This is a genomic window from Meiothermus ruber DSM 1279 (genome assembly GCF_000024425.1).
Taxonomy (GTDB): domain Bacteria; phylum Deinococcota; class Deinococci; order Deinococcales; family Thermaceae; genus Meiothermus; species Meiothermus ruber.
On sequence record NC_013946.1, the window covers coordinates 546,679 to 603,208 of the forward strand.

Consider the following 56,530-nt stretch of genomic DNA (forward strand, 5'->3'; position numbering starts at 1 on the left):
CCGGCAGCCGCCCCCTTTCTGCGACATTCCCGACAAAGGCATGTACCTGGCTCCCCGCCGACCTTCGGAGGACCCCATCCGGGCCGAGAACGTTTGCAGGGCTCTTCTCCACGGGCTCCCTGATTTCGTGGAGGTATAGCAGGGGAGGGGGAAGCCCCCCTCCGGGTGACCTACAACATCCTGGCCTGCTTAGAGGTGGACGAGAGGAAGCTGGCGCGGGCGAGGCGGAGGCTGGAGGGGACGGGGTCCAGCCTGCCGGATCAAAAGGGGAGACCCACGGCCAAGCCCACCCTGCGCTGGGTGTTTCAACTCTTTATGTGGGTCCGCCTGGTGGAGCTGGGGGGCAAGTTGCTGGTCCTCAACCTGGCTTCCCACCACGAGACCGCGGTGCGCCTCCTGGGGGCCGGGCGATATTACCTCCTGGAGTGAGGGGGGTGCGGAATGTGGGCTAAAGACCTACCACCCCGGCCTGTTTACCGTAACAAACACGGTCAGCCGGGACAGGCAGGTGTCATTCGCTACTTTTGAAGCTTGATCGGACGCGCTCAGGGCTCAGTTCAGCCGCGGAGGTTTCTACGACGTAAGGAACCTCGAGCGCCTGGAAATGGGCCCTGCCGCTCTCGATCTTGAGGCGCTCGCTGACGCGCAGCTTAGTCATGTCCTTGCTGCCCTTGGTCTCGCAGATGAAGTAGAGCTTCTCCTGCTCGCCATCTACCATGACCACGGCCCAGTCGGGGCGGTACTTGCCGAGCGGGGTGTCCACCTCGAACCAGTCAGGGAGCTTAACGAAGAGCTTCACATCCTCGCGCTTGTCCAGGGCTTCGGCGAAGCCCCGCTCGACCTCCGACTGGAAGATCACCCCGTCGTAGATGGAATTGCTCACCTCGACGATTTTGTCCAGGTAGCCAATGAGTTCCTTGCTCTCGAAGAGCATCATGTCGTAGGCCTGTCCCTCGAGCCGTTCGTACTTGATGCCCTCCACCATCAGCTCCCCGAGGGTGTTCCTGATGGCGGCTAGGGCTAGGTCGATGAACTGTTGGGGGTTCTCCTTGGCATCCGCCAGCCGCCCCGACTCCTTGAGGATGCGGGCCAGGGTGCCGCGAGTCAGCTCGGTCTCGCGCTGAAGGTAGGCCAGCAGGTCAGGGACGGCGGGGCGGAAGTCCAGGTCTTCGGTGTTGACCCTGACGAGTGCGGTCTCGAGGTCTTCGCCAAGCCGGACGATGCGCCCCTTTTCGATGCGGTAGCGCGGGCGCTCGACCTTTGGCATCTCACGGATGGCCTTGGCGGCCCGCTGCACGAGGTCCTCGGTGTCGAACTCCACCCGGTAGCGGGTGTGGTGCTTGATCCGTTCCCAAAGCGCGCGGAAGTCCTCGTTGAGCTCCCAGCCCTTCTTGAGCTTGAGGGTGCGCCGCTCGCGGCTGTTTTTGATACGCTCCTGCCCAAAGTCAAGGCCGGTCTCCTCCTCGATTTCGGTCTGCAGGGCCTTAGCGAAGTCCTTGTAGCTCTCGTTGGCGATGACGGTCAGCCGATTGATCCGGGCGTCGAACGATCGTTCCCCGTTCTCGCGCACCGGCAGGCGCAGGCCCCGCCCGATCTCCTGGCGTTTCTTGACCTCGGAGCGGGTCTCGTTGAGCGTGCAGATCTGGAACACGTTGGGGTTGTCCCAGCCCTCGCGCAAGGCCGAGTGGCTGAAGATGAAGCGCAAGGGCTCCTCCAGCGACAACAGCCGCTCCTTATCGCGCATGATCTTCTCGTAGGCCTCCTCGTCGGCCTGGGTATTGCCCGAGGTGTCCTTCCATCCTGTCTTGTCCTCGGCGAAGTAGCCCCCGTGCACCTGCTCCACCGGGGGAAGGTTCAAGGAGGCGTAGACCGGGAGTGACGAAAGTTCGTGGTAGGCCTCCTCGAACCAGCGCCGAAACTTGGCGTCTTCGCCCCGGTAGTTGGCTACCCGGTCGATGAAAAACAGGGACAACACCTTGAGGCGCTGGCCCTCCGGCAGCCGCGCGACGGCGAGTTCCTTGTTCAGGTGTTCGCGCACGGTTTCTCGGATCTGCGCCCGCATCAGCTCATCGGCGTTGACTCCTTGTTCCTGCCCCTCCTCCAGGCGCACCCCGTTGGCGAAGCTCACGTACTTGAAGCCCGCGTCGATCTCGTCCACCACGTAGCCCCGGTACAGCTCCCGCCCCCCCGACAGCTCGTAGAGGTCGGAGCCCTGCTTGAGGGTCACGGATTTGCGCTTGGCGGCACTCCCGTCCCAAACGTCGAGCTCTACCTTAGCGCTGATGCTGCTTTTGGTGGCCTTGACTTCCTTCAGCTTCAGGTAGGGAACGTTGAAGTTCTCCTCCTCGAGCACCGACGTCACCTCGATCTGCTTGACCAGCCCGAGGTCGTAGGCCCGTACCGGGTCGAGCCGGTAAAGCAGGTTGTAGGGGTTGCGGTGGGTGGCTGAGTAACGCAGCGTGCAGAGGGGATTCAGGCTCGCCAGGGCTCGTTTCGCCAGGTTGCTCTCGAAGTTCTGCGGCTCGTCCACGATGACGATCGGGTGCGCCGCCCGGATGAATTCGATGGGGCAGAAGCCCGAAAGCCGGTCATTGGGGAGAAAGATCACGTTGTTGCTCGGTTTGTTGAAGGCATCAATGTTGATGATAAGGATTTGCAGGGTGTTCTCGGTAGCGAAGGAGCGCAGCCGTGAGACCTGTTTGGAGTCGTAGACCCAGTAGTCCACCGGCACGTTGCCGTAGAGGGTGTCGAAATGCTCTTTGGTGAGGCGCAGATTCGAGAGCACCCCCTCCCGGATGGCGACGCTGGGCACGGCGACGATGAACTTCTTGAAGCCGTAGAGGCGGTGCAGCTCGTAGATGGTGCGGAGGTAGACGTAGGTCTTGCCAGTCCCGGTCTCCATCTCTACCGAGAAGTTGAGCGCGATGCCGCTATCGGGGATTTCGATGGCCTCGAGCCGATCGCTCGGTTCCAGCCCGTTGGCCTCCTGCACCCGGCGGACGTTCTCCAGCAGGGCCTCTGGGCTGAGCAGCAGCCCGTTGGCGTAGGCGGCGATGCCATATAGTTCGTCGGACTCCATGCCCAGGGTGTAGAGCCCCTCGCTCAAGGGTTGCCCTTCGAATACCCCCGTCACTGCCTGGATGGCCTCGAGCTGGTACTCCTGGTTGCTCTCGAACTTGATCTTCATGGCTAGGCTGTGCGAAAGCGGATGCCCCGGTCCCGCATCTCCAGGACGATGTTGGTCTTGAGCGCGTCGTTGCCTGAGAAGGCCACGTCCAGGCACACCACCTGAAGGGGCTTAGGCTCCAAGGCCGTCATCGCCCGCAAGGTCTCGGCCCGGATGGGCCGCTCGAGGCAGACCAGCAACTGCCCCTCCGCCACCGAGTACACCTTTTGCCCATGGATCTCTTGTTCCCGGATCTTCGAGGACAGCGGCAGACCGGCCTTGAGCAACAGCTCGAAGAGCACGTCCTCCTGGCTGCGCCCCTCCACGAGGTTGTCTACGAGGCCCTCGAGAGCGCCTTGAATGTCCTCGGCCTCGCCGTCCCACAGCTTGAAGTTGCTAGTGTCTAAACTAAAGGCCCTGAAGCCTAAATCCTGGCCGTCCGGCTCTAGGAGCTGAACTGCTGATTTTTCGTCCCCCGACCTGATGCGCTCCGCCGCTTTTTGTACTCGGCCACGCGTCACACTGCTGATGGTCGGGTAATTGGGGTTGGGGGTGGGTTCGGGTAGCTGGACAAGAACGAACCTCCGGTCACCTCCGTCCTCCTGGTTCATCTCCAGCACAGCCTGCCCCAGCGTGCCTGACCCCGCGAAGAAATCGAGGACGATATCCCCGGCATCGGGCTCGGTAGCGAGCTGAAGCAGCCGCTTGAGCAGCCTCACCGGCTTGGGCGTATCGAAGGCGTCGGCGTCCTCCCCGAACAGCGATTTGAACTCCTTCTTCGCTTCGTCGGTGTGCCCGACATCGGTATGCTCCCACCAAGTATCGGCTACCACGCCAGCGACCTCTGATAGGAAGCGCTTATAGCGGGGTGTTTCATTCTCTTGGTTCAGCCCCCACCAGACACGATTCTCACTGACGTTGCGTTCATGTACTTCCCTACTGTATGCCCATACCCGTGTCGGGCTCGGCCATATCTCCTTGCCGGTCTTGGGATGAATGATCGGATAGTAAAGGTTGGGCCTCTGCTCGGAAGTTTTGTTACAGGTGTAGTTATCCGACATCCACGGTCCCCTGGGGTCATTGTCAGGGTTTTTATAAAGCCGGTTCTGCTCTTCAGTACGCTCCATTCGTTTGAGCGTCGCCACGGCCTTCCCTAGCTCGTTGAACCGGCGAGACTTCACATAAGAAAGCAGATAGTCATGGGTGTAGGAAAAATCGGTGGTGTCATTCGAGGGAGCATACTTTTTCTGCCAAAGAATGGTGGCGAGAAAGTTCTCCTCCCCGAAAATCTCATCCATGATCGCCCGGAGATTGTGCAGCTCGTGGTCGTCAATGCTGACGAAAATCACCCCGTCGTCCCGCAGGAGGCTTCGGGCGAGTTGCAGCCGAGGGTACATCATGGACAGCCACCTGCTATGGATTCGTCCTCCTTCTTCGGGTGTGGTGGTTAGCCTGACCCCATCCTCGGATAGCTGGCCGGTAAAGCGGAGGTACTGCCGAATCCCTTCCCGGAAATCGTCGGGGTATACAAAGTCGTTGCCCGTATTGTAGGGCGGGTCAATGTAGATCATCTTGACCTTGCCGTGGTAGGCCTGTTGTAACAGCTTAAGCACCTCGAGGTTGTCCCCCTCGATGATCACGTTTTCGGTGGTATCAAAATCTACGGATTGATCCCGCTTAGGTCGCAGGGTTCCCCTACTCGGGATTTGCACTGCGCGGATCGCTTCGGCCTTCCCAGCCCATGACAGCCCGTAGCGTTCCCGCCCCGTTTCCACCTTCATCCCCAACAATTTCTGGAAGGTCTCGAGGTCGAGTCTTCCCTCTGTGAAGGCCTCGGGGAAGAGTTCGCGGAGGGTCTCGAGGCGCTCCTCGATCGGGTTCGGTGTGGTGAGGAGAAGCTTGTCGGGTACCATAACGTAGAGTCAATCATAACTAGCTCGAGGCCATCCCGCACCAGGTGACGCACTGCGGGCTTTATACTTGGAACACACGCTCTGCACCGAACCGACGATGCCACGCGAGCCCACCTCCTCTCGGGTCAACCTGCTTACAGAGCACAGCATGACCTACCGCCTTTGGCGGCCCAGGGTGATGAGATGAACTACCCTAAAGCCATCGCCCACAAGGGCCCGGTGGGGTACGGGGCCACTCTGCCGCAGATTTTCAGCGTGGAGGGGCTAGGTGACTGTCTGGTCAAGTTCGCGCAATCCGATCACGGCCCCAAGGCCCTTGCTAACGAGCTGATTGGGTTCCAGGTGGCCGACGTGCTGGGCCTGGAACACCCCGAGTGCGGAGTTGTAGAGATCGAGGCGGAGGTGCTGCCCGACGACGGGAAGCTCGAGGTGACGAGCCCCTCCGGAGACCGCTTCACCTTCCTGCCAGGCCTGGCCTTCTATTCACGGTGGCTCCCCTCGGCGCAACACCCCACCCCAGACGATCTCAACACCCTCGAGCTGGCGAACCCCCGAATGCTCGCGGGTGTGGTGGTGCTGGACCTGCTGCTCGGGAACTGGGACCGCACCGCAGCCAATCCCAACCTCCTGCTCGAACGGCGCGGGCAGCGACGCTTGGTCGTGATCGACCTCGGCTTGGCCTTCGGAGGCGGGCTGTGGGAGCTGGGCAACCTACGGGATACGAGCTTCCCGCCGCTGTATGACCCGCTCCCGTATGGAGAGGACTTGGACAGACTCCTCCGGACAGTCAACCCCGCCACGGACTTTTCATCCTACCTTGGTAAAATGTCGGAGTTGAGCCGCCCTCGGCTCGAGTCCATCGTGGGGACAATTCCGTTGGAGTGGGGAATTTCATCCCGCGAGCGCGAGGCTTTGGTAGACTATGTGTGCACCAAAGCCCGGAACCTCCCCGCCTATCTCGAGCAACGGCTCCAGAAGCAGGAGTGGTGGCGATGAAACGGATGCAGGCAACCTACATGGTGATTCGGTACTTACCCGACGTACCCCGTGAGGAGTTCGTAAACGTCGGGGTGGTGCTGACCTGCCCCGATGCAGGTTTCCAGAATATTCGCATCTTGGACCATTTCAGCGAGGGCAGCCGTGCCAAGGCCCTCGGTGGCGACGGCCTTTTCGTTCGGCACGCCCTCACTAAGCTCCACAACATCATCGCCCAGCGGCGCGTGGATGACCTGCTGGGCAAGGAGGCATCCCCTGACGGCCAGCTCACCCGTGAGGGCATGGCCCTGCTCCAAGAGGTTTTCTGCAACAACATCCGCTTCAGCCCACTACGGACGGCGGTCACGAGTGACCCGGCAGCCACGCTCGCTCAGCTCTTTAGGGACTACGTGGGGGATCAGCAGCCCCGGCCAGAACCTAGAACGGTCACCCGTACATTGATCCGCAAGAGAGTCCACGAAGTATTTGTACAGTTCAGGCTCTTCTCCTTAGGGCTTAAAGAGGACTGGCGCTTGCCTCTTCTGACGGAACCCACGGTGGACCTAGCTTACAAGAACGATGCCTGGCACTTCTTCCAGGCCATCTCCTTTGCAGGCCATGAGCGAGCCGTCAAAACGGCGGTCAACGCGTACCGCCAGACCGCACGGGATGCCTGGGAATCGGACACGGAAGTCCGGGACGCACAGTTTGTGGCGCTGGTCTACAGGCCCAGCCAGCCGACATCCCAGATACGCAACCTCGAGGAAGCCCTCAAGCACGACAACATCCAGCTCAGGGACTACCGCGACGCCCCAGAAATCGCCAAGGACATCAAGCGCGACCTCGAGGCCCACCTGCTCATCCGGTAAGTCCTCCGGTTGCCCTGGCCTTAGGCATCACAGGAATAAAGCCAATCACGATGTGCAAGTGCCGCTCAGGGCGCGTCCGGGCTTTGCTATCCTGTAGCTGATGCGATACCCCACGGCTCATTCTTGGACCTTGAAGAAGCTGGAGTTTCTGAAAAGGTACTTGCCTGCATTCGTCAATGCTACAAAAAAGGCGCTCTCTCGCCACTACGTAGATGGGTTCGCCGGTCCAGGGTACAACCAGCAGAAAGATGGCAGCCTGGTTGAAGGATCGCCTCTGCTGGCCATTCAACATTCCCAGTTCACTAGCTTCTTTTTCGTGGAAAAAGACCGCCGCTCGTACACTGAGCTCGAGCGGAATCTCCGGAAGCACAACCCTAGCCTTCGCGGTATCCACCTCTACCGAGACGATTTCAATCTCCGTGTCGAGGATATCTTGCAGCAGATCCACCCAAGAGCACCTACGCTGTTCTTTTTGGATCCCTTTGGCCTTGAACTCAGGTGGGCTACTGTCGAGAAAATCGCCAGGCGGGAAAAGGCAGATATCTTTATCCTGATTAGTGGCAGCGGGGCTAACCGTGCCAAGCAAAACCACCCACAAACTTTGGACGAGTTCTTCGGGGACGCCTTGTGGCAGGGCTTGCGGCAAAAGCCAGGGCAGTCCTGGTTTGAGGCCTTTACCGAGGCCTACCGTGACCGGATGAGGGGGCTAGGACTAGATGGAACCGAACTGGTCACCGTAGCTAGAAATAGCAATAACGCGCCGATGCATGTTCTAGCCTTCCACTCAAAGAACAAAATCGCTCTGCGGATCGCGAATAGTGTTTTCAATAGTATCGAGACCAATCCTGCTCAACCGGGCTTGCCGTTCGGTGAGTGAGTCAGTCTGAGGAAATTCGTCCCAGGTACGGCCATCCAACAACCTGCCCCCACTCTTCGGCGTTCTGCCGCCCCATTGCTTGAAGAAGAAGGGGATTCCAGCTCGCTGGCATTGATCTCGAAGGGAGCGCACCCAGGTGGGGTCTATGGGGCGGTGATCGGGGCCACTCTCCCCCCCTACGATCACCCAGTGGATGCCGCGCAGGTCTAACTCGAGGGGCCCCAACAAAGGCTCGCAGGAGAGAAACTTGACCCTGGCCCCGGTCTGACGAAGGAAATCCACCCGTACCGCGTACTTCTGGTTCTCCACCGAGACTCCCATCCAGACGTTCTCGGGCCACTCGATCAGGGGGTCGAGCTCCAGCAGGCGCGTGTGGCGTTTGGTGAGGATCTGGTAGGTGTGCTGGGGCGTCTCGCGCATCACGCGGAAGACCTCCAGCAGGAAGCGCAGGGGCATCTGCTCATGGAACAGATCGCTCATCGAATTGACGAAGACCCGCCTCGGCTTCTTCCAGCGATATGGTTCTTGTAACCGCTCGGGGTGCAGGGTGAAGCGGAATCCCTGGGGGAAATGCTGGGAGAAGCGCTCAGTTATGCGCTCGGCATAGCAGTGCTTGCACCCTGGACTGACCTTATTGCATCCGGTGGTAGGGTTCCAGGTGGCATCGGTCCACTCTATTGCGGTGCCGACGTTAGCCATTACGGCGTAACCTTAACACGGATAAACCGATATGTCTATGGGCATTAACACACTCAGCTACTCCTCCCACCCAGCACCCGCCGATAACTCTCCCCCACCTGCTCCAGCGAACTCTCGGCGTAGATCTGGGTGGTCTTGAGGTCCCGGTGCCCCAGAAACTTCTGAAGCTGCTCCAGGGGCATCCCCCGGTCGAGAAGGATCTGCGCCACCGAGTGCCTGAGCAGGTGCGGGTAGACCCGCCGCTCGAGGCCCGCCTCCTTGGCGGCGGCCTGGATGAGCTTCTGGACGGCCCGGGGGGAGTAGCGCTGGTGGCGGTTGGACTCGAAGAGGTAGCCCCGGGTGCGCCCCGCCAGATGAACCCGCAGCTCCTGGGCCAGGGCGGGCAGGATCGGCACGTACCGCACCGAGTCCTTCTTGGCCTTGTGGACGTAGAGGTGGGGGGCCTCCCCGTCGAGGTGGAGGTCCTGGGCCCGCAGAAAGACGAACTCGCTGACCCGGCACCCGGTGTAGAAGAGCGTCTTCAACATCAGGCCGTAGACCGGCTTCCGGGGGTTCAGGCGATACGCCGCTTCCAGCAGGCGGCTCACCGCTTCGGGGGAGAGCCGCTCCACCACCCGGCGGCGAGCCGGGGGCGGGGCGAGCTCCAGCATCCGGCGCACCCGCTCGACCACATACTTGCTCTGGTCGTAGTCCAGGTGGGCCTTGCGCCAGAGCCGGGCGGTCTCCCGGATCACCGCGTCCAGTTCAGAGTTCGCTTTCGTTTTCTTACCGCGCACTTCAGCCAGCTTGAGGGGGGTTGCGCTCTCCATGACCCCCTCAGTCTAGCCGGAAAAGTTCGCTGTATGGGTATTGAGCGAATAAAGAGCGTGCGGCTGCTGGGTTGAAAATCACCGGGGCGACGACCGCCCCGGGCTAGACTGGCGATGGTATCGATGTCCAGGTTAGACTGGCGATGGTATCGATATTCTCTACACGGGAGGTTATCCATGCAAACCGTACAATCTTCACCTTCACAGCGAACAATCTTCTGGCTTTTCGGCGTGGTGTTGACCCTGCTCCTGGCGGCCTGCGGCGGGGGGACCTCCGGCGGCAGCAGCGGCGGCGGCGGTGGAGGAGGTGGGGGTGGCGGCGGCGGCGGAACCACCCCCTCCTTCACCCTCGCTCTGAACCCCACCAGCCTCACCGTGCAGCAGGGGTCTAGCGGCAGCACCACCCTCACCGTGACCCCGCAGAACGGCTTCACCGGGGCGGTGAACCTTGCCCTGGTGGACGGCAGCGGCAACCCCGTTTCGGGGATCAACCTCTCGCCCGCCAGCGTGACCGTGAGCGGCACCAGCCCGGTGACCCAGAACCTCACCCTGACGGTGGGTTCGAGCGTGGCTACCGGGCCCTACGCCCTGCAGGTCAAGGGCACCTCGGGGAGCCTGACCCAGCAAGTCGGTCTGAGCCTGACGGTGAGCGCTCCAGGTGGGGGCGGCGGTTCGCCTTCGCAGGTCACCGTAAAGGTTTCAGACCCAAGCGGAAGCGGATATACGGGATACTATCAGGACTCAAACCAGAATAACTGGCAGCCGCTAAACTTTACGAATAACCAGGCGACTTTCAACGTCAGCGGTTCGCGGTACGGGGTGGCCGTGGTATGCGGTAGTAGCGGAAGTGCCGGGTCAACACAATTCGTTTTGGCTACCGTCAGCGAGTCCAACCTCGCTACCGTGAGTTGTTATGCCTATGGCGCCCCATCGACGGGACCGACAATTACGGTCACCGTGGACGCCTCACAGATCGCCTCGGTGGTTGCTCCGGGTGATGAAGTCTTTGTGAACGACAGTTACCCTTCTTCCACCCTCAACAGCGCACTAAAGTCTACCGTTTCCTACCAGAAAAGCGCTTCTGGAGCAGTGGATCTGGTGGTGCGAATCCGCCAGGCCAACGGTGGGCCCACAAAAGCGGTCAAGGTGGTACGCAACGTGACCAGCAGCAACCCCACCATCACCTTCGTGCCCTCGGATCTCACCAACGCGCAAAGCGTCGCCCTCACGAACCCGCCCCCTGCTTCTTTCTCACAGTATGTCGGCTACGGGTACATTACAGCCAGCAACACGGGCATAGCGGATCTGAGGGTAAGCAACAACAGTTACCTGCCGGTAGCGGGCTTCCAGTCAGGCGATCGATACATCAGCTTCACAGAAGCAGTACAGGGAGATTACTTCACTGACGGGGATGGCCAACGAGCCATCACCTTCAAGGGTTACTCTACTCCGCCGACCTCGGTGGCCTTCGCAACCCCTTGGTCGACCGGGGCGCTTTCTAGCAATGCAGCCGGCCTGCCCCAGATCTCTGGTCTGAGCTACCCGGGGGCGATTGCCTATGGAGCGAGCTACTCTACCCCTTCAGGACGATTTTTGAGCGTTTTGGTTTCCTCTGGCTACCTGGCAGGGGCTACCAGCTTTGATCTGGCCAGCCTTTCACCCCTCTTGAACAGTGTGGGTTATACAGCTCCATCTAACGGCACAAATGCCGTTGTCGAAGTCTACGCCTTGGTGTCCCCTATGGGACTACGGCGGAGCCTGGAGTTTATCAGTGTTTTTGGTACTCCCGCCTCCTTTTCACTTTTTACGAGCGATCTTGATATTCAATCGGTAAACGTCAACAAGAAGTACGTTGTCGGCGGGGGAGCAGTCTCCTTCCCTTAGGCGAATGATCGAAAGGACATGGGCAACCGTTACAGAGAGACCTACCACGGTAGCCTCTTCGAGGCGGTGGGAGATAACGGCACCATCCGCACCTCCCCCTGAATCGGAGATACCCTTATCCCGCCCCGTCCGCGATGGGGCGGGGTACTCTTACCCGAGGCCCGGCGGGGGTGGGTGCGGCGGATCTAAGAAACTGTTGTAAAAGTCCCCTCCTCCAGCTTATGCGGCCCTGGCCAGCCGCTTCACCAGCAAGCGTATCATGCCTAAATACATCCAGGCTTCCGTTACCTCAGGGTGGTACTCGTAATCTTTCCCCAGCCGTCGGTTTCGCCCCATCCAGGCAAAGGTCCGCTCCACCACCCACCGCTTGGGCAGGGGCTTGAACCCACCCTCCCGCGGGATCTCCGGCACCTCCTCCCCCTCCCGCACCCAGACCCCCCGCACCCCCGCGTAAGGACGGGCCACCACCTCCAGCTCCAGTCCCAGCCCCCTAGCCACCTCCCGCAAACCCCGGTAGCCCCAGTCCACAAAGAGCTTGCGCACCCGGGGCCACAAGGAGAGGTCCATCCCCAAAAGCAACGCCTGCCCACCCCACTTGTCGTGCTCATTGGCCGGGTGGACCAAGGCCTTCAAGAGACGGCCCCCCGTGTCCGTCAGGATCTGCCGCTTCCTCCCTTTGACCTTCTTCGCCCCGTCGTGTCCCCGGGGCCCCCCTTTTCACTCGTCTTCACCGACTGGCTGTCCATGACCAGGGCACTCGGGGAGGCATACCGTCCTCCCCGCTCCCGGTCACGACGGGCCAGAACCTGAGCTACCTTCTCCCAAACCCCTTCCTTCTGCCACTTGCGGAAGTAGTGGTAGACCGTGGACCAGTGGGGCAAGTCGTGAGGCATGGCCCGCCACTTGATGCCGTTTTCCAGGACGTAAAGTATGGCGCTGACGATCTCCCTTCTGGGCACCTTTGCGGGTCGGCCACCGGGCTTGGGGGCAGGGATCAAGGGCTCCAGGATGGCCCACTCCGCGTCCGACAGGTCGCTGGGGTAAGATCTCCGTGTAGAAGCCACCCTTCAAGCATAGCGGACTTTTACGACAGTCTCTAACAACTCAACCCCTCATCCACGACTGCTGAGAACGAAGCTACAGGTCTGTTGGGAATGTTGGGAATTTCCTTTTGGAAAAACAAAAACTCCCAACACCAGAAATGCCGTGTAGGACTTGTTATTTATGGCCTTGTTGGGAATGTTGGGACTGTTGGGAGTTTTGGAGAGGTACCCCTATAGAAATTCCTCGGAAGAGAAGGTCATACTATATTCCTGTGTGCAGTAACATATTGCTATGCGCTGGCAAGTGGCTTTGCTCTCCCTCATCGCGGCTCTGGCATTGCCGGTGGTTGGACTGGTCACGGGCCGGGTAGTGGGAGATTTCTTCCTCCGTGGAGACCTGATCGGCGCGGTCGGGGCGGCCTTCGGCGTGCTGGTGTACGCCCTGGCGCTGGCCTCCTCCTACTCGCACCTGCGCCACTACTACCGGGGCTATGAGGCCCAGGGGGTGCGGGCCTCGTGGGCGCTGGCCCTCGCGGTCGAGGTTGCGACCTTTTATATGAGCTTTGCGTATGTGGTCATTCACTCCCCGTGGGCCTTCTGGGGCAGCCTGATCGGGGCCTTCGTGGTGTTCTGGGGCAACTTCTCCAGCATGTATGAGGCCCGGGTCCAAACGGCCACACTGCGCGCTTCGTCAAGCGTGGCGTCTTTTCCCGGCGATAGCCGGGTGGTTGACAAAGCCCCTGCAGCGAGCGAGGAGCCTGTAGTCCAGGCACAACCCTTTCGCGCTGCGGTGGATCCGGTGCAGGAGCGTTCGCAGTACGAAGCCATCCTCGAGACGCTCCTCTCAGCGGAGGCTGTGGAAACCAAGATCAGCCAGGTGAGACAGTCGGTGCGGGCAGTCCAAACGGCCACGGTTCCACAGAAAGCCAGGAGCGAACCCCTGTCGGAGATTCCGACCCGCACGGAAGAACGTCAACAGGAACCCACCCTGCTCCTCTCCGAGGGGGATAAGGAAGTACTCCGTCTGGCGGCGGAGGGGCCAATCGGCCCCTCGGGGATCAGCCGGGCGCTGGGGATCGCCAAGAGTTCCGCCGGAGACCGACTTAAGAAGCTGGAGCGCATGGGGCTTCTGGTGAAGCGCGGCTCGAGCTACGTTCCCACGAGTCACGCCCAAGCATCCATTGAGGGAGGACAGGCGCTGTACCAGGGGGCGCAGGCGCCCCACTGAGCGGCGGGAAAGGAGAATGCTCGGGGGGCTGCTTCTCGTCAGGGACGGCTTGGTGAGGTTGTCGAGGCGCGAGCGCGCAATTCGGCGCTGATCGAGCCAGGGTTTCAGGGTCGAGCCGGCCGAGCGAGGCAGCCCCGCGGGAAAGCCATAGGGCGTGAACCAGGGGGACGAGGGGAGCAGCTGCCCCCTGACCGGCCCGCGCCGCCGCGGGCGGCGGCTCCCTATCGCTGCTCCCAGAGCTCCGGCGGCAGCTCACGCACGAAGGGGCTCGGCCAGCGGGGGTCGTAGGCGACCACCAGGGCTTGCATGGCCCGCGAGCAGGCGACGTAGAACAGCCGGCGGTCACGGGCCTCGTAGGCCTCCACCTCCTCCGCGGGCACCGCGGCCTGGCGGGGGAGCGTGCCCTGGTTGACGTCGAGCACCACGACCACCGGGAACTCCAGGCCCTTGGCCGAGTGCAGCGTCAGCGCCTTGACCGCTGGTTGATCCAACTCGAGATCCTCTCCCTTTGACCAGGCGGCGGGTACATCCAACCGGTTGAGTATGTCAACCACCTCACGCGCGCGGGCTTCGCTCGGGCAAAGGATACTTACCCCACTCAGAGGCACTCGCAGCTGTCTGCACAGGCGGTAGATCAGATCGCGGAGCGTGCCGGCCTCCTTGTCGTGGGCAATCCCCACCAGCAGCGGCCTGGGTCCATCACGGTGGGCTGGTTCGGGCAGATCCTCCGACTCCAGTGAGGGATGGCGGGCCAGCGCTGCCAGCGCTGCATGAATAGGCCGTGTCGAGCGGTAATTGCGCCGCAGCAGAAGGCTCCGGCCCCTCATGTCGAGCGCTTGATCTACCGCCTTAAAGGAAAACCCCTGCTGGTAGAGGCTCTGGTTAGCGTCGGCGGTGAGATAGAAGCCCTTCGGGTGCTTGACGAGGCGCAGTAGGAAGCGCAGGGCGACGGGCGGGAGATCCTGTGCCTCGTCAACTATTACCGCATCGTAGTTCGGTTGTGCACTGGCTCGTGCTGCCGACCGGGCCCGGTTCCAACTCAGCAGCCGGCGCTGATCGAGCAACCTGCGCCAGCGGTCGTAGGCTACCCACACCTTTTCTCGCTCCTCGGGGTATAACGGGAGCTGCCGCCCATGACGTGCGAAGCTCAGGTACTCCCTGTGATCGAGATCCCAGGCCTGAATTACGTCATGGAACTCATCGCGCAGATAGCGCGGGCCCAAACCCTGCAGGAACGGATCCCGTAGCTCGCCCAGCACGACCCGCACGGCGTCGAGCAACTCTGAGTCGCCAGCAATTTTCCAGGAGGCGGCCTTCAGGTTCTGCCGCACTAGCCTATCCACCCAGCTAACCTCGACCTCAGCGTCCAGGCCCCGCTCTTCGATCAGGCGTGAGAGCAGCTGCTCGGCGTAGTGGGCGAGGGTGGTGGTGTAGGTGGCGAACAGGATCCGCGAGCCGGGCCGGTGCTGGGCGTAGGCCAGGGCCCGGTACAGGGCCACAACGGTCTTTCCGGTGCCGGGACCGCCGCGCACCAGGGTTGGACCCTCCAGCCGCCACTCCGAGGCGTGAATTTGCTCGGGATCAAGGCGGAGCAGTAGGTCGCTGAGGCGGCCGCTGAGGTAGTCCTCCAGTTCCTGCCGCGAGTGCACCACGTACTGCGCCTCGGACTGCGTTTGATCCAGGCCAGGCTGATATAGCATGCTGATCACGTGCACAACCCACTCGGCAGGCACCACGCTATCGAGTGCAAGCAAGTCGTCGTCGCTAGTGCAGCTCAAGAACTGAGGGAAGTAAAGTCGTGGTACGCCCCAGCCCTCGAGCTGCTCGGGGCGTAGCGGGAAGACCTGCTCCTTCGGCGGGCCTCCTGCGGCGAGCTTTTCGTCCTCCTCGTCCCAATCATCGGGGTGTGGCGTAGTGAGCTCGCTGGGCGTGTTCAGCGTGCGGGGGTTAAAGGGCAGACTGTAGGTGTCCTCGCTACGCCGGCGAACCGCGTGGATCTCCACGTACTCATCCAGGCGGCAGAAGACCCGCCAGTTACCCACTTTCAATCGATGAAAACCAGGGTACTTATGTAGTGGACTCAGGTTGAGCCGCCCCGAGCGTGGATCCCTTGCCAGTAGGTCGATGTCGCTCAACAGGGCATCTCGCTCACGAGCGGGAACCGCTTGCAACTCCCTCAGAGCGGTGATAGTGAAGATCGTGTGCCGCTGCATCAGCCCTCGACCCCCTGGGGATTTTTAAATAGACGTGCGAGCCCACGAACAGAGCTGAACCAGGCCAGCAGCGAGCGTATGTATCGTTCGAGTCGATCAAGCCGTGTTGCATTGTTTTGCTGAGTATTCGAGATGGTTTCGCCCATCTGCTCCAGGGTCTGAGCCAGTTCCTGCACCTGCCGCTCGAGCTCCTGCTGCCTCCGCGACTGTACGCCGAACTCCTCTTGCAGCAAGGCGTGGGTCTGCTGCAGCGTGTGCAACTCCTGACCCAGCGCTTCGCGGGCCGATCGCTCGGTATCGAGGGCGAGGCCGAGGGCCTGCCGTTCCCTCACCTCCTGCTCCAGGCTCTGGGAAACGGCACTTATCTGCGAGTTCATGTGTCCCAACAACGCCCGAAGCTGGTCAAGCTGGCTGCTCAACTCCTGGCGCAGGGCTGTCTGGGCCCCGAATACCTCACTCTGAAGCGCCTCCAGCCCCCCGCGCAGATTCTGGTCAAGGTCTCGCAGCGGTTCCTGTACTCGAGCCTCAACTGCCGCTACTTCCTCGCGGAGGGCTTCAAGCCACTCTTCCTGGGTGGCGGACCACTGCTGTTTGAGTGACTCAACTCGCTCACGCAGTTCCCAGAGCAGGCGCTGATCGCGCAACCCCTCCAGATCCTTGAGTGTCTCGCTCAGGTGCTGGCCCAGGCGCTCTATCTGGACTTTGCCTTCCTCCTTGAGGCGCTTCAGCAACCCATTCACCTCGCTGTGGAATCCGGCACGAGCCTGCTCGAACTCCATCCTCAAGCGGGATACGTGCTCCTCAGAAGCCTGCAGAGCTGCCTCCAGCCGGGGCAGAGAGTCCCCAGCACGCCCGAACAAGGCGATGGCATGAGCCACCTGTTCGTGGGCGGCGTCCAGTCGTTGTTGCTGCTGTGTGATCCATTCGTCGGTCAGGTAGTCAGCCATTCATTCCTCCTATACCTCTATCTCTATGTGGGGGCGTGACGTGCTCAACAGCAGTGGTGAAAGCCTTAAGCACTTCTGCAGGCAGCAACTTGCTCAGGCGCTCGGCAACCTTCACCAGTCCCTCAAGCGCCCAGGCACGTTCAACGTGCGCTGCACGAGCAGGGTCAAGCTGCCGGAGGGTCTCAAGCAGGGTGAGGCGGGGGTGGTTGCGTCCCAGAACCCCCTGGGGATCCCCTGCTAGGTCGTCAGCGAGGCTCGGCACCCACTCTCCCAGGGCTAGCACGAAGGCCAGCTGGTTCGTCAAGCCCATCCGTGCGCGCAGCATCACGTCCAGAGCACGCTCGGTCAGCACCTTGGCGGTGGCCCTCTCGCCCTCGAGGCCCGCGCACAGGGCAGCCAGAAACAGCACCGCCAGGTCGTTGGGTCGTTGCTCGAGCAGATACTCCGCCCGGCCGCGCACAGCGCCCACGAATCCCGCCTCGACCACTTCGCGGGCGTATGTCCTCAGCGCCGTGAGGTTGTAGCCTGTAAGCACGTTCTCAAGACCCTCGGCCAGGATCCGCTCGCGCGCTGCCTCCTCGGGAACCAGAGCTCGCTCACGCCCGAATTTCATGTCCGGTACGCAGGTGTCACAGAAACCGCAGCTATAGTCCTGTGGCAGGCGTAGCTCGAAGGCCCGCCGAAGATATACGCGCCGACAACTGCCCGCCGGCAGGGCTGCATAGTGGTAGAGGTTGCGCAGCCCTGCTAGCCGCATGGCCCGGATCGTGGTATAGAGCGCCTCGATGAGGATCTTCCCGGCTCGCTGCACGAACTCGGCCTGGTTTCCCTCGGAGCGGGCCAGTTCTTCGACTTCGATCAGCACCGCGTCCGGGGTGCCCGTGGCTTCGCCGTAGCCGCGCACGTAGTCAGCCAGAGCGGCGACGCCGCGAGCCCAGGTCCAGTCCTGATTGAGCGTCGCTCGGTAGGCGTGGCTCCTCTGGCGGGTATAGGTGTGAAGCACCTCCAACACTCGCAGGCGGGAGAGGGCCTTCTCCACCGGTTTGCTGTCACCAGCCCCGGCCGACTCCACCAGCAGCCTCCCGGTCAGCGCCCTGTTGTAGGCCTCGGTAAGTTGGGTTAGTTCATCCCGGGCACCGGGGAAATTCTGGTTGATGAAATAAGCCTGCTGGCCCACGTCGCAAAGCTCCTTCAAGCCGAAGGGACACCGTAACGTTGGGAAACCCCGCCTGTCGCGTTCCAGACAGGGGAGCGGTAGGGGGTCGTCCGCTCCCAGTCCGAAGATAGCCCGGTCGCCCAGGTGCTGCTCGGCGCAGGTGGGATCCGGAGGAACTGTGACCAGCGCAACGTGGGCGTGCGCGCGGTCACGTCCAGCCCGGCCAGCCTCCTGGTAGTAGCCCTCCAGGCTGCCTGACATCACGTAGTGCACCACCAGGCGTATGTTCGGCTTGTCGATACCCATCCCGAAGCCTTTGGTCGAGACCAGCACCGGCAGGCGGTTGTCGAGGAATTGGGCCTGAACCTCTAGCAGATGCTCGTCCCAATCGCTGGGGCTGGTGAAGTCGTCCCTTTTCCCAACGAACCCGCAGTCCGCCTCAGCGCAGCGATAACGGCCGTAGTCGCTGTAGTAACGGGTAGAGCCACAGCGCGGGCAGTGGCCCGGGGCAGAGTTGGAGTGGATGCCTACCGCTCCCTCTGGCAGCACCCTGTTGCGCCGGAGGTGCTCTGCCACCGCCGCTGCGTTGCTGGCGAAAAAGGCACGGCTGTGAGCGTTGGCAAAGGGGGCGAAAACCACTGCGCCGTGGCGGTGGCGGCCGCGGGAGTCGCGCTCGAGCAACCCCTCGCTCCCTGCCCCCAACACGGTAGGCGCGACCCGGGTCAGCACCTCGTCCAGTGCTTGCAGTCGTCCAGCGAAGCCCTGGCGGCCATCGACGACGTGGACGCTGTAGCTAAGCTCGGGCCGGTCGCTACTGCGGCTCTGCACCACACTGTCTGGACTGATGCCCAGCAGACGCAGGATATCTGCACGCACCACCGGTGAGGCAGTGGCGGTGAGGGCCAGCATCGGTACACGCTCGGTCACTCCTTGCTGCTCTATGTACTGACGTAGACCCTTGAGATGGAGGTAAGAGGTGCGGAAATCGTGCCCCCACTCTGACACACAGTGGGCCTCGTCAACGGCTATTAGAGAGAAGCGGTGGCCCCGGATGAGCTCCCCCAGCTCCCGCCGGAAGTTGGCCAGGTCGAGGCGCTCAGGAGCGATGTAGAAAAGACGGTAGCGGCCATTGCGAAGGTGCTCCAACGTGGCCTCTGCGGTCCCGGCAGCGTGCTTGCGTCCACTCATGAAGCCCACCCCGGTGATCCCGTCGCGGTAGAGGTGGTCGACCTGGTCGAGAATGAGTGAGACCAGCGGGGAGACCACCAGGGCGGTGCCCGGCTGGATCAGGGCAGCTAGCTGATAAATTGCTGATTTGCCGTAGCCCGTTGGCAGCAGCACCAGCAGACTCTCGCCAGCGAGCACCCGCCGCACGGCCTCGGCCTGCTCCGGTCTCAGGCGGTGGTGGCGGAAAAACCGGCTGAACAGGTGGTCGAGCACCTCCGGCGCCGGATCGACGATGTGGTAGCCCGGGTCAATGCCCGCCGGATCCTGAATTAACCCCCGAGCGGCCTCCAGAACCTCGTCCGGCTGCCAATCCGCCAGCAAGAGTGGGTCTTGGGGGTCGTCGATGAGCACGTCCACCTCACTCACGGATCCGAACTCCACCTCCGCCAGCAGCAAGCGTCTAAGCTGGCCCTCGGGGTCGCCCAGGTAGGCCCGGAGTGCCCGCTGCGACGCTTCTCCCAGCCCATCGGCCTCCAGCCGGACTCGCGGCAATCGCTGCTTAAGGCCGTAAAGCCGCCGCACCACTTCCAGCAATTCCAGGCTGTCCAGGAGTGCGAGCACCGGTAGAGGCTGGTCGCCGCGAATCCGCACCCGCAACTCGCCCGATTCCCCTGTGCCCAGCCGGGCCAGCCAGGCAGCCGACCACAGCCGCAGCGCTGCCGGTCCCAGCACCAGCCAGCGTCCCCAGGCCGGATCACCGCTCCGCACGGCTATCCCTTGCCGTTTTGCCTGAACCAGGGTCCAGCGCGATGAGGCTTGTAGGGCCTCTAGAGCATCGACGGTAACCGGCGCGCCGCCCAGGCGCCAGTGCTCTGGGCCGGGCTTTGGTGCATCTAGCGCCGCGGAATCGGGCATCGCTCGCTCGAAAAAGGGGAGCAAAAGCCTGCCGAAAGCACCCTGGCGCTCTGGAGCCATTGGGTCAAGAAGAGAGAAGCGGCTGTAGGCTTCGGCAGGCCACAGTTCCAACGCGTCCGCGTACTCCGGTAATTGGGCGGTGCGCAGATCACCCTCAACCCAATCCAACTGCAGCCCCTCTGCTTCGGCAAGTACGAGCAGGGCTTGCTGCAAGAAGTAAGGTACTCCTTGCAACGGGTTGTGGTGGGGCCAACCCTTGGGATCCCAGCCGACCAGATAGGCAAGGCGGTCAATCCTCACGCCATCTCCTCCTCCGGGCCGGCCGCCCGGTCACGCTCCCACAGGCTGTAGGCCAGAGCCAGCGCCTCGGGTCTGGCCCCCGCCTCGACCAGGGCACGATCGGCCTCGATGAGGGTCTGGCCGCTGCTGATCAGATCATCGAGCAGAAGTAAGCGTAGCCCGCGCACGGCGGCGGGATCGGCCACCCGCAAGGCTCCGGCCACGTTGGCGCGCCGCTCCGCCTCCCCTCCAGCGTCATGCTGGCGGAGGGGAGGCACCCGTTGCCACTGCAGCACCCTCAGCACGGGATGTCCACGGGCTTCGAGTTCCTCGGCCAGGGCATCCAATCCGGCCTGGACGGGCTGTCGTGAAGGCACATAGGCCACCGGTAAATCCGGAAAACGCCGCACGAGGTAATCTGCAACTGCACGAACACGCTTGCCAGAGCGCTTGAAATCGAGGATCTGGTAACGTGCATTGCTTAGGAGGTCGTTGGCTCGCCTGCTCCTGGGCCGCTCAGGGAGGTAGCGCCCGAGGACACTCCAAACCCGCCCGGCCCGGCTCAGTCGCAGCGGGGCCGCGATTACTTCGGCTGGGACGCCCTCCTGCTCCAGGGGGTGCAGGTAAGCCCGGTAGTCGCCCAGTGCGTAGAGGAGGTCTTCTGGAGCAGAGAAGATAAGATCTGGCCCTGCGTTGAGGGCGTGGGCTGCGTCCGCTGCACTCCAGGTCGCCAGAGCGGAGACGATCCCCAGCCGTCGTGCTGTCAGCACGTCCTCTAGCCGGTCTCCTACCAGAAGCACCTCTTGCGGGTTCAGATCCTCAATCAGCGGTTGCAGCCGACCGGTGCTTGGTTTGTTGGCCGACGCCACAGCGCTACCCAGGAGCCTCGCTGCCACACTCGCGGGGAAGTGCCGCTTTAAGGCAGTCTCGACGTAGCGCATTGAGTTGTTGCTGACCAGCACCACCTCGACCCGGCCGCCCAGGAGTTCCTCCAAAATCTCCATGACGCGGGGGATCGGGCGCAAATTTTCGACCAGCAGGTCGGGATCTTCACGTAGACGCTGCGCTTTGGAGACGCTGGAGCTGTCGAGCAGCAGGCTGTCGAGAACGAAAATCAGTCGCCGAAAGACAGGGTATTCTGTGAGTTTGGGCAGAAGGGTGGTGTTGGTGTCTGGCCGGGAGGGTGGCTCGAGCAGGTTGCGTAGCAGGTGTGCTGCAGCCGTGGTATTGGGCTCGGGCTTGTACGGACGGGTCTCCTCCAGAAGCAGCCGCGCCTGCTCGGCCGGGGGCGCTTCTACCGCGCCGCTGGTCGCAGGGATGTCCTGGGGAAGCCTGAGTTCGCGCAAAGGCAAGATGCAGCCGAAGCACCCCTGACCCTGGCAGTCGCAGCGCAGGCTCAGCTCCAGCAGCCGTCGGGCCTCCGCCAGGATCTCCGGCAGCTTGGCAGGCAACTGGGTGGCAACCCCGATGCCGCCCTCAACAGCGTCGTAAGCGGTGAATACCAGCTCGTGCCGCGGGGCCTGCAAGGCGAAGCCTATGTCGGAGAGGTCGGTTTCGAGTACGTCGGGAATGGCCTTGGCCAGTGCGTTGCTCAAGGCCCAGTACGCCGCTGTTGAGCCGTCGCTGAAGCGGATCTGGCCGAGATCGGTCTCGTATTCGCGAGCGAGAGGCGAGAACACCGGGTGATTCTTCCAGGTGTCCGGGACGTTCTCGAACCCAGTTTTCCAGCCATAGTGTGGCTCCGTCTCCTCCCCGCACGAGCAGGTACCAGGTAGCACAAAGTTGAAGGCATGAGTACTCACCCTGGCCTGGCGTTTGGAATAACTCTGCAGGACGTACCCTCGCCCCTGTATCGGCTCCTCTCCGTCTCGTGCGGACTCCGGCACCACCACGCTTCCGCTCTTGAGCAGTTCTCGCTTCTCCAGCGGATCCAAGAGCACTCTCCGCCCGTCGCAGTCTTCCACTACCCACTCCTCAACACCATGGATCCCTCTGATTCCCCGAGTGCTTCGCAGTGACGGGCAGCGGAATTGCACGGTCTTAGTGAGGCGCTTGACAACCAACTCCAGGCCTACCCGTACCCGCCCCCGTCCTGCTTCTGCGATAACCGAACCTATAGCTGTGCGGGCTTCGACCTCCTCGAGCCGAGGGTAGACGACAAGCCACGGACTGTGGTAGTGCTTCACCTGCTTGAAGTCGGGCCGATCCACCTGCTTGGCACCGTAGTACGCCCGGTTGTACTCCTCAGGATCCATCAGGCTGTCGGTGACGTCCTCGACCCATACCAGCACGGCCTCCTCAGTGCGCTGGTTCCGGGTAACGCGGGCGCGCGTCCAATCGATGCTGCGGTAGTAGCGGCCCTGATGTGGGAACACCAGGCCCAGCGCCCACTCCCGATGAGCCGCCTCCTGCCGCAACTCCCCAAGCATCCACTCCGGGGTCGTCTCCGCCTCCAGCGTTAGCTCGCCGATACCCTGGATCGGAGCCCCCTCGCCTAGCCTGATCACCAGGTACGTCAGGCCCGGCATCGACCGCAACGGCGGCGCTTCGACCCTTGCAAGCGGCTGTGTAAGTAGCGGGGCGAACTTCCGTTTGAGCTCCTTCCTCACCGTCTCGGGCACGGCTGCTGGACTCAGGAGTTGCTCGAGCAGTTCCTCGCCACCTCGCAGCCCCATGCGATGTGCCTCCCAACGCATGCGCTGTAGGTGCTGCCGTAGCAAAACCGGGTTGGCGGGGTTGATATATACCGGATCGGCCTGGGCTTCTACAAGCCGTTTCAGGTTATCAAGGCGAGAATAGTACTCGTCTGCCGCTACACCGAGACGGCCAGTACGTGGGATGAAGACCACGTGCGCCGGCCCTGAGCGCCCGGCCCGTCCAGCCATTTGCTTGAAGCTGTTGCGGCTACCAGGGAACCCCAGGATAGCGACGTGCTGGAGGTCACCAATGTCAATACCAGCCTCTAGTGTGGTCGTAGAAAAGACGAACATCGACTCATTGCCCTGGCGCAACTGATGCAGGACGTTGGCGTAGTCCCGGTGGCCACTGAAGAGAGGGTGTACTTGCGTGCCACGCTGGCGGCGGTAGGTCTCTGCCAGACGCCGGGTCTCAGCCCGGCTTTCCACGAAGGCGATTCCCTTGCGCCTCTCACGCTGGACAACATGGATGAGGCTGGGCACGTTTTTTGCGACACCACGGTAGAAAAAGCGTGCGTGAACCGGCGCCCCTGACGCACCCACCACGCGGAAGCGATTACGCCCGGTCAGGCGACGCACGAAGTCGGCGGTGTTGTCAAGGGTGGCAGTTGACAGTACCAACCGCACGTCGCTGTGCACCAGCGCCATGAGTCGTCGCAGAAACAGAGCCATATTTATGCCGAAGTAGCCGCGGTAAGCGTGGGCTTCATCAAGGACGATGTAACGAACCTGGCTAAAGAACCCGGCCAGTTCCGGGCGGTCGAGGTAGTGGTTGAGCTTATCGGGGGTAGCCACTACAACGTGGGGAAGCCCTTCCTGGAGTAGTTCATCGAGGCTGATGCTACCGAAGAAGGGGCGCAGCTTGAGTGGCAGTCCCTTACATATCCGCGTGAGCTTGTCGTATTGGTCGGTAGTGAGTGCACGCAGCGGGTAGATAAACAGCGCAGTGTTATTCCGCTGCAACAGGTCTTCGAGGATGCCCGGGGCGAAGGCCAGAGTCTTGCCTGAGGCAGTGGGGGTGGTAATCACGAGGTCGAATGGCTCGTGACGGGTGGCGCGCAGGAATTCCAGTGACAGTGCCTGGTGAGTGAAGAGACCTTCCTTAGCGCCTGCAGCTGCCAGCGCCCGGGCCAGATGCTCGTCGAGGCCGAGAGCATCAAGAGGGACGACCTGGCCGGGCCTTAGCTGTGGCCGGGGGTTGAGCACCTCGGCCTGGTCGAGACTCAGCGGCTCATCCGAGATCGCAGGTATTTGGCACAATTCGACCCCCCGCTCTCTCAGCCGCTGGCAGTAGCGATCGAGACTCATCTGGTACAACAACTCGGCCAGGGTTCGAGGCCACGCCTCACCAGTCCAGGCGTGGATGAGTTCGTCCGGTAGGGTGCGCAGTACTTCCTCGGCCTGGGCCGGAGCAAGGGATACCACCGCACGTTGCAACTCTGCTACCGTCCGTGCTTGTGCAACCGCCGTGCACCAGGTGTTTGGCAGCCCAGGTGGGAGTGCATCAGTGGGAACCAACCACACCGGAAAGGCTGTAGTGCCGTCCCAAACGACTACCGTGTCATGTGGAAAGGCTCCCTCAGATGGCACGCGTTGGCCTGAGATTGGGTTAAGGAAGCCCTGAGCTTTTTCATCGTAGATAAGGTACTGCCACTGATGCATAGGGGTCTCCGGTAGATCCTCACGTCCTTTATCCATGCTGGATCCGCCTCCCCCAACTCAGAGGGTAGGTAGGTGCAGATGTTGCACCTGTAGGCTGCGCGAGCGGTAAGAATGATAGGCTTGAGGGAGGTTCAGCGGTCATCGGGAAGGGTTAGCGAAACACGGAAGCCGGAGAAGGGTCGCGCCTTAGAGATAGTGAAGGTGTTGCCAAAGAGGCTTGCACGCCAGAGATCTAGATCGTCGGTGAGGGTGGATACCATACCCACGGCGTTAGCGAGGGTTCCAAGGTCCCGATACAGGGTGCGCTCGCCGGTGCGCTCAAGCCACCAACCTTGTTCAGTCTTGTAAATCTTGGCTTCCGGATCAGGAATCGGGGACGGAGGATTGGCTGTAACCTGTACGCGCACAACTTCGCCGGAGGGGAGCAGTGGGTCTAGCCGCCGTTTAAGGTTCGTGAAACGTTGTTGGAGAGACTCAAGGGGCTTGCTCAGGTCTGGGTCATAATCAGTGACCTCCTCCAGGAGGCGTTGGAGGTGCTGGGCTCCGTTCTCAAGGATGATGTTGTCGGAACTCGCCAGGGTTTTGGCGCTGTGGACATGGACGAGATATGCTTTGATTTCCTGCTCTAAGCTGCGAACGTCATTGAAGAGGTTGTGCATATTCAGAACAAGCTAGAAAACCTTACTTCCGCACATACGCGGGTGTTTTTGTCGAGTTCTAGAACCAGAGTCTTAACTTTCGAATCTGAGGTTACCTTTTCGTTACGTACCTCCTTGAGTCCATAAAATGGTCACCGGGGTAGCTCATCAAAATTTGTCCCTCGCTGGGGCAAACGATGACACCACTATTTTAGTGAGATGCTAATGCTATGTTGCGACTTTTGACCTGCTTTTTGTTTGCTCTAAGCTTGGCCCTGGCCCAGGACACCGTGGCAGGGCGTGCCAGCGTGATAGACGCCGATTCTTTGGAAATCCAGGGGAGCCGCATCCGCCTGTGGGGGGTGGACGCCGTGGAGAGCAGCCAGACCTGTTTGGACGCTCGTGGGAGGGTATGGCCCTGTGGACGGCGGGCTACTTTTGCTTTGTCGGACTTTCTGGGACAGAGGACGGTGTATTGCGTTCGGAAGGGTACCGATCGGTATAGACGGATGTTAGCGGTGTGCAGCGTGGGGGGCGTAGAGATCAACCGCTGGTTGGTGGAGCAGGGATGGGCACTTTCTTATACTCGGTATGAAGGCGCGGTCTATCTTGACAGCCAAAAACGGGCCAAAGCCGCCCGGCGAGGCATCTGGCAGGGGAGTTTTCAAGAACCCTGGACATACCGCGCCAATCCTGCCAACCCACCCAGCGCCGGGGCGCCGCGACCCTCGAAGCCCTCCTCGGACATCTACTACCGCAACTGCGCTGAAGCTAGGGCGGCAGGTGCTGCGCCGATCTATCGGGGTCAGCCGGGATATCGGCCAGGATTGGATCGGAATGGCGACGGGGTGGCGTGCGAACGCTGAACATTTGCTCGTGTTGCAAGGGCGCAGGCGACGCGAGGAGGGCGCATAACCCAAGGGCCGCTCCTCCCGCAAGACGGCGATGGCTTTCATGCCCCTGCGGCTGGTACGGCGACCCCGAGAAACCCTGTAGCTGCACCCCCGCCCAGCGCCAACGCTACGTGAACCGCATCTCTGGCCCGCTGCTCGACCGCTTCGACCTGGTGGTGGAAGTTCCCCGGCTTACACCCCAGGAACTCGCCCGCGCCCCCGAAGGGGAGTCCACCGCAGTTGTTCGAGAACGGGTGCTGGCGGCCAGGGAAAGGATGCTATCCCGCCAGGGGAAGCCCAACAGCGAACTCTTTGGCCGTACCCTGCGCCAGCACACCGCACTCTCACCATCCTCCGAGGCCCTCTTGCAAGCGGCCACTCAGCGCCTGGCCCTCACCGCAAGAAGCTACGACCGCATCCTGCGGACAGCCCGCACCATCGCCGACCTCTCAGGGGCCGAGCCCATCCAGGAAGCCCACCTGGCCGAGGCGCTGACGTATCGGCGGAGTCTGGGGTAAGGATTGCATGAAACGAGCATCTAATTGCTCACCGAGTTCGTGGCTTTTTGCAGGCCACAACCAACCACCTACAAGGCCAAACCCGCCAACACCGCTAGGCGCACTGCTTTCACCCTTCTCCTCCTAAACATGCCGACCTTACCTTCTCGTGCTGAGGTCGTTCACCATGAAGCGTATGGATCGGGTTTTTTCTTGCCAACTCACCAAGACTCCCACGATCCGCCGATCTGCGGGAGGGGGTGGCTGACCGGGCTTGTTACTGACCCTAAGCGACACCATCTGGCCTAGTTGCACTTGCCGGGGATAGAGGCTAACGTCGTACCCAGAGGACTCAGCGGTGAGCCAGAACCACTGATTATCAAGAGCAAGGTCGGCGGCCTCGGTCTTGCTCAGGGTGAAATAGAAGATATCGCTATCGAAATGTTTGGTGACCACCCAGTAGCCGTCACTCTCCAAAATGGAGCGGGAGTATGTGCCGTCCACCACCTCGGCCTCGATGGGGTAAGCCGGGTACACCAAGCTGCACGCGCTTAGGCTAAGGGTCAGCATTATCAAGGTCGCAGCTCTCACAACGCCTCCTTAGAGACAAGGGGTGAGCCCAACTCCGTGCCAGCACCTGGAAAACTCGGGCAGCAGGGGGGTTTCGGGGACAATTACGCCTTGGGGAATGACGTCTCCGCTCAGGCTAACCCCCAGGATGTTGACTCCTGCCAAGACTCTGCCATCCAGCCCGCCGTAGATTCCCGCCCGCAAGCGGATCACGGGCTGGTTGGGGTCTTGACTTTACATCTTACTTAGAAGCACACTTAAATGCACCCAAGAGCGTGTATACTCGAAACACCATGCCCCGCATGACCATCGAAATTGACGAAGCCCTGCTGGAAGAGGCCCGCCGGGTGCTGGGGGTGCGCACCAAACGGGAAGCCATCGAGCGGGCCTTGCAGGAGCTGGTGCGCCAGCAGCGCCGCCGGGGCATCCGGGCCCACGCCGGGCGGGTGGAGCTCGAGCTCACCCAGGAAACCCTGCGCGCGCTGCGGGAGTCCCGCTAGTGGCCCGCATCTTGGTAGATACATCGGCCTGGATTGAGTTTTATCACCCCAAGGGTGCCCGCCAGGTCAAGCAAGCCCTGGGTAACGCCCTGGAGGTACATGAGATCGCGGTCATAGCGCCGATTGCCGTGGAACTTCTGTCCGGCGCAAAGAGCGAGAAAGACTACGGTCTTCTCGCCGCTGATCTGCAGGCCCTGCTCTGGCTACCCTTGGGAAGCGAAGAGGCGGGGGTGGCTGGCAAGCTGGCCTACGATCTGGCCCGTTCCGGCCAACGGGTACCCACGGTGGACTTGCTGATCGCCGGATCGGCCTTGGTGCATGGCTGCGAACTGTGGCACTTTGGCGATGCCCACTTTGCGACCATCGCGGGCCATAGCCCCCTGCAGGAACACAACCTCAAAAGCGCCTAGCCCTTTCCCCACTCACCCACCTCCAGGCCGTCCCGCTGCTCACCCCATACTTCCTCGCCAGGCTGCGGGCACTGGCCCCTGTCCGGCGGTGCTCCTCCACCAACAAAGCTCGTAGCTCTACCTTGCCCACCGGCCCCGGTTTTTGTCGAGGAAGAAAGTAGGTCATGTTACCTTGAATACCCCGATTGCCCTGCACACGCCTGCCCCTGCGGCCACCACGGCGACCCCCAGAAGCAGTGCGTCTGCACCCCCACCCAGCGCCTGCGCTACGTGGGTCGCATCTCGGGCCCCCTGCTCGACCGCTTCGACCTGGTGGTGGAAGTACCCCGGCTCACCCCGGAGGAGCTGGCCCGAGCGCCGGAAGGCGAGCCCACTGCCGTGGTCAGAGAAAGGGTGCTGGCGGCCCGGGGGCGGATGCAAGCCCGCCAGGGAAAACTCAACAGCGAGCTATTCGGCCGGGCCCTGCGGCAGCACACCGCGCTGTCCCCCTCCGGTGAGGCCCTCTTGCAGGCGGCTACCCAGCGCCTGGCGCTCAGTGCCCGCAGCTACGACCGCATCCTGCGGGTGGCGCGCACCATTGCCGACCTGGCAGGGGCCGAGCACATCCAGGAGGCCCACCTGGCCGAGGCGCTGGCGTATCGGAGGAGCCTGGGGTAAAGCGGGGCGATCGTTCGAGGGCGTTTGAGCTTTAAAGATGAGCTACAATTTCCGCTCTACCCAGCTCGACATAGCGGTACGTGTTCAGCAACTCGCAAAGCACGTCGAGCTGCTCCAGGAAGAGGGCCTCTAGAACTTGGTTCGAGATGTTTCCGGTGGAGACCAGGAGCAGCTTGTAGGGTTCACCCCGCAGGATCAGGCTCTGGATGAAGTCCGCGTCCTTGCTTACCACCACCCGCTTTTCCCTCAGCGAAAGGGCGTTGATCTCGCTATCTTTGGTGGCATTGCCCCGCGGAAGCTCGGAGGTATGCAGGGCATCGTAACCCCGCTCCCGCAAAAGCCGCACTAAGCGAAAGGGCAGGTGCGCGTCCACCAAAAAGCGGATCACGCCACCCTCAGCACCGCCCCTACCTCGCTGAGCTTGGCAGCATACAGCAAGCAGGCCTGGATATCCTCCGGCTCGAGGTCGGGGTAATCGGCCAGAACCTCCTCCGGGGTCATACCCCCCGCCAGGAGCTCCAAGATCACCCGCACCGGGTAGCGCAACCCCCGCACAGTAGGCTGGCCGTGGTTGACCTCGGGCTCGAGGGTAATGCGCTGAAGCAGGGCCGATGGGTTCGTCACGGCTTCAGTCTAGCACGCCCCATAGCCGGTACTTGCTATACTCCCTCCATGGACGCCCTGGCCCTCTACACCCAGGGCCGCTACTGGGAGGCCCTCTTGCTGGCCCAGCAACAAGCCCGGGTGCAGGCTGTGGCCCTGTCGCTGCTGGCGCTGGGCCAGGTAGCCGAGGCCCAGGCCCTGCTGGAGAGCTGGCAGCCCCAAGAGAGCGTCGCCCAGGCCGAACGCCTCGCGCTCCTGGGCTTCGCGGCTTTCCGCAAGGGCGATCCTGCCACCTACCGCCGGTGGGCCCTGGCCGCCGCGCAGATTGTCCAGACCCCCCTCACGCTCTACCACCTGGGCCTCTCGCTGCCGCCCGCCGATGGACTCCTGGCCCTGCAAGCGGCGCTTGACCGCTGCGAGGGCCCACCCGAGGAACAGGCCCGCCTGGCCTATGCCCTGGCCCGCACCTATAGGCGGCTGGGCTGCTTGACCGAGGCTCTTTCCTACGCCAGCCGGGCCGTCCTGCAAGCCCCGGAGCAGCCCCACTACCGGCTGGAGGAGCTCACCCTTTTGGCCCTGGCGGGGGAGGAGCCCCTCCCCGCCCTGGAACGATCCCTGCCGCCCCTGCTGGCCCACGCAGCCCCCGGGGTGCGCTACTACGCCCTCTGGCTCAGCCTGCTCCTGCAAGGGATGCAGGGCCAGGAAAGCCCCGAACTCCTGGAAGCCCTCCTGCGGCAGAACTCCAGCCCCCACCAGCCCTACGACCTGCCCCTGCTGGTGCTGCTCTTCAAGCACCGCCCCTCGGCCCGGCCCCTTCTTTCCCGCTGGCTCCGCGCGGCGGCCGCCGGATCTTCCCCCGACCCCCTGCCCCAGGCCCTCCAGTCGCTGGCCCAGGGCCTCTGGCACTACCCCCGCCCGGAGGCCCGCCCGCTCCTGGAAGCTGCCCTCCCCACCCTGCAGACCGAGTGGGCCGAGGAGGCCCTGCGGGCCGCCGCCCACCTCGCAGCTCTGGAAGGAGCCCCCCTCCCCGAGCCCTACCGCCGGATGGCCCAGGCCCTCCGGCCTGAGGCCAGGGCCCTCTTCCTGCCGCCCGAACTCCCCCCACCCGCCACCCCCTACCTGCGCACCCTGGGGGCGGCTCACCTGGAGGGCTTCCCTGCCCTCAGGCCCCGCAGCCTGGAACTCCTCACCCTGCTGCTGGCCCACCCCGAAGGCCTCTCGGGCGAGGCCCTGGCCCGGGCCCTCTACCCCGCGCCCAACCCCCAGGCCCTCAAGAGCGAGCTCTGCCGCCTGCGCCAGCAGGGCTTCGAAGTCCAGCCCCGCCCCTACCGGCTTTGCACCCCCATCGAGGCCGACTTCCTAAAGCTCCAGGAAGCCCTGCAACACCACCGCCTGGCCGAGGCCCTCAGCCTCTACCAGGGCCCCCTGCTGCCCAGAAGCCAGGCCCCCGGCATCGAGCTGCTGCGGAACCACCTGGAGGAACAGCTCAGAGAGGCCGTCCTCCGGCAGCCCGACCCGGAGCCTCTCTACCGCCTGACCCAGCGCATCCCGGACGACCTCGTCCTCTGGGAAGCCCTGCTGGAACGCCTGCCCGAACCCGATCCCCGCCGCCCGGCGGTGCGGGCCTGGGTGCGGCGGCTCAACGCCCAGTACCGCTAGGCACCCCGGAGCGCACCACCCCCGGCGGGGGGCAGTCGGGGTGGGTGCAGGCGCGGGCGGTCTCCCTGAGGCCCAGAACCAGAAAAACCAGCAACACCAAGAACAGCCGAACCTTCCGCATGCTTCCACCCTAACCCAGGGGAGGTAACCAACACGGTCAGAAGGTAACCAAAATGAGAGGAAAGGTCACCATTCTGAGAGGGGGTTTGGTTACCTGGGGGAGCTAAAAATAAAAACAGCCCTTTAGGGCTGGAAAACAAAGGAGGAACCATGGAAGGTTACAAGGTTACACGAATCATTGCAAACAGCACTGGGAACGGGCCGGTGCTTTTGCGGCAGGAGTAAGAGGTACAACCTGGAAGAGGGGATGACATTGATTGTGGGTGATCGACTGGAAACTTTGGACGGCTGGCTGGAAGTAAGGGATCGCGATGGTTTGGTTGTTCGACTGGGGCCTTCCTCGGAGTTTTCATATGAGTTTGATCCCTTTGGAGGAGTCATTTCTCATCCTGCGAAACGCCCCTCTATTGTTCTGTATGGAGAGGTGTTCAAATTTCGCCACTACGTCCGACCATTGGAAGTGATGGCTTGCGGAAAGTACCGAACCTCGTGCTGGTATTGTCCATCCAGTTTCTACGTCCGCAATCTCGATGCCAGCAGGGATGCCTATTATGCGCTAGCAGGGGAGGTTCCAGTCTGGGAGTGGGACGAAGAAGGGAGGCCATTTGATATCGTCACAATACCTGAAGGTTTAAAAGCGATTATTCACCACGACCCACTCCAACCCATGCACAAGCGCTATACCGTCGAGGAAGTTTCTCCTGTTGCAGCAGATGAATGGGACTACATTTCCTCCAACTTCATGAACCCCAAGCGCTGGTTGGCACCCAAAGCTCGGCAGGAGGTGGTTGCGGCTGGATAGGAGAACTTTTCGATGGCGCCTGGTTGGGCTGGCTTTGCGCCAGGTGATCCAGGCGGCCCCCCTCGAGGCCACCCTGCTTTTGCTGCTGCTGGCCCTGGGGGGGCTGGTGCCGGTGGGGGTTCTGGGCTTTACCCGCGCCCTGGTGGACGGCCTGGTGGCCGGTCTGGGGGAGGGCGTGTGGGGCCCCTGGCTCTGGTGGCCCCTGCTGGGGCTGGCCCTGGCCTTTGCCCTGGACTTCCTGCTGGCCCCCTGGGTGGCCTATCTGCAGGGGGCGGTGAACGAGCGGCTCACGGCCCGGGTGCACCTTCTGCTGATGGATAAAGTGGGCGGCCTGCCCGACCTGACCCCTTTTGAGAACCCCAGCTTTCACGATGAGCTGCAGGTGTTGCGCGATCAGGCCCCCTACCAGCCCCTGAACCTGCTCATCTTTCTGGGGAGCGCCTTCCGGGGGAGCATCACCGTGGCCGGGGTGTTGCTGCTTTTGCTGAGCGCGGCGCCCCTTTTCCCGCTGTTGCTATTGCTGGCCACCCTGCCCCAGGCCATCCTAACCTTCCGGCTGCAGAAGGGGGTGTGGGAAGCGGTGCTGTTCACCGCGCCCGAGGCCCGCCGGATGCGCTACTTTGCCGAGGCCCTGCTCGAGGCCGACACGGCCAAGGAGGTGCGCCTGTTCGGCCTGCTGCCCTTTTTTCGGGGGCGCTACCTCGAGGCCTTCTGGGCCCTTTACCGCGCGGTGCGTCGCGCACGGGGCCGCCAGGCTCTGGGGGCCAGCGGCCTGGTGCTTCTGGGCGCCCTGGCGACGGCTGCGGCTCTTTTCCTGGCCCTGCGGCAGGCCCTTTCGGGGGCCAGCGGCCTGGGCAACCTGGTGCTGGTGCTCCAGTCGGTGGGCAGTCTGCAGCAGAACCTGTTTGGCCTGGTACAGGACGGGGGGATGCTTTACGAGAGCCTTCTGTACTTCGAGCGGCTGGAGCGGTTCCTGGCCCTGCCGCCGACCCTGCGACAGCCCCCCAAGCCCCGGGAGGTGCGCTCCTTTGAGGAGATCCGCTTTGAGCAGGTGGGCTTCACCTACCCCGACGGGAGGCGGGCCTTGCAGGACGTTAGCTTCACCCTGCGCCGGGGGGAGCGCCTGGCCCTGGTGGGGGAGAACGGGGCGGGCAAGACCACCCTGGTCAAGCTGCTCCTGCGCTTCTACGATCCCGGCGAGGGGCGCATCCTGGTGGACGGGGTGGATCTGCGTGAGCTGGATCTTGCGGCCTGGCGCCGCCTGGTGGCCGCGGTCTTCCAGGACTTTGGCCGCTATGCCCTAACCCTTGAGGAAAACATCGCCCTTTCCGACCTAAAGCACCTCCACGACCCAAAGCGCTTAGAGGAGGCGGCCCGGGCTGGAGGGGCCGAGGGGCTGCTCCTCCGGCTGGGGCCGGAAGCTTTGCTCTCCAGGGCCTTTGGGGGCACCGAACTGTCCCTGGGGGAGTGGCAGCGGGTGGCGCTCTCGCGGGCCTTCTTCCGCCAGGCCGAGCTGCTGGTTCTGGACGAGCCCACGGCCTCCCTGGATCCCAAAGAGGAGGCCCACCTCTACGCCCGCTTTGCCGAGCTGGCTAAGGGGAAAACGGTGCTCCTCATCACCCACCGCCTGGGCTCGGTGCGGATGGCCGACCGCATCCTGGTACTGAGCGGGGGGCGCCTGGTGGAGGAGGGTGATCACGCCACCCTGCTGGCCCGTGGGGGTGCCTACGCCGAGCTCTGGCGCTTGCAAGCCGATCTCTACAGCCCCGACCTGGCCGACAAATGAGGAAAATTGGAGCAATCAGGCTGAGCTGCACGATGAAGTCGCTTACTACCGACCACCCGGCAGGAAGCCTACCAAGGCCGGAAACCTTGTGATGGGATCAATGGGATGGCTCGAGCCCAACTCACCGGCATTCTGCTTGCACAAACCACCACCTATGTGGGCTTGCAGTTGTTTATGTTTGTGGCCCCGTGGTGGGCTCTAGGGTTCACCGAGTCACCCCTGGCACCTATTGGCATCTTCCTGGCCATAACCCTGGCCAATACGCTTCCTGGCCCCCTGGTGGGGCATCTGGTGGACAAGTCTGACCCGCTCCGCCTGCTACAGACTGCTCGCATCCTTACGGTGCTTTTACTGGCGGTTATTGCGCTTATCAGCTTTGTAAAGCTCGAATCTATTGGGTTGGTTTGCCTGCTGGTGGGACTGGTGGGTTTCACCGAGTTTCTGTACTCGACTGCTTTCTTTAGCGCAGTTCCTCGGTTCATTGATCGCCAGGGTTTGCTAGGACTGGGCTCGAGGCTCGAGACCATCAACGCTGTGGCGGGTATTCTAGCGCCCGTAGTGGCGGGTCATTTGCTTGTGCTGGGTAACTTTACGGTTGCTTTTGGCGCTGTGGCGGCGCTGCTCGCCCTGGGTTTACTGGGGTTCCGGGGTGCCTCTGCTGGCAAAATCGGCGGCGAAGAAGATAAATCTTCCGGTACGGAGTCTTTATCCAAAACCGGTTTCGTACAGGGCTTGCGCCTTTCTGTCCGCCAAACACTTGCCGATAAAAAGCGACTGTATCTTATCGCTATACCCGCACTGGCCAACGTGGCGATGGCCCCCCTTGGCGCTTTGGTGCTGGTCGCAGTGCATGATCTTGGCTTGGGGGCCCGCGAGGCCGGTTGGGCCACCTCGGCCTTTGCGGGGGGTGTGCTGGCTGCAACGTTGCTGCTGGCCAGGTTTTCTACACCAAGACATCTCTATCCGGTGGGGATATCGGTGCTGGTGCTGGGCCTCGGAACGGTGATAACCGGTGCTGTGGGCTATCCATACCTGCTGGTGGGCTCGTTTTTGGCAGGTGGAGGCACCATCGCGCTCGGGCTATACGCACGCACACTCATGCAAACACTGGCCGGGCCCTCAACCCTCGGAAAGTCGCTGGCGCTGCAAAGAACCCTGCGTATGTCGCTCCGACCCCTGGGTTTGGTTCTTGCGGGTGTGGGTGCAGAGCTATTCGGCTCACGCGCCGCGATTGCTTTTTTGGGTTTCTACCTTTTGATTGTGGGCTCCGCGGGTTTGTGGTTTGTACGCAAAACCTAATGGAGACAAGGAAATGTTCAACGGAAAAGCTATTAGAATTTGTGCTGGTAATCCTGGCTTTTCAGCCCTTGCTAGTGGTAGCCCTCCTGGTTGCGCTCATCCCCGCCCTGCTGGTGGCTCGGGACTCCGGCCACATCACCTTTGCCTCCTACGATATGACCACGGCAGATGGCCGACGGGCCGCCTACTTCGACGGCCTCCTGATGTCCGATGCTGCGGCCAAGGAGCTGCGGCTGTTCGACCTGGCGCCCTGGCTGCTGGCCCAGCGCCAGGCCTATGCCCAGCGGGTCATTGAGCGGCGGTTACAGGCGGCTTGGGCCACTAGCAAGGGGTTTGTAATGGCGGCAGTGGTATCGGCCGGGGCGCAGTACCTGGCCCTGGCCTTTGTGGCTTACCAGGCGGTCACCGGGCGCATCACCCTGGGCGACTTTACGATGCTGGCTACGGCGCTGGTGGTGGTGCGGCAGAACCTTTCTCAGGCGCTGGCTAACCTGGGGGAGCTGTTGGAGAACTCGCTATTTTTTGGTGACCTCGAGCGCTTCTTCAACTTCAGACCGAAGATCGCCACACCGTCCGCGCCTCGGCCCTTGCCGAGCATCGAAGGGTACGAATTTACTTTCGAGCATGTGGCCTTTACCTACACCGGCGCCCCAAGTCCAGTCTTCCAGAACCTGTCGTTTGAGCTGCGGGCTGGGGAGGCCACGGCCCTGGTGGGGGTGAACGGGGCTGGTAAAACCACCATCGTGAAGCTGCTGACCCGGCTTTACGAGCCGGAGCGGGGCCGCATCCTGCTCAACGGGGTGGACATCCGTGAGTTTCCGCTCGAGGACTACCGGGCTATTTTTGGGGTGATCCTGCAGGACTTCGTGCGCTACCACCTCACCGCCCGAGAAAACATCCAGGTGGCTAAAGTTTCGGCGCCGCCCGACCTGGGTAGGCTCGAGGAGGCGGCCCGGCAGGCCAGGGCCGATGAGGTTATAAAAAGCCTGCCCCTGGGCTGGGAGACCATGCTGGGGCGGCAGTTCGACGAACAAGGGCAGGCGCTCTCCGGCGGGCAGTGGCAGCGAATAGCGCTGGCTCGGGCCTCTACCGGGACGCCCCGGTCTTGATCCTGGACGAGCCCACCGCTGCCCTGGACGCTAAGGCCGAGGCCGAGCTCTTCCAGGCCTACCGCGAGCTGACCCGTGGGAAGACCAGCCTGCTCATCACCCACCGGCTCAATACTGTCCGCATGGCCGACCGCATTTTGGTGCTCGAGGGCGGCCAGATTGTGGAGGACGGTTCGCACCACGAGCTAATACAGAAACGGGGGCACTACTACGAACTGTTTACTACGCAGGCCGCGACCTATGGCGCGGAGGTAAACAGGCCGTAGGTACGGAGGATGCTTGCGGTTTGCAAGCCTGCCGGATTGAGTATGACTGAACAGAAATCCCCTCCGGCTGCGACGACTTGCGGATTATAGTAGGCCGCGTGGGGTTGAGTGGGTTTTTCTCAAAGAGAATAATACCATCCCTACGAAACGAAGAATCTCTCCAGGCTCATTTTTTGCCGCTGGTGGCAGCATTGAAAATAGCGAAGGCTGCCATATGAGCAAAATCGGTGCCTTCCTCAGACAGCACTACCCCGCCCTAGCCCACCCCTCCTACGTCCGGCTGCTCTGGGCCACGGCCTTTTCCAGCCCGGGCCGTTCTGCCAGAAGCGCTGTGGCAGGGTATGGACACAAACGCTAATCGGGCCGGAACCGTAGGGGAGTGGACAGGGTGCGCAGGGACTCCTTGTACAACCGGGTCTGAGCGGCGATGCGGATGGGGGCGTTGACCGCGCCGTAGCCCTGGTACGCACCCCGGCGTTCGACAATTTCGATAAAAAAGAGATCGTCGAAGGTCTGGGTGTAGGCGTGGAAGAACTCACCCTCCGGGCTCTGGTCGTACAGCACGTTGAGGGCCTGCATGCGCTCTAGAAGGGCGGGCTCCAGCGCGTAGCGGGCCTCGAGGTCGTGGTAGTAGTTCTGAGGGATGGGGAGGAGCTGGAGGCCGTTGTTCTGTAGGCGCTCGAGGGTGCCAAAGATGTCGGAGGTAGCCAGAGCGATGTGCTGCACCCCGCCGCCGTAGTACTCGTTCAAGAAGCGCGCGGCCAGGGTGCCGCCGGCCTGGGAGGCGTTGAGCACCAGGCGCAGCGAGCGGTCGGGGCTTTCGGCGGCCTGGCTTTGAATGAGGCCGCCGGGGTCGGGAATCTCCAGCAGGTTGGAGGTTTGCAGGCCCAGGATGGTGCGGTAGAACAGAACCCAGGAAAGCACCTGGGCTGCCGGCATCACCTGGGCCAGATGGTCAATGCGCTGTAGAGCGGTGGGTGTGGGCTGGGGTGCGGCCAGCTCGAAATCCACTGCCCAGAAGCTGTCCATCTCCTGCTGGGCTTCAATCAGGTACAGCAGGCTTCCATCCAGACCGCGCAGGGCCGGGATCTGGTGCTCACCGGGGCCGGTTGGGCCGTAGAAGATGGGGGCCTTGTAGGTCTGGGCCCGTTGCAACACCTCCTCCACCCCCTCGACCAGAACCGCCACCGCGCAGACCGAGGTGCCATGCACCTGGTTGTAGGCCTGGGCAAAGCTGCCCGGCTCGCTGTTGAGAATGAAATTAATCTGCCCCTGCTGCCACAGGCTCACCTCCTTGGAGCGGTGCTGGCCGCGCTTCTGGAAGCCCAGGGCCCCGAGGAACTGGGCCAGGGTGGGAGCCATCTCCTCGCTGACGGCGAACTCCACGAAGGCCACCCCGCCGGTTTGCACGGGGAGCTTTTCCAGGGGGTTTTCCTGCAGGTAGACCAGCGAGCGGTAGCCGTCCAGGGCGGTTTCCTTGGGCGGGGTGGTGCGAAACTGGTCGTTGAAGACCTCGAGGGAAAGCCAGCCGTCGTAGCGGGTCTCCCTGAGCACCTGCATGAAGCGATCCAGCGGGAGCTGGCCCTGGCCGGGGAAGCTGCGGAAGTGTCGGCTCCAGGGCAGCACCCCCATCTCCAGCAGGGGGGCGTCGGCGATCTGCACCAGAAAAATCTTTTCCTTTGGGATCTTGGCGATGGCCGAAAGCTCGAGGTTTCTGGAGAAGATATGGAAGGTATCGAGGATCAGGCCTACCGCGGGGTGGTTGGCCCGGCGCACTACCTCCCAGGCGTCGCGGTAGTCGTAGATGTGCTTGGACCAGGCCAGCGCCTCGTAGCCGACCCGGAAGCCCCGCTGTCGGGCGCGTTCGCCCAGCTCATAGAGGTCTTCGGCAATGCGCTCGAGGCTCCCCGTGCTTTGCGGTGAGGTGTTGGCGCAGACGAAGAACAGGTCGGTGCCTAGCTCGGCCATCACGTCCATCTTGCGCTCGGCCCGGTCGAAAGCCCGGCTGCGCTGGGGTTCGGGCAGGCCTTCAAAGTCGCGGAAGGGCTGTAGGGTTACGATGGTAAGCCCCAGATCCTGGGCCATCTGCCGGATTTCCTGGGTGGAGCCCTCGAAGCTCAGCAAGTCGTTCTCGAACAGCTCGAAGCCCTCAAAACCAGCGGCGGCAATGGCCTCGAGCTTGCCCCGGAGGTCGCCGCTCAAACAAACCGTGGCCATGGATCTACGCATTGCATCCTCCATGCAGCAATACCACCTTGGCCTCGGCCAGCCGACCGGCCAGCAGCTCTTCGAAGCTGGTCTGGGCCATGGCAAAAGGCCGCCGGACGGCCAGGGTATCCGGCAGATGAGCCAGCAGCGCGGTGGCCCGGGCAAACTCGGCCTGGGTGAACACATACGAGCCCTGGATACGAATCTCCTGCAAGACTGTGCGCTGCAAGGGGAGGGGGGCCTCGAGGTCGCTCAAACCCACCAGCACCACGCTACCCCCCGGCCGGGCGGCGTTCACGGCCAGGGCCAGGGTGCTCTGGGCCCCTACGGTCTCGAGCACCCGGTCGTACTGTCCGCTGGGGGTCGGCACCACCTCGGCGATAAAGCCCAGCCCCTCGAGCCAGGCCGCGCGCAGCGGGTTGCGCTCGCTGACCGTTACCCGCGCCCCGGCCTGGGCCAGCAGCCAGGCCGCCAGGGTGCCGATGGCCCCCCCGCCCAGCACCAGCACCGGCCGGCCCAGCACCGGCCCGGCCAGCTCCACGGCCCGCAACGCTACCGCCAGCGGCTCGGCCAGGGCCCCTTTCCACAGCGGTACCCCGGCGGGCAGCCGGTGGAGCTGGGATAGGGGCACCCGGATCTGCTCGGCGAAACCGCCCCAGTAGTGAAAGCCGATGTTGGTACGATGGGCGCACAGGTTGCTCAGCCCTTCCCAGCAGGCCGGGCACTGGCCGCACGCCACCAGCGGGTTGACCGCTACCGCCTGGCCCAGCCAGTCCGGGGGGCCCTCCTGCACGATACCGGCAATCTCGTGCCCCAGCACCAGGGGTGGTTTCCAGCGGGCCCGCATGGCCGGGGCCCCCTTGTATACGCTCAGGTCGCTGCCGCAGATGCCGCAGGCCGCGACCTGCAAGAGCACCCCCGCTCCTTCCGGGGTCTCGCGGTGGTGCACGCTGAGTCGTCCGTAATCCTCTAGAACCCATGCTTGCATGCGGTCACCTCACGGGTTGTTGGGCCTGGCCCGCTGCCCGCGCAGCCAGAGCATGCCCACAATCAACAACAGGTTGCATACCGCCAGCACCACGGCCACGGGCCGGCTGAAAAACGCGGTCAGATCCCACTGGGTCTTGATCAGGCTCATCATCAGGTACTGCTCCAGCAGGGGTCCCAGCACCATGCCCAGAATGAGCTGACCCACCGGGAAGCCGCCCCGCTGCATCAAGAGCCCCAGCAGGCCCAGCACCACCAGCAGGTACAGGTCGAAGGGGTTGCGGTTGATGGCGTAGGTGCCCACCAGGCACAAACCCATCACCGCCCCCAGCAGCAGGCGCATGGGAATGCGCAGCAGGGTGCTGATCAGGGCCGCCCCCAGGTAGCCCACCAGGGGCATCATGAGCAGGCTGGCCAGGATAAAGGCCATGTACAACTGCACCACAAAGCCCAGGTTTTTGGCGAACAGGTCGGGGCCGGGGGTAATGCCCATGGTGAGGAACATGCCCAGCACAATGGCCGTCAGGGTGTCGCCGGGGATGCCCAGCGAAAGGGCCGGAATCCAGGTGCCGGCCACGGCGGCGTTGTTGGAGGAGGCCCCGCTGAGGGTGACCTGTTCTTTGCTGCCCCGGCGCAGCCGGGTGAAGTTGCTGCTGATCCAGGCCGCCAGGTCGGAGCCGGCCCCCGGCAGGAAACCGATAAAAGTGCCCAGCAGGCTCGAGCGCAACAGGAGCCGGCGTTCCTTCCAGACCAGCCGGCCCCCTGCACCAAAGAACTCCTGGGCCACCGAGCGATTCTGGTTGGGACTGGCCGGTGGCTGGTGGCCTTTCTTATAGCTATAGATGTTGTTGATCACCTCGGCCACGCCAAAGAAGGCGATGAGGGCGACGATGAAGGAAATCCCTCCCAGCAGGTTGGGGTTGCCGAAGTTGAAGCGGGGGGTGCCCAGGGCGGGGTCGTAGCCGATGGTGGCGATGAGCATGCCCACCCCAAAGGCAATTAACCCCTTGGCCATGGAAGGGGAGGCAAACACGCCGCTCACAATGCCCAGGAGCACCAGCCAGAAGTACTCGAAGGAGGAGAACTGCTTGGCCACCTGGGCCAGGCCCAGCGAGCCCCCAATCAGAATGACCACCCCCACCAGGCTGCCCAGGGCCGAGCTGAGGGCCGAGATGCCCAGGGCAAAAGCGGGGGAGCGCTCCTTGCCAATCTGGTGAATTTCCTCGGTGTAGGCCGCCGAGGCCGGGGTACCGGGGATGCGCATGGCGGTAGCCCCAATATCCCCGGCGAAGATGGCGGTGGCGGTAATGCCGATGATGGCTGAAAAAGCTACCGTGGGGTCTAAAAAGATGGCGATGGGGATGAAGAGGCTGATGGCCAGGGTGGCGGTAAGTCCCGGAAGCGAGCCAAACAAGGCGCCGTACAGGGCTCCCAGCATCATGGCGAGGAAGGACTCGAGGCTAAAAAAACTCATAACGGCACCTTGAGCAACTGCACAAAGACCACGTACACAAAGGCCACCATGAACAGCGCAGTGAGCAGGGCCTCGAGCCAGCGCGCACCCAGGAGCAGGCAGGACAGCAGCACCAGCAACCCGGCGGAGCCCAACAGGCCCAGCCTGTCCAAAGCCCAGGGGGTCAGTAGCAAGGCCAGCAGAACGCCGCCGATGCGCAGCAGATTGCCCCAGGCCAACAGCTTGAACGAGGCCCCTAGCCCAGGCTGGCGCAGGTTGCGGTAGAGCAGGCTCAGGCTGGCCACGGCCAAACCCACCGCCAGCAGCTTGGGGAAAAGCGCCGGCCCCAGATACCCTTCCGCGGTGCGGGGGAAGGTATCGCTGATGAACCAGGCAGCGAGCCCTAGGGCCAGGGCGATCAGGCAGACTAAAAGCTCAAAAGGGCGGGCCGGATTGACCATTGGAATCTTCCTTTCTGTTTCTGTTGTGCCTCCAATATATCCCTGTCGTGAAGAAATGTGATTTACTTGAGTCTGACCGCTCAATCGCTGCAACTTTCCAACGTAACTGGGCAGACGTGGGTCTGCCCAGGTTGTACCGCATTGCCACGGGCTACTTCAACTCATCGGCCAGCTCAGCCATGGCCCGGTTGCGCTCGGCCAGGAAGGCTTTGGTCTGGTCGAAGTTCAGGTGGTTGATGACCAGGTTGGCGTTGTTCATGAAGCGCACAAACTCCGGGTCTTGCACGGCCTTGGCAAAGGCCTGGTCGAGCTGGCGGGCCACCGAGGGCAGGGTGTGCTTGGGGGCCGCGGCCATCAGGAAAGAGGCAAAGGTCCAGTCCACGCCCAGCTCTTTCAGGGTGGGCACGTCGGGGAAGGCCGGGAAGCGCCGGTCGGTCATGAAGGCCAGGTAGCGGGCCTCACCGGCTTTAACCAGCGCGCTGGCTTCGCCGATCGAGACAAAGGCCACGTTGATGCCCCCCGAAATCAGCTCTTGCAAAGCGGCGGCCGCACCCTGTGCGGGCACCCAGGGCAGGGCCGCGTCTTTCAGGCCAAGCTTTTTGAGGAAGCCCAGCCGGGCATAGTCGTAGGAGCCGGCGCGGGCGGTGCCGGAGGCCTTGTACTTGCCGGGGTTGGCCTTGATATCGGCGATGAACTCCTGGGCGGTTTTCCAGGGGGCGTCTTTGCGCACCACGATGGCCACGGGGTTCAGCACCAGGAGCGCGATGGGCGTAAAGGCATCGGCGTTGATTTTGGTCTGGTTGACCCAGGCCGGTAGCACCACCTCCAGGGTGATGATGCCAATGGTGTAACCGCTGGGGTCGCCCTGGGCGATGGCGGCGTGGCCGATGGCCCCACCCCCGCCGGTGCGGTTGACCACCTGTACCGGCTGGCCCAGGATGTTGCCCAGCACCGGGGCCAGGGAACGGGCGGTAAGGTCGGTGCTGCCGCCGGGTGACCAGGGCACGATCAGGGTAATGGGCCGGACAGGGTAGCGTTGCCCCAGTGCCACCAGGGTGAGCGCCAGTACGGCCACAACCGCCAGAATGCCAAAAACTCGCTTCATGTAGACTCCTCCCTTGCTCAATAGCATCAAAGGTGAACCGTATTGTGGATGTCCTTTGGGACGCTGGACAATCTAACACAGTTTTTACAAAGATGCAACTGGCATCTCAGTTGAGTTTTAGTACGCGGCTTGTTAGACTGGCTTTATGGTTCAACCCAGTGATGTGGAGGAACTGCCCCTACGGGAGCGGGCCTACCTGCACATCAAGCGCCTGATTCTCAACGAGGAGTTACCGCCCAACAGCTTTTTATCGGAGCGGAGCCTGGCCCAGCAGCTTGGCATGAGCAAAACCCCGGTGCGGCTGGCTATCGCCCGCCTCGAGAACGAGGGTTTTGTGCGGGTCTCGCCCCAGCAGGGCATTGTGGTGCTGGCCCTGAGCTTTGAGGAGGTGCTCGAGCACATCGATTTTCGCCTGGCCCTGGAAAGCTTTGTGGTCAAGCGCCTGGCCGGCAACCTGAGCCGCAGCCAGGCCAGGGTGCTGCAGGAGCATATTCAAGAGCAGCAGGCCCTGGCCCAGCACCCCCAGACCCAGACCGAGCAACTGGTGCTGGCCGATATGGCGTTCCACCGCCGGCTCGCCACTACCCTGGGCAACCGTCAGATTGTGCAGGCCCTCGAGCGCCAGCAAGACATGCTGTACCGGGTGGCCCACCGTGTGTACCAGAAACACCCCTCCCGGCGTGAGCAGAGCATAGCCGAACACCAACGCCTGCTGCAGTTTCTGGTCGAGGGTGAGCAGGCCGAGGCCCTGGGTTTGATCGAACAGCACATCAGTCGCATCAAGTCTTTGTTGATCAGCGCCGCTGGGGGCTAAGGTTTCCCAGACCGGGCTTCACGCGATTATGGCTGAGCGCTCATGGGTGCTTGGGTGTCCCAGCAGGCGAGGGCTTTGAGAACGGCGTTTCGCTCGTTTTGATGCGAAAGCCGCTTAAGGGCCTCGCGCACAGGGAACCAGGCCACCCCGTCCACCTCTTCTTTTTGGGGCCGGGGTGTGCCACCCACGTAGCCCATCAAGAAGTGATGAACTTCCTTAGTGACGGTGGTTTGTACCCCGTCGTCTTTGACCGTGAAGTGATAGCGGATGCTGCCCAGGGGGGCCAGTACCCTGGCCTCGATGCCAGTCTCTTCACGCACCTCGCGGACGGCGGTTTGTGGATAACGCTCGCCTGGCTCTACCTGGCCCTTGGGCAGGCTCCAGACCCGTCCGTCTTTGATGGCGATGAGGAGCACCTCCAGGCCCTTCCCCCCAGGCCGCTCGCGCAACACCACCCCCCCCGCCGAGGTCACCCGGCGGCGGGATTGCGGCAGCGCTTGGGGCCTCGAGCCCCCCACCATGCCGCGTTTAGGTCTACGGCGGCGTAAACTTACCGAATAACGCATACTGTAACTACTTTCCAATGACCCAATGATGGGTACCTGTTCTCAGTTTACTAGGAACTGGCGCTTTTGTCGTGTATGAAGGCACACATGGGCCGCAGAATGCCATTAGCCAGTAGTAAGCAGTAAAAAGAAAAAGCGCCCCGAAGGGCGCTTGCCTTGAACAAAGAAAGATCAGCCGAGCTATTTATGCTCCTTAGAAAGGAGGTGATCCAGCCGCACCTTCCGGTACAGCTACCTTGTTACGACTTAGCCCCAGTCATGAGCCTTACCCTAGGCGCCTGCCTGTGGCTCCCGGCGACTTCAGGCAAAACCCACTCCCATGGCTTGACGGGCGGTGTGTACAAGGCCCGGGAACGTATTCACCGCGGCATGGCTGATCCGCGATTACTAGCGATTCCGGCTTCATGGGGTCGAGTTGCAGACCCCAATCCGAACTGAGCCTGCTTTTGTGCGATTGGCTTCCCGTTACCGGGTCGCAGCGCTTTGTGGCAGGCATTGTAGCACGTGTGTCGCCCAGGTCGTAAGGGCCATGCGGATCAGACGTCATCCCCGCCTTCCTCCTACTTTCGTAGGCAGTCTCGCTAGAGTGCCCAGCCGAACTGATGGCAACTAGCAACAGGGGTTGCGCTCGTTGCGGGACTTAACCCAACATCTCACGACACGAGCTGACGACGACCATGCAGCACCTGTCTCACGGCTCCCTTGCGGGCACCCCCGGCTTTCACCAGGGTTCCGTGGATGTCAAGACCTGGTAAGGTTCTGCGCGTTGCTTCGAATTAAACCACATGCTCCACCGCTTGTGCGGGCCCCCGTCAATTCCTTTGAGTTTCAGTCTTGCGACCGTACTTCCCAGGTGGAGTGCTTAACGCGTTAGCTACGGCACCCAACAGATGTCGGACACCCAGCACTCATCGTTTAGGGCGTGGACTACCCGGGTATCTAATCCGGTTTGCTCCCCACGCTTTCGCGCCTCAGCGTCACAAATCGTCCAGGTAGCTGCTTTCGCTATTGGCGTTCCTTCCGGTATCTGCGCATTTCACCGCTACTCCGGAAATTCCGCTACCCTCTCCGACCGTCTAGCCTCACAGTATCCAACGCACCCCCGAAGTTGAGCTTCGGTCTTTAGCATCGGACTTGAGAGACCGCCTACACGCCCTTTACACCCAGTAAATCCGGGTAACGCTCGCACCCTCCGTATTACCGCGGCTGCTGGCACGGAGTTAGCCGGTGCTATTACCTCGGTACCGTCATTATCGTCCCGAGTTCAGAAGTTTACACCCCGAAGGGCTTCGTCCTTCAAGCGGTATCGCTCCGTCAGGCTTTCGCCCATTGCGGAAGATTCCTAACTGCTGCCTCCCGTAGGAGTGGGGTCCGTGTCTCAGTACCCCTGTGGCTGATCGTCCTCTCAGACCAGCTACGCGTCGTCGGCTTGGTAGGCCATTACCCCACCAACTACCTGATGCGCCGCAGGCCCATCCCAAAGCGCCGAAGCTTTAAACATCCACCAAAGTAGATGTCCACATCCAGGATTAGCTAAGATTTCTCCTAGTTGTCCCAGACTTTGGGGTAGGTCACCTACGTGTTACTCACCCGTCCGCCACTGGCTGCATAAACAGCCCGTTCGACTTGCATGTCTTAGGCATACCGCCAGCGTTCACCCTGAGCCAGGATCAAACTCTCCGAAAACGCTCACCTTGCGGTGAGACTTGTATTTTTCTCGTTTATAAACGTCCGAGAAAACGACGTATGGTTCGTGCTTCTGCTGATCTTTCTTTGTCAAGGTGCTTGGCTACCTCGTGGCAGCGCAACGAGAAGTGTACCGACTACCCCCAAACCTGTCAAGCCCTACCCGGTATGTGGTTCTTGGGATGGTCGGACAAGCTCATCTGGGCGGCGCGGAGCTGCAGGGCTCGCAGCAGGTCGGTTTTGCTTAGAATGCCGATTAAGTGCCCCTGCTCGTCGGTAACCAGGAGCCTCGAGAACCCCTGTTCAGCCATGCGTTGTAGGGCGGCGAGGGCTTCGGTGTCTTGGTTTACCTGTAAGGGGGGGCGCATCCGCTCGAGCACCCGGGTCTGCGGCGAGGCCCCGTGCAGGTCTTCCAGGCTGATCAGGCCCAGGAGCCGCCCCTCCTCCACCACCGGGTAGCCCACGTGCCGCTCGAGCATCATCTTCTCCAGGAGCTCGGCCACGGTCAGGCTGGGGGGCACGGTGCTTACCTCGCGGGTCATCAGGTCGCGCACCCAGAGGCCCTCGAGGGTGCGGCTGAGCACGGTTTGCTCACCCTCGGCGCTGGCCGCCATAAAGACGAAAAAAGCGATCAGGAGCATGAAGAGGTTGCCGATGAGCAGGCCCAGCAGGCCCAGGGCAAAGGCCATCACTTTGCTCACCGCGACGGCGGTGCGGGTGGCCTCGAGGTAGGGTCTGTAAAGGGCCAGCAGGCTGCGCAGGATGCGCCCGCCGTCGAGCGGCAGGGCTGGTAGCAGGTTGAACAGGGCCAGGCTCAGGTTGATGAAACTCAAGTAGCCCAGCAGAAACTGCCCATCGGTTGCGCCTGGGGGTGCCAGTCCGCGCAAAAGCGCAAACAGCCCTGAAAGCAGCAGGCTCACGATGGGGCCGGCGATGGCGATGACGGCCTCGGCCCCGCGGGTGCGGGGGATTTGCTCGAGCTGGGCCACCCCCCCCAGGAGCCACAGGGTAATCTCGCGGGTTTGTACGCCATAGGCCCGCGCCGTGAGGGCATGGCCCAGCTCGTGGAGCAGCACGCTCAGGAACAGACCCAAGGCGGCCAGCAGGCCCAGCACATAGGGCATGGGGCCTTGGAGCCAGTCGGGCGATGCCTCGATCTGCAGCAGCCGCAGGTAGAGCGGAAGCTGGCTGCCGATCAGAAAGGCCAGAAGGGGCAGCACAATCAGAAAGCTCAGGTCGAGCGAGACCGGGATGCCCAGGAGCTGCAAAGGCAGGCGGATGGTTTTGGCGAACATTTGCACGTATGGTACTACACTGCGAGAAGCCCTTTGTGCTTCCCGCGGGGGTTTCAGGGCGAGGGATAATCGGTTGTAGGATACGTAGGCCCATGCGCTTGAGTCTGGTACCCACCCCCATCGGCAACCTCGAGGACATCACCCTGCGGGCCTTGCGGGTGCTCAGGGAAGTCGAGGTGGTGGCCTGTGAGGATACCCGGCGCACCGGCATTCTGCTCAAACACTTTGGCATCTCCAAGCCGATGCTGCGCCTCGACCAGCACACCGTGGGCCAGGCCCGGCGGCTTTTGGAGGGGTACGAATGGGTGGCCTACGTGACCGATGCCGGCACCCCCGGCATCTCCGACCCCGGCGCCGAACTGGTGGCCTTGGCCCTAAAAGAAGGCTGGCAGCTCGAGGTGCTGCCCGGCCCCACCGCCCTAATCCCGGCTTTGGTGGCCTCGGGCCTGCCAACCGCTCGCTTCGCCTTCGAGGGGTTCCTGCCCCAGAAGCGCTCGGAACGGCGGGCCCGCCTGGCGCAGGTGGCAGGCCGTACCGTGGTGCTCTACGAGGCCCCCCACCGTCTGCGTGAGACCCTGCAGGATCTGCTACAAATCTACGGCCCCGAGCACCCAGTGGCGGTGGCGCGGGAGCTTTCCAAGCTGCACGAGGAAATTTGGCGGGGCCGGCTGGCCGACGCGCTGGAACACTTCAAAGAACCCCGGGGTGAGTTTGTGCTGGTGTTGGGCCCCAAAGCGGAGCCTACAGCAGGTCTCGAGCAAGAAGCAGAAGCAGTGCTCGAGCACCTCAAAGCCCAGGGCCTGAAAGGCAAGGCGCTGGTCAAAGCCCTGACCGAGGCCGGGCTTCCCCGCAACCGGGCCTACGAACTTGCCCATAAGCCGGATACACCGTAGTTGCCAGGTGGGTGCTACAAATAGACTTTCTGGGTAAACTAACAGGCAGTTTTTGGCTGAGGGCTCTGAGGCTCTGCTTAAAAAAATCTGTTGAGGAACGGTTGGATGAAGCGAATTGCGGTTTTTACCAGTGGAGGCGACGCGCCCGGCATGAATGCCGCCATCCGGGCGGTGGTGCGTACGGGGGTGGCCCACGGCCTGGAGGTTATCGGCATCCGGGGTGGCTATCAGGGCATGATCGAGGGTGACTTTATACCGATGGGGCCGCGGGATGTGGCCAACACCCTGCAGCGGGGGGGCACCATTCTGCTCACCGCCCGCAGCAAGGAGTTCATGACCCCTGAAGGCCGGGCCAGGGCCGCTGAAAACCTCAAAAAGGCCGGCATAGATGGGGTGATCGCCATTGGCGGCAACGGCACCTACGCCGGCGCGGCGAAGCTGCTGGCCGAACACCACATTCCGGTGGTGGGCGCGCCCGGCACCATTGACAACGACCTCTACGGCACCGATTACACCATCGGCTTTGATACGGCGGTGAACACCGCCCTGGAAGCCATTGACCGCATCCGCGATACCGCGGCCAGCCACTCGAGGGTCTTCTTTATCGAGGTGATGGGCCGCCATGCGGGTTTTATTGCCCTGGAAGTGGGCATTGCCGGGGGGGCCGAGGTAATCGTGATTCCTGAGATACCCACCAACGCCCAGGCTTGCGCTGAAGTGATCAATAAGTCGGCGGAGAAGGGCAAGCGCTCCTCCATTGTGGTGGTGGCCGAGGGCGGCTACGAGGGCGGCGCCGAGCAGTTGGCCAAAGATGTACGGCAGTACTCGGGTTTCGACGCGCGGGTTACGGTGCTGGGCCACATCCAGCGCGGCGGTAGCCCCACCGCCAAAGACCGGGTGCTGGCCAGCCGCCTGGGAGCCGCCTGCGTGGAAGCCCTTCTAAGCGGGGCCAGCGGGGTTGCGATTGGCGAAGTGAACGACGAAATCCGTCTCACCCCCTTCAAGGAAGCCATCGAGAAGCGTAAGGATATCAACCACAAGAAATACGAGCTGGCCAAAGTGCTGGCCCTGTGACCGTTACCTACCTCACATCAGGCCAGAGGGCCTAGGCATAAGAATGCCACCATGCAGACTTTAGAACTCGCCACCCTGGGCGGTGGGTGTTTTTGGTGCCTTGAAGCCGTCTTCGACGAGTTAAAAGGCGTGGTGGATGTGGTTTCGGGGTACTCGGGGGGGCATGTGCCCAACCCTACCTACGAGCAGGTGTGCAGCAAGCAGACCGGCCACGCCGAGGTGGTGCAGATCACCTTCGACCCCAGCGGTATCTCGTACCGGGAGGTGCTCGAGGTCTTCTTCACCATCCACGACCCCACCACGCTCAACCGCCAGGGCAACGATATAGGGCCGCAGTACCGCTCGGTGATTTTCTATCACTCCCCGGAGCAGCAGGCCGTGGCCCGGGAGGTCATGCAGGCCCTGGCCCAGGCTGGGGTGTGGGATAACCCCATTGTGACCGAGCTGGTGCCGTTTGAGCGGTTTTACCCTGCCGAGGACTACCACCAGGAATACTACAGGCGCAACCCCTACCAGCCCTACTGCGCACTGGTGGTGGGCCCCAAGGTGGCCAAGTTCCGTAAGCAGTACTTCGACCGGCTCAAGCGCACGGTTTGAGTGGGGTTCGGGGTTATGGCTCGAGCGGCGAAGAATCAAAGCAAGCATTACGTGGTCTGGAAGGGCCGAAAGACCGGTATATTCTCCTCCTGGCCCGAAGCCGAGGCGCAGGTCAAGGGTTTTGCGGGAGCCGAGTACAAGGCCTTCGATACCCTGAGCGAAGCCAGAGAGGCCTTTTCTGGGAGATACCAGGACTACCTGGGCCCAAAAGCCACGCAGAACCGCCTCCTGGAAGTTCCCCCACCGATTACCCCCAGCTACTGCGTGGACGCAGCTTGCAGCGGCAATCCGGGGCTGCTGGAGTACCGCTGTGTAGAGACCGCTTCGGGCAAGGAGATTTTTCACCGGGGACCCTTTGCTCAGGGCACCAACAACGTGGGCGAGTTTTTGGCGATTGTCGAGGCCCTGAGGCTTTGCAAAGAAAAGGGCTACACCTGGCCCATCTACTCCGACTCGATTAACGCGATTGCCTGGGTCAAGGCCAAAAAAGCCCGCACCAACCTGGTGCGCACCCAGCAAAACGCCGAGCTGTTCGAGCGCATATCCCAGGCCGAGGCCTGGCTACGCTCCCATACCTACCCTAACCCGATCCTCAAGTGGCAGACCGATAGCTGGGGGGAGAACCCGGCGGATTTCGGGCGGAAATAAATGGGCTTTAGGGGTGGCGGATGTGCGGGATTAAGGCTGTTTTGAATAGGGGGCTGCCCGCCGCCCAGTCGAACAAGGGGCGGGCAAAAGCGCTGCTGACGATGCCATCTTTGACCCCGCTGGAAATTTGCTCGGAAGGGTAGCGCAGAGCGCCGGTGGAGGCCACAAATTCGCTGGGGAAGCCCACCCAGATTACAGCGGCTAAGAACAGCCCCCAGGCCAACCCCCCAAGGCCGCCAATGATGCCCTCGAGAACCGGGCTGAGGGGATTAATCGGAATGAAATGCCGCACATAGGCCATACCCAGGCTCAAGGCCAGGGCCAGCACCGGCAGGGCTGCGATCGGCAGCAGGGATCCAGCCCAGGCTGTGAGCAATATGTAGAGTAGCAAAGCGGGTACTACCGCCAGTGTAAAAGCAACCCCCTGGCGAATGCCTACGCCGAGGGCAGCCGAAAGGACTAGAAGGGCCACTAAGTCGAGCCAGCTAAGCATCAAACCGGAGTATACCCGCCCTGAGGGGCTTAGAGGCGCTATTTTGACCAGAGGGGCTCTGTGGAGCTGGGAGCGGCCAGGAAAAGCAGGGTATAAGCGCGAGCGTGCGCACTAGACCGACATAAGGCAAGCTGCCAGCCAATCGGATAGCGAGGTGAGATGATCCCAGACAGGGGCAGAAGGGGAGGCTGCTGGGCGGTGAGCACCCTTTTAAGGCTGGCTTGCCCGCTACGGCCCGCAGTTGGGATGCCACTGTTGAAGCTGGGGCCAGCCAGGCTCATTCTGGGCAAGAAAGAGCTAGCCGAGCAGGGCAAGTGTTCATGCACAAAGCCCTGAACGAATTCTGCGCGGCCTGGATCGGGTCGCTGAGCGGGGGTGAATTGAACCGCCACTTTTCCGCTTACGGCCGTAAGGATATGCTGCTGCTATGCGACTTCCGATTGGTTTTCGCGCCGGTGCAACCCAGGCCGGCATCAAACCCTCCGGCAAGCCTGACCTGGCCCTTTTGGTCTCGGGAACGCCCTGTAGCTGGGCTTTTGTGGGAACCCTGAACAAAGCCGCTGCACCTTGCGTGGCTCGAGGCCGCCAACTGCTGGCTGCCGGCCAGGGTCTGCAAGCCATCGTGGTCAATGCCGGCAATGCCAACTGTGCCACGGGTGAGCAGGGCATCTGGGCCGATGCGCGCATGGCCGAACTGGCGGCGGCGCAGCTACAGCTTGCACCCGAGACGGTGCTGACCGCCTCTACCGGGGTGATTGGGCAGCCCTTGCCGGTGGAAAAAATCGAGGCTGCCCTGCCCCAGATTCGGCTGGGACTGGAAATAGACCCCTTCATGGAAGCCATCATGACCACCGACCTGGTGCCCAAGATGGCCGAGGCCACCCTCTCGAGCGGGGCGCGGGTGGTGGGGGTTTGCAAGGGGAGCGGCATGATTGCCCCCAACATGGCCACCATGCTGGCTTATATCGTCTCGGACGCGGCGGTTTCCCAGGAAGAGCTGCGCCGGGGCTGGCAGGGCGTGGTGGATAAAAGCTTCAACCAGGTGACGGTGGACACCGACACCTCCACCAACGACATGGCCGTTCTGATGACCAACGGCGCGGCGGGGCCGGTGGATTTGGCCGAGTTCTGGCAGGCGGTGGAGCGGGTTTGTGTGGAGCTGGCCCGCAAGCTGGCCCGCGATGGCGAAGGGGCCACCAAGCTGCTGACCGTAAAGGTTACCGGGGCCAAAAGCGACGTGGAGGCCCGCAAGGCCGCCCTCTCGGTAGCGGCCAGCCCTTTATGGAAAAGCGCCGTCTACGGCAACGACCCCAACTGGGGCCGCGTCATGATGGCGCTGGGCAAGGCGGGGGTGGCGCTCGAGCCCGACAAAGTGCGCATTACCCTGCAGGGCATTCCCCTCTATGCCGGGAAGGTGCTCGAGTTCGACCGGGCCCAGGCCAGCCAGGCCATGCAAGCCGAAGAAGTGCTGGTCGAGGCCGACCTGGGGCTGGGGGAGGGGCAGGGAACGGCCTGGGGATGCGACCTCACCGAGGGCTACGTGCGAATTAATGCGCTCTATACCACCTAAGGTAACGCCAAAATAACGCAAAGGTGCTAGACTACCCTTGGAGGTGAACAAAAGATGAAGCGTTTGGCACCCTTGGTTGTGTTGTTTGCGTTGCTGTTTGGCTCTCTCGGCAAGGCCCAGTCGGATGGTTTTGGTATTTACTCGGGCTTCCCGACCTGGATTGGTGTGCAGTATCAGGTCAGCAGCTTCCGCTTGGGGGCCGGCCTGGCCTTTGCAGGGCTGGGGGCTGGGGCCGATTACATCGTGCTCGAGCAGGCCATCCCGGCTGCACCGGGCTTCGACCTGAGCTGGTACGCCGGCGCCGGGGCCTCGGTGGGGTTCTGGACGGTTCTGAGCAACACCGGTATTTACATCTTCCCCCACGGTTTGGTTGGCATTGAGTACGCCTTCCCGGCCCAGCCCTTCAGCGTTTATGGCGAGCTCCAGGTGGGCTTCGGGATTGGTACCGGGGCGCTCTCGGGTGTGATTGGAGGCGTGGACTTCAACGCACGGGCTGGCCTAATTTTCAGACCCTGAGCAACTGTTAGGATGGAGGGGTGCGGTACGCGCCCCTTCTCTTTTTGTTGCTACTTGCGGGATGCCAGCGGCCGGGGGATACCCAGCCACCGCTCATCGGTATTACCCAGCCCAAAAGTGGGGTGCTCTCCCAGCGCTCGCTGCAGGTGCAGGGGTACGCCCTCGACGATGTGGGGGTGCAGAGCGTAAAAGCGGGCGGGAAGGAACTGTTGCCCGAAGCCAGCCGGGGGCAGAAGCTGGTGCGCTTCACCTTCCGGGTGCAGGCCCCCCAGTCGGGGCAGGTGGAGATCAAGGTGGACGCCACCGACATGAGCGGCCAGACCCGCACCGTGCGCCTGCCGCTGGTGCTGGATGCCCGTCCCCCGCAGATCGTCATCGAGCGGGCCGAGCGCGTTGTTACCGTGGTGCAACCGGCCCACAAGCGCACCCTGCCCGATGGCACCGAGGAGGAAATTCCGGCCCGCACCGAGTCCACCCTGCAAATCTCCGGGCGGGTGCTGGATGATACCGGGGTGGATCGGGTTACCTTGCAGTACAACCGCACCTTTAGCCCGCTGTCGCTACCCAAAGGCAAAGAGGTCAGTTTTTACGTGGAGCTGCCGGTGCGGCGGGTGACCCTGATTGCGGTGGATGCAGCCGGCAACCGCACCAGCGTGGATGTGAGTCGCTGAGTTATGGGTCGGGCTCGAGCAGGGCGCTGCTCATGGCGAGGCCGCGTGCTGTCGGGCGCAGCCCTTCCCGCACCACCTCGAGCCAGCCCGCTTGCCGGGCCTTTTCCCGCACCTGCTTGAGAAAGCGAGGGTTCCACCCGAACTCCTCGAGCACCTCCCCTTCGGGCACCGGCTGATCGTGGTGGGCCAGGTGTGCGACCAGCAGGCGGGCGGCGACCTCGAGGCGCTGTCGTTCCCGGCGCAGGCGGGCGGTGAGGTAGCCCTCCACGGGCGAAAAGAGGAAGGCCAGGGTAAAGCAAAGCCCGGCCACCGTGGCCATCATGCCGGCGATGGAGGCGTCCAGCCAGATGGCCAGCGCATATCCCGCCAGGCTGGAAACCACCCCGACCCCCACCGCCAGGGCAATCATCACCGGCAGGCGCCGCGTGAGCAGGTAGGCCGTAGCGGGAGGAATGATCAGGAAGGCCACAATCAAAATGGCTCCCACCGACTGGAAAGCCCCCACCGAGGTGAAGGAGACCAGGGTCATCAGACCGTAGTGCAGCGCGCCGGGTGCGAGGCCCAGCGCGGCGGCCAGGCCAGGATCGAAGGTAGAGAGCTTGAGTTCCTTATAAAACAGCAGCACGAACAGCAGGTTGAGCAGGGTGAGCGAGCCCATCACCAGCCACGACTCGGGCACCTCCCGGCCCCACAGGTTCAGGGTGTTGAAGGGGGCATAGGCGATCTCACCGTAGAGCACGGCGTCCATGTCCAGGTGCACGTTGCGGAAGAAAAGCGAGACCGCCAAGACCCCCAGGCTAAACAGCGCAGGGAACACGATTCCGATGGCCGCATCGTTTTTGACCTTGCCGGTGCGGGTTAGCCACTCCACCAGAACCACGGTCACCAGGCCCGCGGCGGCGGCCCCCAGCAAGGCCGGTACAGTGGCCCGCTCGCCGCCGGAAAGCCAGTAGGCCAGCACGATGCCCGGCAGCACCGCGTGGGAGATGGCATCGGACAGCAGGGCCATACGGCGCAGCACCAGGAAGCTGCCCACCAGGGCCGAGGCCGTGGAGACCAGGATGGCGGTGAGGATAATTACCAGGTCGGCGTTCATGACGAACCCTCCACCCTATGCGGCAAAACCCGCATGGCTTGCTCGAGTTCGTGGGCTTTCTGTTCGCCGGTCGGTGTGAGGATAAAGCCCTGCGGGTGTTCCTGTACCCAGCCCAAAGACCGCAGGGCCTCGAGGTTCTGTAAGGCCACGGCCACCGGCTCGCGGCGGCGCTCTGCCAGGGTCTGCGGGGTCAGGGTGCCGTGGGCGTGCAGCACGTGGGCGTCCAGCAGGAGGCGCTCGAGGCGCACCCGGCGGCGGTTCTGCCGGGTGCGGGCCCAGTCCCACACCAGCCCCCTGAGCGGGGCAAAAAAGAGCGAGACCAGCAGGATGGCGCTCATCGAGAGCACCACCAGCGGGCCGGTGGGCAGGTTTTCGCGGGTGGCCGAGATCAAGGCCCCGCTCACCCCGGCCATGGCTCCAAACAGCGCCGAGAGCCCGATCATCGCCTCCAGCCGGTTGGTCCACTGCCTCGCGGCGGCAGCCGGGGCAATCAGCATGGCCGCCATCAAGACCACCCCTACGGTTTGCAGCCCCACCATGACCGCCAGCACCATCAGGGAGGTGAGGAGGGTGTTCAGCCCCCGCACCGGCAGGCCCAGGCTGTGGGCGTAGGCGGGGTCGAAGGAAAGCAGCTTGAACTCTTTGTAAAACAGCCCCACCACCAGCAGCGCGACGCCGCCCAGCACCATAAAGTTCCGTACGTCGGAGGCCACAATGGTAGCGGCCTGCCCGAAGATGTACTGATCCAGCCCGGCCTGGCTGGCGTTGTTGCTGTGCTGGATAAAGGTGAGCAGGGCCACCCCGAAGCCAAAAAAGCTGCTGAGCATCACCCCCAGGGCCGAGTCCTCGGGTAGCCGGCTGTGGCGTAACACAGCCAGCACCAGCCAGGCGGCCAGCCAGCCGGCCAGACCCCCGCCCAGGAGCAGCACCAGGGGGGCCTTGGTGCCGGTGAGGATGAAGGCCAGGCAGATGCCCGGTAGCGCGGCGTGGGCCAGCACATCCCCCAGCAGGCTCTGGCGGCGCAGGACAGCAAAAGCCCCCAGCACCCCGCCCACCACCCCCAGCATGGCCGAGCCCAGCGCCACGTTGCGCAGGGTGTAGTCGGTAAAGATAAGCAGGAGTTCAGACATAGTGAGGAAGAATGGTTCCAAGGGATGGCTGCGGCGTGGGGTTTGCTCATGCCCCCGGGCAGGGGCACGGGCCCGTCCCGCTCTCACGGCTTTCGTGCATTGCATGAGAGGAGCCGCGAACTGGGACGCAGAGAAAACTGTTTTGAAAGGCGGCCTCGAGCCCGTGGTGGTTGTGTAAAGAGATGCTTTTCCAGCTCATGCGCTGTGCCTTTCCCCCCACCGCATCCGCTCCCCGTAGGTTCGTTTTAGGTTCTCGGGTGTAAACACCTCTTCCATCGGCCCGCTGGCTATTACCTGCACGTTCAGCAGGGTCAGGTGGTCGAAGTAATCGCGCACGGTTTCCAGGTCGTGGTGTACCACCACCACGGTTTTACCCTGCTTCTTAAGCTCGTGCAGTACCCGCAGGATGGCCTCTTCGGTAACGGCATCCACCCCAGCGAAGGGCTCGTCCATAAAGTAGAGATCGGCATCCTGGGCCAGGGCCCGGGCCAGAAACACCCGCTGCTGCTGGCCGCCGGATAGCTGCGAGATCTGGCGGGTGGTAAAGGCCTGCATCGAGACCTGCTCCAGGCAGCGCAGGGCTGCCTCGCGCTCGCGCGGGCCGGGCCGCTTGAACCAGCCCAACTGGCCGTAAAGCCCCATCATGACCACGTCCAGTACGCTGGTGGGGAAATCCCAGTCCACCGAGCCCCGCTGGGGCACATAGCCGATGCGTTTGCGGGCCTGTGCCAGGCTCTGGCCAAAAAAGCGCACCTGCCCCGAGGCCACCGGCACCAGCCCCAGGACTGCCTTAATCAGGGTGGATTTGCCCGCCCCGTTGGGGCCCACAATGGCGCAAAGCTGCCCGGTGGGTACTTCCAGATCCACATCCCACAAGGCTGGCTTCTCCCGGTAGACCACGGTCAGGTCGCGCACGCGGAGGGGGCTCGAGGCCCCGGATTCCGGGTTCTGAACGGTTCT

49 protein-coding genes, 1 rRNA gene and 3 pseudogenes (2 of these 53 running past the window's edge) are annotated in these 56,530 nt (G+C 62.7%); 27 read left to right on the top strand and 26 right to left on the bottom strand.

The window, feature by feature from the left end; translation table 11 throughout:
• A protein-coding gene (locus MRUB_RS02920; protein ID WP_013012869.1) for a hypothetical protein crosses the window boundary here: on the top strand, nt 1–139 show its 3' end. 446 nt of this gene lie to the left of the window's left edge; the window shows 139 of its 585 coding nt (coding positions 447–585); its start codon lies beyond the left edge, outside the window; it ends in the stop codon at nt 137–139.
• A gap of 83 nt (nt 140–222) precedes the next feature.
• Nucleotides 223–429: pseudogene (locus MRUB_RS02925) on the top strand (IS1634 family transposase); the annotation flags it as partial.
• Nucleotides 430–511: 82 nt separating this feature from the next.
• Here the strand turns inward: MRUB_RS02925 and MRUB_RS02930 are convergent.
• Nucleotides 512–3,187 carry a restriction endonuclease gene (locus MRUB_RS02930; RefSeq protein ID WP_013012870.1) on the bottom strand — a complete coding sequence of 892 codons (2,676 nt, stop codon included), beginning with the start codon at nt 3,185–3,187 and terminating at the stop codon, nt 512–514.
• Nucleotides 3,188–3,189: 2 nt separating this feature from the next.
• Entirely contained in the window at nt 3,190–5,079 is a 1,890-nt protein-coding gene (locus MRUB_RS02935) for a site-specific DNA-methyltransferase (RefSeq protein WP_013012871.1), read from the bottom strand.
• A gap of 183 nt (nt 5,080–5,262) precedes the next feature.
• On the opposite strand from MRUB_RS02935, the gene MRUB_RS02940 reads away from it, so the two are divergent.
• The 3 genes from MRUB_RS02940 (at nt 5,263) to tcmP (ending at nt 7,800) form a co-directional block, all read left to right on the top strand.
• Nucleotides 5,263–6,075, top strand: coding sequence for a HipA family kinase (locus MRUB_RS02940; RefSeq protein WP_013012872.1), 813 nt, complete (start codon nt 5,263–5,265; stop codon nt 6,073–6,075).
• Complete coding sequence (locus MRUB_RS02945; protein WP_013012873.1) at nt 6,072–6,923, top strand: DUF3037 domain-containing protein; 852 nt, start codon at nt 6,072–6,074, stop codon at nt 6,921–6,923. Before MRUB_RS02940 ends, MRUB_RS02945 begins: the two co-directional genes overlap by 4 nt.
• Nucleotides 6,924–7,053: 130 nt before the next feature.
• Entirely contained in the window at nt 7,054–7,800 is a 747-nt protein-coding gene (gene tcmP, locus MRUB_RS15490; RefSeq protein WP_157413568.1) for a three-Cys-motif partner protein TcmP, read from the top strand.
• On the opposite strand, the gene MRUB_RS02955 is transcribed toward tcmP, so the two are convergent.
• Both MRUB_RS02955 and MRUB_RS02960 read right to left on the bottom strand, forming a co-directional pair.
• Nucleotides 7,708–8,499 carry a DUF5131 family protein gene (locus tag MRUB_RS02955; protein ID WP_013012874.1) on the bottom strand — a complete coding sequence of 264 codons (792 nt, stop codon included), beginning with the start codon at nt 8,497–8,499 and terminating at the stop codon, nt 7,708–7,710. The genes tcmP and MRUB_RS02955 overlap by 93 nt on opposite strands.
• A 53-nt stretch (nt 8,500–8,552) precedes the next feature.
• Nucleotides 8,553–9,308, bottom strand: a complete 756-nt coding sequence (locus MRUB_RS02960) for a tyrosine-type recombinase/integrase (RefSeq protein WP_013012875.1) — start codon at nt 9,306–9,308, stop codon at nt 8,553–8,555.
• A gap of 177 nt (nt 9,309–9,485) precedes the next feature.
• Here MRUB_RS02960 and MRUB_RS02965 point away from each other — a divergent pair, with 177 nt between their 5' ends.
• Nucleotides 9,486–11,192: a hypothetical protein gene (locus MRUB_RS02965; protein WP_013012876.1), complete on the top strand. Its 1,707-nt coding sequence runs from the start codon at nt 9,486–9,488 to the stop codon at nt 11,190–11,192.
• Nucleotides 11,193–11,411: 219 nt separating this feature from the next.
• Here MRUB_RS02965 and MRUB_RS15750 read toward each other — a convergent pair.
• Nucleotides 11,412–12,256 (bottom strand): IS5 family transposase gene (locus tag MRUB_RS15750; RefSeq protein ID WP_244403990.1). Its coding sequence is split into 2 segments (ribosomal slippage): nt 11,412–11,908 and nt 11,908–12,256, totalling 846 coding nucleotides; the frame shifts between segments, so codons are not numbered across the junction.
• Between the two features lie 271 nt (nt 12,257–12,527).
• Here MRUB_RS15750 and MRUB_RS02980 point away from each other — a divergent pair.
• A complete protein-coding gene (locus tag MRUB_RS02980; protein ID WP_013012877.1) occupies nt 12,528–13,463 on the top strand; it encodes a winged helix-turn-helix domain-containing protein in 936 nt (311 codons plus the stop codon).
• A gap of 221 nt (nt 13,464–13,684) precedes the next feature.
• On the opposite strand, the gene MRUB_RS02985 is transcribed toward MRUB_RS02980, so the two are convergent.
• The 5 genes from MRUB_RS02985 to MRUB_RS03005 all read right to left on the bottom strand — a co-directional run bounded on the left by MRUB_RS02985 (nt 13,685) and on the right by MRUB_RS03005 (nt 25,157).
• The gene (locus MRUB_RS02985) at nt 13,685–15,676 is read right to left on the bottom strand and encodes a 3'-5' exonuclease (protein WP_013012878.1); all 1,992 of its coding nucleotides are present in this window, start codon (nt 15,674–15,676) and stop codon (nt 13,685–13,687) included.
• Nucleotides 15,676–16,623 (bottom strand): coiled-coil domain-containing protein, encoded by a 948-nt coding sequence (locus tag MRUB_RS02990; RefSeq protein ID WP_013012879.1) that lies wholly within the window; start codon nt 16,621–16,623, stop codon nt 15,676–15,678. Before MRUB_RS02990 ends, MRUB_RS02985 begins: the two co-directional genes overlap by 1 nt.
• Nucleotides 16,616–19,714 carry a DEAD/DEAH box helicase gene (locus MRUB_RS02995; RefSeq protein WP_160143424.1) on the bottom strand — a complete coding sequence of 1,033 codons (3,099 nt, stop codon included), beginning with the start codon at nt 19,712–19,714 and terminating at the stop codon, nt 16,616–16,618. Before MRUB_RS02995 ends, MRUB_RS02990 begins: the two co-directional genes overlap by 8 nt.
• 443 nt (nt 19,715–20,157) lie before the next feature.
• Nucleotides 20,158–24,273 (bottom strand): DEAD/DEAH box helicase, encoded by a 4,116-nt coding sequence (locus tag MRUB_RS03000; protein ID WP_160143425.1) that lies wholly within the window; start codon nt 24,271–24,273, stop codon nt 20,158–20,160.
• Nucleotides 24,274–24,629: 356 nt separating this feature from the next.
• Entirely contained in the window at nt 24,630–25,157 is a 528-nt protein-coding gene (locus MRUB_RS03005) for a hypothetical protein (RefSeq protein WP_013012882.1), read from the bottom strand.
• 209 nt (nt 25,158–25,366) lie between these two features.
• Here MRUB_RS03005 and MRUB_RS03010 point away from each other — a divergent pair, with 209 nt between their 5' ends.
• Nucleotides 25,367–26,002, top strand: coding sequence for an excalibur calcium-binding domain-containing protein (locus tag MRUB_RS03010; RefSeq protein ID WP_013012883.1), 636 nt, complete (start codon nt 25,367–25,369; stop codon nt 26,000–26,002).
• A gap of 89 nt (nt 26,003–26,091) precedes the next feature.
• Nucleotides 26,092–26,547: pseudogene (locus MRUB_RS03015) on the top strand (magnesium chelatase subunit ChlI family protein); the annotation flags it as partial.
• 138 nt (nt 26,548–26,685) lie between these two features.
• On the opposite strand, the gene MRUB_RS03020 reads toward MRUB_RS03015, so the two are convergent.
• A complete protein-coding gene (locus MRUB_RS03020; RefSeq protein ID WP_013012884.1) occupies nt 26,686–27,117 on the bottom strand; it encodes a hypothetical protein in 432 nt (143 codons plus the stop codon).
• A gap of 272 nt (nt 27,118–27,389) precedes the next feature.
• Between MRUB_RS03020 and MRUB_RS03025 the strand changes: the two genes are divergently transcribed.
• The 3 genes and pseudogenes from MRUB_RS03025 to MRUB_RS03035 form a co-directional block, all read left to right on the top strand.
• Entirely contained in the window at nt 27,390–27,596 is a 207-nt protein-coding gene (locus tag MRUB_RS03025) for a type II toxin-antitoxin system VapB family antitoxin (protein ID WP_013012885.1), read from the top strand.
• On the top strand, nt 27,596–28,006 hold the full coding sequence (locus tag MRUB_RS03030; protein ID WP_013012886.1) for a PIN domain-containing protein: 411 nt from the start codon (nt 27,596–27,598) through the stop codon (nt 28,004–28,006). Before MRUB_RS03025 ends, MRUB_RS03030 begins: the two co-directional genes overlap by 1 nt.
• A 201-nt stretch (nt 28,007–28,207) precedes the next feature.
• Nucleotides 28,208–28,663 (top strand): annotated as a pseudogene (locus MRUB_RS03035) (magnesium chelatase subunit ChlI family protein); the annotation flags it as partial.
• Between the two features lie 31 nt (nt 28,664–28,694).
• Here MRUB_RS03035 and MRUB_RS03040 read toward each other — a convergent pair.
• Complete coding sequence (locus MRUB_RS03040; protein ID WP_013012887.1) at nt 28,695–29,051, bottom strand: DUF5615 family PIN-like protein; 357 nt, start codon at nt 29,049–29,051, stop codon at nt 28,695–28,697.
• A complete protein-coding gene (locus MRUB_RS03045) occupies nt 29,048–29,287 on the bottom strand; it encodes a DUF433 domain-containing protein (protein ID WP_013012888.1) in 240 nt (79 codons plus the stop codon). Before MRUB_RS03045 ends, MRUB_RS03040 begins: the two co-directional genes overlap by 4 nt.
• Before the next feature lie 48 nt (nt 29,288–29,335).
• Here MRUB_RS03045 and MRUB_RS03050 point away from each other — a divergent pair, with 48 nt between their 5' ends.
• Nucleotides 29,336–30,925: a tetratricopeptide repeat protein gene (locus MRUB_RS03050; protein WP_013012889.1), complete on the top strand. Its 1,590-nt coding sequence runs from the start codon at nt 29,336–29,338 to the stop codon at nt 30,923–30,925.
• On the opposite strand, the gene MRUB_RS15755 is transcribed toward MRUB_RS03050, so the two are convergent.
• Nucleotides 30,906–31,046: a hypothetical protein gene (locus MRUB_RS15755; RefSeq protein ID WP_156113836.1), complete on the bottom strand. Its 141-nt coding sequence runs from the start codon at nt 31,044–31,046 to the stop codon at nt 30,906–30,908. The genes MRUB_RS03050 and MRUB_RS15755 overlap by 20 nt on opposite strands.
• Nucleotides 31,047–31,292: 246 nt before the next feature.
• Here MRUB_RS15755 and MRUB_RS15500 point away from each other — a divergent pair, with 246 nt between their 5' ends.
• The 6 genes from MRUB_RS15500 (at nt 31,293) to MRUB_RS15760 (ending at nt 36,665) form a co-directional block, all read left to right on the top strand.
• Nucleotides 31,293–31,847, top strand: coding sequence for a hypothetical protein (locus MRUB_RS15500; RefSeq protein ID WP_081439940.1), 555 nt, complete (start codon nt 31,293–31,295; stop codon nt 31,845–31,847).
• Between the two features lie 43 nt (nt 31,848–31,890).
• Nucleotides 31,891–33,633, top strand: a complete 1,743-nt coding sequence (locus MRUB_RS03055; protein ID WP_241476977.1) for an ABC transporter ATP-binding protein — start codon at nt 31,891–31,893, stop codon at nt 33,631–33,633.
• Between the two features lie 105 nt (nt 33,634–33,738).
• Entirely contained in the window at nt 33,739–34,932 is a 1,194-nt protein-coding gene (locus tag MRUB_RS03060; RefSeq protein WP_013012891.1) for an MFS transporter, read from the top strand.
• Between the two features lie 41 nt (nt 34,933–34,973).
• Nucleotides 34,974–36,041: an ATP-binding cassette domain-containing protein gene (locus MRUB_RS03065; protein ID WP_015586389.1), complete on the top strand. Its 1,068-nt coding sequence runs from the start codon at nt 34,974–34,976 to the stop codon at nt 36,039–36,041.
• Nucleotides 35,990–36,307, top strand: coding sequence for an ABC transporter ATP-binding protein (locus tag MRUB_RS15395; RefSeq protein WP_152024871.1), 318 nt, complete (start codon nt 35,990–35,992; stop codon nt 36,305–36,307). Before MRUB_RS03065 ends, MRUB_RS15395 begins: the two co-directional genes overlap by 52 nt.
• 214 nt (nt 36,308–36,521) lie before the next feature.
• Nucleotides 36,522–36,665: a hypothetical protein gene (locus tag MRUB_RS15760; protein WP_024049886.1), complete on the top strand. Its 144-nt coding sequence runs from the start codon at nt 36,522–36,524 to the stop codon at nt 36,663–36,665.
• Here MRUB_RS15760 and MRUB_RS03070 read toward each other — a convergent pair.
• From MRUB_RS03070 to MRUB_RS03090, 5 genes are all read right to left on the bottom strand, one after another.
• Nucleotides 36,662–38,536, bottom strand: a complete 1,875-nt coding sequence (locus MRUB_RS03070) for a bifunctional sugar phosphate isomerase/epimerase/4-hydroxyphenylpyruvate dioxygenase family protein (protein WP_013012892.1) — start codon at nt 38,534–38,536, stop codon at nt 36,662–36,664. The genes MRUB_RS15760 and MRUB_RS03070 overlap by 4 nt on opposite strands.
• Nucleotides 38,529–39,503 (bottom strand): zinc-dependent alcohol dehydrogenase, encoded by a 975-nt coding sequence (locus MRUB_RS03075; protein ID WP_013012893.1) that lies wholly within the window; start codon nt 39,501–39,503, stop codon nt 38,529–38,531. Before MRUB_RS03075 ends, MRUB_RS03070 begins: the two co-directional genes overlap by 8 nt.
• A 9-nt stretch (nt 39,504–39,512) precedes the next feature.
• The gene (locus MRUB_RS03080; protein ID WP_013012894.1) at nt 39,513–40,976 is read right to left on the bottom strand and encodes a tripartite tricarboxylate transporter permease; all 1,464 of its coding nucleotides are present in this window, start codon (nt 40,974–40,976) and stop codon (nt 39,513–39,515) included.
• Nucleotides 40,973–41,416 carry a tripartite tricarboxylate transporter TctB family protein gene (locus tag MRUB_RS03085; RefSeq protein ID WP_013012895.1) on the bottom strand — a complete coding sequence of 148 codons (444 nt, stop codon included), beginning with the start codon at nt 41,414–41,416 and terminating at the stop codon, nt 40,973–40,975. The genes MRUB_RS03080 and MRUB_RS03085 overlap by 4 nt, the downstream gene beginning before the upstream one ends.
• Nucleotides 41,417–41,567: 151 nt before the next feature.
• Complete coding sequence (locus MRUB_RS03090) at nt 41,568–42,521, bottom strand: tripartite tricarboxylate transporter substrate binding protein (RefSeq protein ID WP_013012896.1); 954 nt, start codon at nt 42,519–42,521, stop codon at nt 41,568–41,570.
• 145 nt (nt 42,522–42,666) lie between these two features.
• On the opposite strand from MRUB_RS03090, the gene MRUB_RS03095 reads away from it, so the two are divergent.
• On the top strand, nt 42,667–43,335 hold the full coding sequence (locus tag MRUB_RS03095; protein ID WP_013012897.1) for a GntR family transcriptional regulator: 669 nt from the start codon (nt 42,667–42,669) through the stop codon (nt 43,333–43,335).
• A gap of 26 nt (nt 43,336–43,361) precedes the next feature.
• Here the strand turns inward: MRUB_RS03095 and MRUB_RS03100 are convergent, their stop codons facing one another.
• From MRUB_RS03100 to MRUB_RS03110, 3 genes are all read right to left on the bottom strand, one after another.
• On the bottom strand, nt 43,362–43,856 hold the full coding sequence (locus MRUB_RS03100; RefSeq protein ID WP_013012898.1) for an NUDIX hydrolase: 495 nt from the start codon (nt 43,854–43,856) through the stop codon (nt 43,362–43,364).
• Nucleotides 43,857–44,098: 242 nt separating this feature from the next.
• Nucleotides 44,099–45,587 (bottom strand): 16S ribosomal RNA (locus MRUB_RS03105).
• Nucleotides 45,588–45,739: 152 nt separating this feature from the next.
• The gene (locus tag MRUB_RS03110) at nt 45,740–46,882 is read right to left on the bottom strand and encodes a site-2 protease family protein (protein ID WP_013012899.1); all 1,143 of its coding nucleotides are present in this window, start codon (nt 46,880–46,882) and stop codon (nt 45,740–45,742) included.
• Between the two features lie 92 nt (nt 46,883–46,974).
• Between MRUB_RS03110 and rsmI the strand changes: the two genes are divergently transcribed.
• The 4 genes from rsmI (at nt 46,975) to MRUB_RS03130 (ending at nt 50,094) form a co-directional block, all read left to right on the top strand.
• On the top strand, nt 46,975–47,775 hold the full coding sequence (gene rsmI / locus MRUB_RS03115; RefSeq protein WP_013012900.1) for a 16S rRNA (cytidine(1402)-2'-O)-methyltransferase: 801 nt from the start codon (nt 46,975–46,977) through the stop codon (nt 47,773–47,775).
• Nucleotides 47,776–47,880: 105 nt separating this feature from the next.
• Nucleotides 47,881–48,849, top strand: coding sequence for a 6-phosphofructokinase (gene pfkA, locus MRUB_RS03120; RefSeq protein ID WP_013012901.1), 969 nt, complete (start codon nt 47,881–47,883; stop codon nt 48,847–48,849).
• 51 nt (nt 48,850–48,900) lie between these two features.
• A complete protein-coding gene (gene msrA, locus MRUB_RS03125) occupies nt 48,901–49,446 on the top strand; it encodes a peptide-methionine (S)-S-oxide reductase MsrA (RefSeq protein WP_013012902.1) in 546 nt (181 codons plus the stop codon).
• 15 nt (nt 49,447–49,461) lie between these two features.
• On the top strand, nt 49,462–50,094 hold the full coding sequence (locus MRUB_RS03130; protein ID WP_013012903.1) for a ribonuclease H1 domain-containing protein: 633 nt from the start codon (nt 49,462–49,464) through the stop codon (nt 50,092–50,094).
• Nucleotides 50,095–50,101: 7 nt separating this feature from the next.
• On the opposite strand, the gene MRUB_RS03135 is transcribed toward MRUB_RS03130, so the two are convergent.
• On the bottom strand, nt 50,102–50,587 hold the full coding sequence (locus MRUB_RS03135) for a hypothetical protein (protein WP_013012904.1): 486 nt from the start codon (nt 50,585–50,587) through the stop codon (nt 50,102–50,104).
• A 427-nt stretch (nt 50,588–51,014) separates the two neighbouring features.
• Here MRUB_RS03135 and argJ point away from each other — a divergent pair, with 427 nt between their 5' ends.
• The 3 genes from argJ to MRUB_RS03150 are packed head-to-tail and all read left to right on the top strand — an operon-like array spanning nt 51,015 to nt 53,344.
• The gene (gene argJ, locus MRUB_RS03140; protein WP_013012905.1) at nt 51,015–52,157 is read left to right on the top strand and encodes a bifunctional glutamate N-acetyltransferase/amino-acid acetyltransferase ArgJ; all 1,143 of its coding nucleotides are present in this window, start codon (nt 51,015–51,017) and stop codon (nt 52,155–52,157) included.
• A gap of 54 nt (nt 52,158–52,211) precedes the next feature.
• On the top strand, nt 52,212–52,673 hold the full coding sequence (locus tag MRUB_RS03145) for a hypothetical protein (RefSeq protein WP_013012906.1): 462 nt from the start codon (nt 52,212–52,214) through the stop codon (nt 52,671–52,673).
• 20 nt (nt 52,674–52,693) lie between these two features.
• A complete protein-coding gene (locus MRUB_RS03150) occupies nt 52,694–53,344 on the top strand; it encodes a hypothetical protein (RefSeq protein WP_013012907.1) in 651 nt (216 codons plus the stop codon).
• Between the two features lies 1 nt (nt 53,345).
• Here the strand turns inward: MRUB_RS03150 and MRUB_RS03155 are convergent, their stop codons facing one another.
• The 3 genes from MRUB_RS03155 to MRUB_RS03165 all read right to left on the bottom strand — a co-directional run.
• Nucleotides 53,346–54,440, bottom strand: a complete 1,095-nt coding sequence (locus MRUB_RS03155) for a metal ABC transporter permease (protein WP_013012908.1) — start codon at nt 54,438–54,440, stop codon at nt 53,346–53,348.
• Entirely contained in the window at nt 54,437–55,570 is a 1,134-nt protein-coding gene (locus MRUB_RS03160; RefSeq protein WP_013012909.1) for a metal ABC transporter permease, read from the bottom strand. Before MRUB_RS03160 ends, MRUB_RS03155 begins: the two co-directional genes overlap by 4 nt.
• A 195-nt stretch (nt 55,571–55,765) precedes the next feature.
• Nucleotides 55,766–56,530 carry the 3' portion of a metal ABC transporter ATP-binding protein gene (locus MRUB_RS03165; protein ID WP_013012910.1) on the bottom strand. Its footprint extends 15 nt past the window's final position, so the window shows 765 of its 780 coding nt (coding positions 16–780); its start codon lies off the right edge, out of view; the stop codon is at nt 55,766–55,768.

Excerpts from the sequence above, each read along its gene's own strand:
- MRUB_RS03005 (WP_013012882.1), bottom strand. The coding sequence starts at position 25,157 with ATGCACAACCTCTTCAATGACGTTCGCAGCTTAGAGCAGGAAATCAAA.
- MRUB_RS03135 (WP_013012904.1), bottom strand. The coding sequence starts at position 50,587 with ATGCTTAGCTGGCTCGACTTAGTGGCCCTTCTAGTCCTTTCGGCTGCC.
- MRUB_RS15755 (WP_156113836.1), bottom strand. The coding sequence starts at position 31,046 with ATGCGGAAGGTTCGGCTGTTCTTGGTGTTGCTGGTTTTTCTGGTTCTG.
- MRUB_RS03130 (WP_013012903.1), top strand. The coding sequence starts at position 49,462 with ATGGCTCGAGCGGCGAAGAATCAAAGCAAGCATTACGTGGTCTGGAAG.
- MRUB_RS03110 (WP_013012899.1), bottom strand. The coding sequence starts at position 46,882 with ATGTTCGCCAAAACCATCCGCCTGCCTTTGCAGCTCCTGGGCATCCCG.
- MRUB_RS02990 (WP_013012879.1), bottom strand. The coding sequence starts at position 16,623 with ATGGCTGACTACCTGACCGACGAATGGATCACACAGCAGCAACAACGA.
- MRUB_RS03160 (WP_013012909.1), bottom strand. The coding sequence starts at position 55,570 with ATGTCTGAACTCCTGCTTATCTTTACCGACTACACCCTGCGCAACGTG.
- msrA (WP_013012902.1), top strand. The coding sequence starts at position 48,901 with ATGCAGACTTTAGAACTCGCCACCCTGGGCGGTGGGTGTTTTTGGTGC.
- MRUB_RS02945 (WP_013012873.1), top strand. The coding sequence starts at position 6,072 with ATGAAACGGATGCAGGCAACCTACATGGTGATTCGGTACTTACCCGAC.
- MRUB_RS03025 (WP_013012885.1), top strand. The coding sequence starts at position 27,390 with ATGCCCCGCATGACCATCGAAATTGACGAAGCCCTGCTGGAAGAGGCC.
- MRUB_RS02980 (WP_013012877.1), top strand. The coding sequence starts at position 12,528 with ATGCGCTGGCAAGTGGCTTTGCTCTCCCTCATCGCGGCTCTGGCATTG.
- MRUB_RS03095 (WP_013012897.1), top strand. The coding sequence starts at position 42,667 with ATGGTTCAACCCAGTGATGTGGAGGAACTGCCCCTACGGGAGCGGGCC.
- rsmI (WP_013012900.1), top strand. The coding sequence starts at position 46,975 with ATGCGCTTGAGTCTGGTACCCACCCCCATCGGCAACCTCGAGGACATC.
- MRUB_RS03145 (WP_013012906.1), top strand. The coding sequence starts at position 52,212 with ATGAAGCGTTTGGCACCCTTGGTTGTGTTGTTTGCGTTGCTGTTTGGC.
- MRUB_RS02930 (WP_013012870.1), bottom strand. The coding sequence starts at position 3,187 with ATGAAGATCAAGTTCGAGAGCAACCAGGAGTACCAGCTCGAGGCCATC.
- MRUB_RS03100 (WP_013012898.1), bottom strand. The coding sequence starts at position 43,856 with ATGGTGGGGGGCTCGAGGCCCCAAGCGCTGCCGCAATCCCGCCGCCGG.
- MRUB_RS03080 (WP_013012894.1), bottom strand. The coding sequence starts at position 40,976 with ATGAGTTTTTTTAGCCTCGAGTCCTTCCTCGCCATGATGCTGGGAGCC.
- MRUB_RS02965 (WP_013012876.1), top strand. The coding sequence starts at position 9,486 with ATGCAAACCGTACAATCTTCACCTTCACAGCGAACAATCTTCTGGCTT.
- MRUB_RS03070 (WP_013012892.1), bottom strand. The coding sequence starts at position 38,536 with ATGCGTAGATCCATGGCCACGGTTTGTTTGAGCGGCGACCTCCGGGGC.
- MRUB_RS03085 (WP_013012895.1), bottom strand. The coding sequence starts at position 41,416 with ATGGTCAATCCGGCCCGCCCTTTTGAGCTTTTAGTCTGCCTGATCGCC.
- MRUB_RS02955 (WP_013012874.1), bottom strand. The coding sequence starts at position 8,499 with ATGGCTAACGTCGGCACCGCAATAGAGTGGACCGATGCCACCTGGAAC.
- MRUB_RS15760 (WP_024049886.1), top strand. The coding sequence starts at position 36,522 with ATGAGCAAAATCGGTGCCTTCCTCAGACAGCACTACCCCGCCCTAGCC.
- MRUB_RS03090 (WP_013012896.1), bottom strand. The coding sequence starts at position 42,521 with ATGAAGCGAGTTTTTGGCATTCTGGCGGTTGTGGCCGTACTGGCGCTC.
- MRUB_RS03155 (WP_013012908.1), bottom strand. The coding sequence starts at position 54,440 with ATGAACGCCGACCTGGTAATTATCCTCACCGCCATCCTGGTCTCCACG.
- MRUB_RS02940 (WP_013012872.1), top strand. The coding sequence starts at position 5,263 with ATGAACTACCCTAAAGCCATCGCCCACAAGGGCCCGGTGGGGTACGGG.
- MRUB_RS02935 (WP_013012871.1), bottom strand. The coding sequence starts at position 5,079 with ATGGTACCCGACAAGCTTCTCCTCACCACACCGAACCCGATCGAGGAG.
- MRUB_RS02985 (WP_013012878.1), bottom strand. The coding sequence starts at position 15,676 with ATGCAGCGGCACACGATCTTCACTATCACCGCTCTGAGGGAGTTGCAA.
- pfkA (WP_013012901.1), top strand. The coding sequence starts at position 47,881 with ATGAAGCGAATTGCGGTTTTTACCAGTGGAGGCGACGCGCCCGGCATG.
- MRUB_RS03060 (WP_013012891.1), top strand. The coding sequence starts at position 33,739 with ATGGCTCGAGCCCAACTCACCGGCATTCTGCTTGCACAAACCACCACC.
- MRUB_RS03010 (WP_013012883.1), top strand. The coding sequence starts at position 25,367 with ATGTTGCGACTTTTGACCTGCTTTTTGTTTGCTCTAAGCTTGGCCCTG.
- MRUB_RS15500 (WP_081439940.1), top strand. The coding sequence starts at position 31,293 with ATGACATTGATTGTGGGTGATCGACTGGAAACTTTGGACGGCTGGCTG.
- MRUB_RS03050 (WP_013012889.1), top strand. The coding sequence starts at position 29,336 with ATGGACGCCCTGGCCCTCTACACCCAGGGCCGCTACTGGGAGGCCCTC.
- MRUB_RS03075 (WP_013012893.1), bottom strand. The coding sequence starts at position 39,503 with ATGCAAGCATGGGTTCTAGAGGATTACGGACGACTCAGCGTGCACCAC.
- argJ (WP_013012905.1), top strand. The coding sequence starts at position 51,015 with ATGCGACTTCCGATTGGTTTTCGCGCCGGTGCAACCCAGGCCGGCATC.
- MRUB_RS02960 (WP_013012875.1), bottom strand. The coding sequence starts at position 9,308 with ATGGAGAGCGCAACCCCCCTCAAGCTGGCTGAAGTGCGCGGTAAGAAA.